The organism is Ideonella sp. (genome assembly GCF_035254525.1).
Taxonomy (GTDB): Bacteria; Pseudomonadota; Gammaproteobacteria; order Burkholderiales; family Burkholderiaceae_C; genus Ideonella.
Window position 1 is genome coordinate 1 of record NZ_DATFAN010000177.1, and the last position, 47944, is coordinate 47944.

Below are 47944 nucleotides of genomic sequence, written 5' to 3' on the forward strand. Positions count from 1 at the left end.
TGCTCGCCGTGCGCGGACAGTGCCGGGCCCTGGCGACGGTGATCGCGGTCGGCGCGGCGGCCGGGCAGGGCGACATCGACTGGGACGCCGCGCTGGCGCGCGAGGCGGCCACCTTCACCGCCCGCCGCACGAAGGCCGACGACCCGGCGGTGCTGATCTACACCAGCGGCACCACCGGCCCGCCCAAGGGCGCGCTGATCCCGCACCGGGCGTTGATCGGCAACCTGACCGGCTTCGTCTGCAGCCAGAACTGGTTGCGCAGTGGTTCCGGCATGCCCCCGAAAAAGAAGCTCGGTCCTGGCGGCGCCCCCGCCGACGCCGTGTTCTGGAGCCCGGCCGACTGGGCCTGGACCGGGGGCCTGATGGATGCGCTGCTGCCCTCGCTGTACTTCGGCGTGCCCATCGTCGCCTTCCAGGGCCGCTTCGCACCCGAACGCGCGTTCGAGCTGATGCAGCGCCACCGCGTGACCAACAGCTTCCTGTTTCCGACCGCGCTGAAGGCGATGATGAAGGCGGTGCCGCACCCGCGCGAACGCTACGCGGGCCTGGCGTTGCGCGCCGTGATGAGCGCCGGCGAGGCGGTCGGCGACGCCGTGTTCACCTGGTGCCGCGACGAGCTGGGGCTCGTGGTCAACGAGATGTTCGGCCAGACCGAGATCAACTACATCGTCGGCAACTGCAGCCAGACGATCGGCACCGACGGCCACCCCTGCGCGGGCTGGCCGGCCCGCCCGGGCAGCATGGGCCGCGCCTACCCAGGCCACCGCGTGGTCGTGATCGACGACGACGGGCGCGAGTGCGCGCGCGGAACGCCGGGCGACGTGGCGGTGCACCGGCTCGATGTTCACGGCGACCCCGATCCGGTGTTCTTCCTCGGCTACTGGAAGCGCGACGACGCGACGCGCGCCAAGTTCACCGGGTCGGTGGGCCCTTCGCCGGGGCGCCCCAAGAAGGGCGCGCCCCCTCGGCGGGCCGGCGGCGTACTCGACGCCTTGGGGGTCCCCGTCGAGAGCTGGTGCCGCACTGGCGACACCGCGGTGATGGACGAGGACGGCTACCTCTGGTACCAGGGGCGCAGCGACGACGTGTTCAAGGCCGCCGGCTACCGCATCGGCCCGAGCGAGGTCGAGAACTGCCTCGTGAAGCACCCGGCGGTCGCCAACGCCGCGGTGGTGCCCAAGCCCGATGCCGAGCGCGGCGCCGTGGTCAAGGCCTACGTGGTGCTCGCGCCGGGCTTCGAGGGCAACGAGGCGCTGGTGGCCGCGCTGCAGCAGCACGTGAAGGGCCAGCTCGCGCCCTACGAGTACCCGAAGGAAATCGAGTTCATCGCCGCGCTGCCGATGACGACCACCGGCAAGGTCCAGCGCCGCGTGCTGCGGCTGCAGGAGGAGGAACGGGCGCGCGCGGCGGCCGGCGGCTGATTCGCCGATCGGTCGTGCCGGCCGTCATTTCGCGCACTTGCCTCGCGCGACCTGCACGGCGAGCAGCGGAATGCCCAGGATGCGGCCGGGCACCGGGTCCTTCATGCAGTCCGGCATGCCGGCGGCGGCAACGCCACCGGCGAGGCCGGCGTCGGTGCGCGCGATGCCGTCGGCGGCTGCCGCGGCGGCACGCTCCTGCAGCAAGGGCATCCGTCCGGTCTGGCGGATGGCGGCGCGCGTGGCGGCGCTGTCGAGCAGGCGCTCGGTCGGGGGCGACGAGGCCGCGCTGGCGGCGGGCGCGGCGGGCGCGGCGGCGACCGCCGGGGCAGGCTCGACCCAGGTCGATTCGTGCGGCGCGAGCGCAGCAGGCGGCCGCGCGGGGGCCGGCGGGCGGCTGGGCACGGCCACCCGCTGCGGTGGTGGTTTGGCCGGCGGTGCCGCCGCACGCGTGGGCCGTGCCGGCAGCGCGTTCACCCAAACCAGCGCATGCGGCTCGACCCGCACCTCGAGTTCGCGCGAACGCAGCGACTGCCACAGCGCCAGCACCAGCAGCGCGTGCAGCGCCACCACCCCCGCCAGCGCGCCCGGGCGGCGTGCGACGGGCCAGCCGCCGGGTCGATCCGATTCAGGGCGTCTCATCGTCGGGCCGGTACTCGAGCAGGTCGCCCGGCTGGCACTGCAGTGCCTCGCAGATCAGCGCCAGCGTGTCGAAGCGCACACCGCGCACCTTGCCCGACTTCAGCAGCGAGATGTTCTGCTCGGTGATGCCCACGCGCTCGGCCAGCTCGCGCGAGCGCATCTTGCGCCGGGCCAGCATCACATCCAGATGCACGATCACGGGCATCAGACGAAGCCCTCGTTCTCCTCGGCGACGCGCGCCGCTTCGGTCATCACGCGGGCGATGGCCACGAACACCAGCGAGCCGAGCATCAAGGCGTAGTCGTTGGAGCTGATGGCCACCACCAGCGCCCGGTGGCCGGGCGGGTTGTCCCACGAAACCGCCACCGACAGGGCGGCCTGGGCGAGCGGCTGCACGACGGCCAGCGCCACCAGCAGCAGCGCGAAACGCCGCAGGCAGGCCAGGGCGAGGGGGCTGAAGACGGCACCGCGCCGGTATTCGCCGAACAGGCGCCACAGCTGCCACAGCAAGGCCAGGCCCAGGCCCACGGGAAAGGCGGTGACGGCTGCCATGCGAAGGCGGGCGGCCGTCGTGAGCCCGCCTTCGGCGAGGTCCAGCAGGTTCTGGCCCGTGGCCTCACCCATCCCGAGCGCCAGCAGCGCGTCGGGGGCCAACAACTGAAGCGGCAGCACGGCCAGCAGCACGAGCGCGGCCAGCAGCGCCAGCGCCTGCACCCAGGCCGCCAGGCGCCCCAGGCGAAGCGCGAGTGCCGGGGTGGGCTGGCGGGACAAGGCGAGGATTTCGATGTGCATGAACTTACTGTAAAACAATAAAAAATAACCGTCAAACAAGATTGCTCTGGAGCCCATGGGCGGCTGCGGCACACTCGCACTTTTGCCTTCTTGCGAACGGAACGCGACGATGCACACCCTGACCCTTGGCCGCAGCAACCTTCAGGTCAGCCCCATCTGCCTCGGCACGATGACCTTCGGCGAGCAGGTCGGCGAAGCCGAGGCCCACGCCATCCTCGACCGCGCGGTCGAGCGCGGCGTGAATTTCCTCGACACCGCCGAGATGTACGCGGTGCCGCCGCGCGCCGAAACCTTCGGCGCCACCGAGACCATCCTCGGCCATTGGTTCGCGAAGCGCCCCGGGGCGCGGCGCAAGCTCGTGCTGGCGAGCAAGGTCTGCGGCCCGTCGCGCGGCATGCCGTGGATCCGCGGCGGCGCACCGGACCTGACGCCGGCCGACATCGTCGCCGCCTGCGATGCGAGCCTGAAGCGCCTGCAGACCGACGTGATCGACCTGTACCAGATCCACTGGCCCAACCGCAACGCGCCCAGCTTCGGCGCGCTGTACTTCGAGCCGAAGCGAGACGCCGAGAACACCTCGATCCACGACCAGCTCGAAGCGATGGCCGCGCTGGTCAAGGCGGGCAAGGTGCGCCACATCGGCTTGTCCAACGAGACGCCCTACGGCGTGGCCGAGTTCGTCCGCGTGGCCGAGGCGCACGGCCTGCCGCGGGTGGTGACCGTGCAGAACCCCTACTGCCTGGTCAACCGCTCGCTCGACAACGGGCTGGACGAGACCATGCACCGCCTGGGCGTTGCGCTGATCCCATACTCCCCCCTCGGCTTCGGCCTGCTCACCGGCAAGTACGACGAGCGCGGCATCGACGACCCCGCCAACCCCGGCCGCATGGCGCGCTTCGAGCGCATGAAGCAGCAGCGCTGGGGCCGCCCGTCCGCACTCGCTGCCGCGCGGCGCTACAACACACTGGCCCGCGAACACGGCCTCACGCCCACGCGGATGGCGCTGGCCTGGTGCTACACGAACTGGCGGGTCGCCTCCACCATCATCGGTGTGACCTCCGTCGCCCAGCTCGACGAAGACCTCGACGCCTGGGGCACGACGCTGTCGCCCGAACTGCTCGCCGCGATCGACGCCGTCCGGCTCGAGATGCGCGACCCCGCCCAGTAAGCTTCGATCGATGGCCAAGAAAGACAAGCACGTCAGCGAGACCCTCGCCACCCAATGGCTCAAGGCCCATGGGGTGGCCTACACCGAGCACGTCTACGACTACGTCGACCACGGCGGCACGGCCGAGTCGTCCCGACAGCTCGGCCGGCCCGAACACGAGGTCGTCAAGACGCTGGTGATGCAGGACGACAGGGCCGAGCCGCTGATCGTGCTGATGCACGGTGACCGCCAGGTCAGCACCAAGAACCTGGCGCGCGCCATCGGCGCGAAGAGCGTCGAGCCCTGCAAGCCCGAGGTCGCGCAGCGGCACAGCGGCTACCTGGTTGGTGGCACCTCGCCGTTCGGCACACGCAAGGCGATGCCGGTGTACGTGGAGCAGAGCATCCTGGACCTGCCGGGCATCCTGATCAACGGCGGCCGGCGCGGCTACCTCGTCGGCATCGCCCCGGCGGTGCTGACCGAGAAGCTCGGCGCGAAGCCGGTGTCCTGCGCGCTGGCCTGATCACCGTCAAGAGCAGCCATCGGCCCCCGAGTTTCTGGGGCTGCCGTGCCGGCGGGGCGCGGCGCACAATGGGTCGATGAATGCTTCGATCGGCTCGTTCCGTCGTCGTCTGTTCGCGGCCTGGGCCGCCTGGCTCGTCGTCGTCCTCGGCTGCGGCGCCGCGCCCGTCCGGGCCGAGACGACGGTTCGCCTGGCGCGCATCGAGAACATTCCCGACCAGGCCGTGGGCGGGGAGATCCTCAAGGCCGTCTACCGCCGGATGGGCATCGAGCTCGTGCTGGTCGACATGCCGGCCAAGCGTGCGCTGATCGAGTCGAGCCAGGGCCGGGTCGACGGCGAGGTGCAGCGCATCCTCGCGGTCAAGGACGAGTACCCGACGCTGTTGCCGGTGCAGGTGCCGTTGAACTACATCGAGCCGGCCGCCTTCGTCAAACGCCAGCAGTTCCGCGTCGATGGCTGGGAATCGCTGCGCCCCTACGCGATCGGCATCGTGCGCGGCGTGGGCTCGTCCGAGCGCGGCACGCAGGGCATGCCGCGCGTCGAGGCGGCCACCACGATGGACCAACTGATGACGATGCTCGCCGCCGAACGGGTCGACGTGGCGGTGAACGACTTGTTCAGCGGCCTGCTCGTCAACCGCCGGCTCGGCCTGGACGGCGCACTGCGGCCGTTGTCGCCGCCGCTGGAGCGCATCCTGCTGTACCACTTTCTTCACGAGAGTCGCCGCGACCTCGTCCCCCGCGTCGAGCAGACGATGCGGCAGATGCAGGCCAGTGGCGAGCTCGAGCGGCTTCGCAGGGAGATCACCGAACGCATGCTGGAGGACGCGCGGAAGTAGACCGGCCGCGGCGGCACGAGGCGCGCGAAAGGGGTGGGATGGGTGAATCTCGCTGGGGCGGTGTGCACCATGCCCTGTTCAACGGCAATGGCGTTGCCAGGCGGCTGCTGGTCGCGGTGGTGGCGTTCAGCACGCTGATCACGACACTGATCACGGGCCTGGACCTGTACCGTGGCTACCAGCGCGATCTGGTCGGCATCCGTGCGAGCTTCGATTTCGTCCAGGCAAGCCATGCGCCCACCTTGTCACGCAGCGTCTGGCAGCTCGACGACGACCTGGTCCAGAGTCAGCTCGAAGGCCTGCTGCGCCTGCCGGATGTCGAATACGCCGGCGTCGAGGTCGACGGCCGCGTGCGCTGGTCGGCCGGCCAGGTGAGGGCGCAGCGCCGACTGCAGGTCGAGCTGCCGCTGACGCACGACCGGGCCGACGCGCGGCAGACGATAGGCACCCTGCGCGTCGTGGCCAGCGTCGACCAGGCGCTGGCGCGGGTGTGGGATCGTCTGCTGATCGAAATGCTCGGCAACGGCCTGAAGACCCTGCTCGTCGCCGCCTTCATGCTGCTGGTCTTCCAGTACCTGGTGACACAGCACCTGACCCGGGTCGCCCGCTTCGTGCGCGACATCGACCCGACCCGGCCGCTGCCGCGCGACCGGACGCTGGTCCTGGACCGGCCGGCCACCGGCCGCTGGCGGCCCGACATCCTGGATGCCGTGACCCGGTCGATCAACGGGCTGCTGCGCTCGCTGGAGCAGGCGCGCGCCGAGCGCGACGCCTCGCACGAGCAGCTGGCGCGCAGCGAGCTGCGCCTGCGCCTGAGCGTGGAGGCCGCCGGCGCGGGGCTGTGGGACTGCGACCTGGCGCAACGGGTGGTCGATGCCAACGACGACTGCGCCGCGCTGCTCGGCAGGCGGCCCGGTGGGCTCCCGGCCCAACTGGCGGCGTGGCGCGAGATGGTTCACCCGGACGACCTCGAGGCGGCGCTGCAGGCCATCCAGCACCATGCGCTGCAGCAGAGCCCGCGCGTCGAGATCGAATGCCGCCTGCACCACCTGGAGCACGGCTGGCGCTGGATGTCGGTGCGCGGCCGGGTCGTCGAGCGCGCGGCCGACGGTGCGGCGCTGCGAGCCGTCGGCACACTGGTCGACGTCCACCCGCGCATGCTGGCCCAGGCCGCACTGCGCGAGCGGGAGGAGCGTTTCCGCGGCATCGCGGAAATGAACACGGACCTGGTGTTCCAGACCGACCGCGACGGCGTGCTGCGCTACGTGTCGCCCAGCGCCCGGGCGCTGTACGGCCTGGCGCCGGACGACATGACGGGCCAGGCCTTCGCCGAGCGCGTGGCGCCGGAGCATCGCGCCGAGGCCGCGCGAATGCTGGCGCGGGTCATCGGCGGCGAGACCTTGCGCAACATCGAGCTGAGTGCAATGCGCGACGACGGCTCGCGCTTTCCCGCGGAAGCCAACGTGACGCCGATCCGCATCGACGGCGCGGTCACCGGCGCGCAGGGCGTGCTGCGCGACATCAGCGAACGCCGTCGGGCCGAAGCGGCCGTGCGCGACAACGAGGCCAGGCTGCGCACGCTGACCGCCCACACCGTCGCGCTGATCTGCGAGCTGGATGCCGAAGGCCGCGTGCGCTTTGCCAACCGCAGCGGGCCGCCCGAGCGGCCGCTGGTGGGCACCCTGGGGCGGGATTGGGTGCCGCCCGAGCGCCGGGCCGACTTCGACCGGGCGTTGCAGCAGGTGCTGGCCACCGGCGACCGCCAGGCGCTGGTGCTCAGCATGCCCGACGCCGACGGTGCCGAGCGCCACTACCTGATCACGCTGGCCGCCACGCCGGGCGGCGGGCCGGCGCGCGTCGTGTCGACCGCCACCGACATCACCGAGCTGAAGCAGGCCGAAGAAGCCTTGCTCGACGCCAACCGGGGGCTCGAGGCGCGCGTGCGCGAACGCACGGCCGCGCTGGAGGCGGCACGCGACGAGGCGCAGCGCGCCAACCTCGCCAAGTCGGAGTTCCTCTCGCGCATGAGCCATGAGCTGCGCACGCCGATGAACGCCATCCTCGGTTTTGCGCAGATCCTGGAGGCGGCCGACCTGGCACCGAAGCAGCGGCGCTGGGCCGGCGAGATCCACCGCGCGGGCGAGCACCTGCTGCGCCTGATCGACGAGTTGCTCGACCTGGCCCGCATCGAGGTCGGCCGGCTGGCCGTGCGCGCCGAGCCGCTGGAGCTGGGGCAGGTGCTGCAGGATGCCGTGTCGATGTGCCAGGCCTCGCTGCAGGGCAAGAAGATCACGCTGGAGATCGAGCCCGCCGCGGCGCCGATCGTGGTGCAGGCCGACCCGACGCGCCTGCGCCAGATCCTGGTGAACCTGGTGTCGAACGCCATCAAGTACAACCGCCCCGGCGGTCAGGTCCGCCTCGGTCGGCAGCTGCTGGACGACCACCGCGCGATGCTGACCGTCAGCGACACGGGGCTGGGCATCCCGGCCGACAAGCTGGCCCGCCTGTTCGTGCCGTTCGAACGCCTGGGGCGGGAGGATTCGCCCATCCCGGGGGCCGGCATCGGCCTGGCGTTGTCGAAGGGCCTGGCCGAGCTGATGGGCGGCGAGCTCGGTGTCGAATCGACGCCGGGCGAGGGGTCGACCTTCTGGATCAAGCTGCCGCGCGCCACCGAGGAGCGCCCGCCCAGCCCGCCGGCCGAGCTGGCGCCGAAGCCGGTGGTGGAGCGCCGCCTGCGGGTGCTCTACATCGAGGACAACGCGGCCAACCTGGAGCTGATGGAAACCTGGTTCGAGGAGTTCCCCGGCTTCACCTTGCTCACCGCGGAGGACGGGCCCGAAGGCATCGCGCGGGCGCGCGCCGAGCGGCCCGACCTGATCCTGCTCGACATCAAGCTGCCCGGCATGGACGGCTACGAGGTGCTGGCCGAACTCAAGGGCGACGAGCGCACGCGCGGCATTCCGGTGATCGCGGTCTCGGCCGATGCGATGCCGCACGACATCGCGCGCGGCAAGGCGGCCGGCTTCGCGGCCTACGTGGCCAAGCCGATCCGGCTGAACGAGCTGCTGGCGCGCATCGACGAATGCAGCGCCAGCGTGGCGACGCCGGGCTGAGCCTGGCGCGGGTGGGGGCCTTGGGCTGCTGACATCGCGCTGTCAGCAGCGCCGGTGCACAGTGGCGCCTTCGACCCCCACCAAGAGGAGCCACCGATGACCGTCAAACCCGTGCTGTCGCTGGATGAACAGCCGCTGCAACCCCGGCCCGCCCAATACCGCCCGGGCGGCGCGGCGGGCGAGCGATTCGAGCTCACCCGCGCGACCCTCGGCGCGACACTCGGGCTGAAGAAGCTCGGCTGCTCGCTGACCGAGGTGCCGCCAGGCAAGACCGGCTATCCGTTCCACAGCCACCGCGTGAACGACGAGATGTTCTACATCATCGCCGGCCGCGGCGAGCTGCGACTCGGCGACGCGCGCCACCCGGTGGCTGCCGGCGACCTGATCGGCTGCCCCTGCGGTGGCCCGGCGACGGCGCACCAGCTGATCAACACCGGCTCGGTGCCGCTGCGCTACCTGGCCATCAGCAGCGAGCTCGACCCCGAGGTCTGCGAGTACCCCGACTCCGGCAAGATCGGCGTCTGGGCCGCCGAGCCGGGTGGCCCGGGCCTGATGCACCTGACGCGCGCCAGCGCCAAGGTCGACTACTGGGACGGCGAATAGGGCCCCCTGCGCCGCCTGCGGCGTCGCCCCCCCTCAGCGGCCGTCCAGCCCGCCGGCCATCGTCGTCGCGCTGCCGGCCATCACCGCGTCGATCTGGCGCAGCACCTCGTCGAAGGCCAGCGGCTTGGTGACGTAGGCGCGTGCGCCCGCGGCAATCGCCGCGTTGACGGTCTCGTCCATCGCGTCGGCCGAGACCATCACCACCGGCAGCCGGCGCAGCCGCGGGTCGGCGGCGATCGCATGCAGCAGCTCCAGGCCACGGCCGTCGGGCAGTTGCATGTCGAGCAGCAACAGGTCGGGCGGCCTGGCGTGCAGATGGGCCAGGCCCTCGGCCAGGGTGCCGCAGACTTCGAGCGTCAGATCCGGCCGCCGGCCGACGAGGGCGGCCATCACCAGCGCGTTGACCGCGTCGTCCTCGACGTACAGCAGCCGGCGCGGGCGGCCCTCGGCCCGCGGGTCGCTCACGACGTCCATCTCACCGTCGGCCGGCTCGGCGGGCGACTGCGCCGCCGGCAGTGTCACGGTGAATTCGCTGCCCTGGCCGGGCTGGCTGCGCACGCTCAGCTGGCCCTGCATCAGCGAGACCAGCGTGCGCGTGACGACCAGGCCGATGCCGGCGCCCGGCTTGCCGGAGGATTCGCGCCCCAGGCGGTTGAACGACTGGTACAGGCCATCGAGCTGGGCCGGGGTCATGCCCAGCCCGGTATCGCGCACGGTGACCTGCACCGTGCTGCCACCGGGCCCGGGCCGGGCCCGCAGCCAGACCTGGCCCCCGGCGCGGTTGTACTTGACCGCATTGCTGAGCAGGTTGACCAGCACCTGCTCGACCCGCACCGGATCCGCGTGCACCCAGCGTGCGTCGTCGGCAATGTCCAGCGCGCACATCACCTGGTCGCGCTCGGCGTCGGCGGCCACGAAGGCCAGGGCGTCACGCGCCAGCGGCGCGAGGTCGACCGGGCCGAGCGTCAGGCGCAGGCGGCCGGATTCGATGCGCGAAAGATCCAGCACGTCGCTGATCATGCCGGTCAGGTGCCAGCCGGCGCGCTCGATCAGCGCGACGCCTTCGCGCCGTTTCGGGTCGCCCTGCACGACCGGGTCCTGCGAGAGCGACTGCGCGAAGCCGACGATGGCGTTCAGCGGGGTGCGTAACTCGTGGCTCATGCGCGAGAGGAACTCGGTCTTGGCCAGGCTCGCGGCCTCGGCGGCGGCGCGGGCCTGTTCGGCGGCGCGGGTGCGCAGCGTGTCGGAAATATCGGAGATGACGACGATCCAGACGACCTCGCGCGCGCCGCTGACCGGCGTGATCTGCGCCTGGGCCTCGATTGTCGGCGCACCGCCCGGCTGCAGTGTCAGGCGGTCGGTGCGTGCCTCGCGCCGGCGCAGCCGCGGCGCCAGCCACTCGACGAAATCTACCGCGCTGCCGGGGCCGGCGACGGTGGCCAGCCCGGCCAGCGTGCTGCGTCCGGCCAGCGCATGCGCCGGCTGGCCGAGCAGGCGGGCCGCGGCATCGTTCGCGTAGCGCACCGCCATGCTGCCGTCGAGCGCGAGCAGGCCGTCGCGCAGCGAGCCGAGGATGGCCGAGCGCTCCTGCAGGCCCGCGCGCAGCTGCTGCTCGGCCGCCTCGCGGCGCAGGCTCTCGCTGGCGCGCGCGTCGAGAAAGCGGTTCAGCGCCTGGCTCAGCACGATCACCTCGTCGCCCGAGCCGTCTGATCCCGCCTGCGCCGGCAGGCGGGCCAGCGGGTCGTCGATCTTCAGGTCGCGCAGATCGTGCACCAGGGCCAGCAGGCGGCGAGTCACGAGGCGGTGCATCACCCACAGCAAGCCGAGCGCGATGGCGACGACCTTCAGCAGCTCCCAGGGCAGGCGCTGCATCGCGCGGCGCTCGATCTGGGCGTCGATCTCGGCGAACGATTCACTGACACGCAGCGTGCCGATGGCTGCGGGCCGGGCGGCCACCTTCAGCGGCAGGTCCAGCGGAGCGCCGGCCCTGGCCGAATCGAAGCCCGGCCGCCAGACGTCGACCAGCGCCTTGCCGTCGTCGGCCAGCACCTGCACCCGCACGATCGCGCCGTCACGCACCAGGTTGCGCGCCAGCAGGTCGAGCGTCGCGAGGTCGTAGTTCCACAGCGCCAGGGCGATCGGTGGTGAGCTCAGGCCCAGGGCCGCATCGGCCCGCACATGCGCGGAGCGGGTCAGCTCGCCGCGCTCGCGCCACAGCTCGATGCCGCCCACCAGCAGGAACACGGCGATGCCGAAGGCGGCAACCGACACGATCATGCGGGTGACCAGCGACGAGTTGAGGCGCAGCAAACCTTGGGGCCCTGAGTGAGGGATGGGCGGCGGATTGTCCAGCATACCGAACGGGCCTGGTGGCGCCAATCCCGCCAGCGCACCGCACGGCAGGGCCCGGCTTACACTTCGGGCCCGGCATCGTTGCCGAAGGTGCATACCGGCATGGGTTTCGCGTATTCGTTGGCCGCCATCGTCGCGGCCTACCTGGTGGGTTCGCTGTCGTTCGCCGTGATCGTCAGCCGCGTGATGGGGCTGTCGGATCCGCGCTCGTACGGCTCGGGCAATCCAGGTGCCACCAATGTGCTGCGCTCGGGCAACAAGCTGGCCGCGCTGCTGACGCTGGCCTTCGATGCGCTGAAGGGCTATGTGCCGGTGCTGGCCGCGCTGCTGCTCGCGCCGCGTGCGGGCTGGGGCGAGACGACCGTCGGGCTGGTCGGCCTGGCCGCCTTCGTCGGCCACTTGTGGCCGGTGTTCTTCCGTTTCCAGGGTGGCAAGGGCGTGGCCACGGCGGCGGGCGTGCTGTTGGCGCTGAACCCGGCGCTCGGCGCGGCAACGCTGGCCACCTGGCTGATCGTGGCCTTCGTCACCCGCTACTCCTCGCTCGCGGCCATCGTGGCGGCCGCCTTCACGCCCTTTTTCCAGCTGCTGCAGTGGGGCCCGTCCCCGATGGTGCTGCCCATCACGGTGATGAGCCTGCTGCTGGTCTGGCGCCACGAGGCCAACATCCGCAAGCTGCTGGCGGGCACCGAATCCAAGCTCGGCCAGAAGGCGGCTCCGTCGGCAGCCCCGCCCAAGCCGGCGCATCCCCACCATTCCCACTCAAAGAGAAAGCACTGACCCGATGAGCACGATCCAACGCTTCGACGTCGGCCCCCGCATGTCCGAGATGGCCGTGCACAACGGCGTGGCCTACCTGGCCGGCCAGGTGGCCGGCGACGGCACGCAGGACATCACCGGCCAGGCGCGACAGGTGCTGGCCGCGATCGACGGCCTGCTGGCCCGCGCCGGCAGCGACAAGTCGAAGATCCTGCGGGCGCAGATCTTTCTCGCCGACCTGGCCGATTTCGCGGCGATGAATGCCGTCTGGGAAGCCTGGGTCGTGCCGGGCCACACGCCGCCGCGTGCGACGGTGCAGGCGGCGTTGGCCAAGCCCGAGTGGAAGATCGAGATCGTCGTGACCGCAGGAATTTGAGCCCCCACGCCCCCTTCCGGGGGCTGCCCCCCGAGGGGGCCCTTGCAGCGGACCGGCGCAGCCGGATCCGCGCAAGCGGCTTGGCTACAGGCCCAGGGTCGCGATGTCGCCGCGGCCCTGGCGCACCAGCACCGGCTCGTCCCCGCTGAGGTCGATCACCGTCGTCGGCTGCATCGGGCAGGCGCCTGCATCGACGACCGCCTGCAACTGCTTCTGGAAGCGCTCGCGGATCTGCTGCGCTTCGTTCAGCGGCTCCTGCTCGCCCGGCGGGATCAGCGTGGTCGCGAGCAGCGGCTGGCCCAGCTCGGCCAGCAGCATCTGCAGCACCCGGTGGGCCGGCACGCGCAGGCCGATCGTGCGGCGCGAAGGGTGCGAGAGCCGGCGCGGCACCTCTTTCGTCGCTTCGAGGATGAAGGTGAACGGCCCCGGCGTGCCCAGTTTCAGCAGCCGGTACTGCCGGTTGTCGACCCGCGCATAGGTGGCGAGCTCGGACAGATCCCGGCACAACAGCGTCAGGTGGTGCTTGTCGTCGACCTCGCGGATCCGGCGCAGGCGCTCGGCGGCGCCCTTGTCGTCGAGGTGGCAAACCAGCGCGTAGCTGGAATCGGTGGGCACGGCGGCCACGCCGCCGGCATGCAGGATCTGCGCCGCCTGCTTCAGCAGCCGCGGCTGCGGATTGTCCGGATGGACCTCGAAGAGCTGTGACATGGCAGCATTGTCGGTGTGACGGCACCGACTTGGCGCACCGCGCGTCAACAGGCCGGCGAAGCCGCCCGTTGAGATGGTCTGCACGACCGACAGGAGGCTCCATGAACCACCCCATCTTGCGTCGCCCGGCGCGCCTGGTTGCCGGCGTCGGCATCTGCGCCGCCTTGCTGGGCCTGGGCGCCTGCGCCATGTACCAGCCGGAGGAGTTGCCCGCCAATCCACCGTTCGCGGCCGGCTGGCAGGAACACAGCAGGCCGCTGTACAACCTCGGCCCCGGCCCGACCGCCGGCAGCACGGTGTGGAGGGTCTCCGGCCTGACCCCGCGCGGCAGCTACCAGGTGATCAGCCGCCAGGGTGACCGCGCCAAGCTGATCGAAGGCCACCGCTTCGAGGTGGAAGGCGACGTGAACAAGGAGATCCGGCTCATCGTCCAGTCCGGCGAGACCAACCTCGAGGCGCTGGACGAGCGCTACGTGCTCAGCAAGGCGCCGACCAAGCCGGCCAAGTGACCTGCCCCGGCCGTTCAGCGCGCCGGCTCGCTGCCCGGCGACGACGCGGGCGCAGCCGGGATCAGCAGCACGTCCGCCTTGCCGCCCACGCAGCCGCTGGTCTGGCCGGGCGGGCAGGGCGCGAGCGGCGTGCCGGGGATCGGCCGCGCGTGGAAGCCCGGGCGAAGCAGCAGCAGCATCCACAGCGCGACCACCGTCGCAACCGTGATGGCGACGATCACGAGGCGCTGGCGGCGCGAGGTCGGGCGGTAGTCGTTGGCGTGGCGGGGCTTCATCGTGGTCGGTCCGGTCAGTCGGCCATCGTATCGGCAACCACCGGGTCGGTCGGCCGGGGGGCGCTGCGCACGTTGAGCCAGGCGCCCGCCGCGCCGCACGCCGCGATCACGCCCATGCCGACGAAGGCGACCGCATCGGGCACCTGCCGGAACACCAGCCAGCCGATCACCGTGGCGACCGCGATCTGCAGGTAGACGAAGGGCATCAGCGTCGCGGTGGGCGCCATGCCCAGCGCGAGGATCAGCAGCAGGTGGCCGACGGTGCCGAGCGCGCCGATCGAGAGCATCACGCCGATCTGCCAGGTCGGGGCGGCCCGCAGCGTGTCGAGCACCGGGATCGGGCTGGCGAGCAGGAAGGGCGTGAGGATCAGCGTGCCGGTCAGGCCGGTGTAGAAGTGCGTCGCATACGGGCTCTCGTGACCCGACAGGCGCCGCGTCAGCACCTGGAAGCTCGCATAGGTGAAGGCGCCGGCGAGCGGGAACAGCACGGCCCAGCCGAACACGCCCGAGCCGGGGCGGATGACGATCAGCGCGCCGGCGAAACCGCCGCCGACCAGCGCCCAGCGCAGCGGGCTGACCTTCTCGTGCAGCCACCAGCCGGCCAGCACGATCACCAGCAGCGGCGTCAGCATGTTGATCGCGGTGAATTCGGGCACCGGCATGTGTTGTACGCCGTAGAAGCTCATCGCACTGGTGGCGGCCAGCAGCGCGCCGCGGATGGCCTGGAAGCGCGGGTGCGAGGTGGAAAAGGCGGCCAAGGAAACGAAGGGCCGCTCCCGAGTTCCTTGACCCCCTCGGGGGGCGGAAACGTCGAAGACGTTTCCTGGGGGCGCCGTTGAATCACCGCGCAGGCCCAGCCAGAGCGCCATCACCGTGGCCTGAAAGGCATAGCGCGCCCAGAAGAACAGCAGCACCGGCAGGTAGCCGCCGAGGTAGCGGCTGCCCGAATCCATGGTCGCGAAGCAGGTCGCGGCCAGTGCGATCAGCGTCACGCCCAGCAGCGGATGCTGGCGCGGCAGTTTGCCCGCGGCGGGCAAGCTCACGAAGCGGAGATGGCCGAGGGGGCCGGGTTGGCGGCGGCCACGAGCGCGGGGGCCGGGCCGGGCTCGCCGGCGCGCGGTGGGCGCCGGCCGGCCAGTGAATCGGCCCACAGCGTCCACAGCGGCGTCACCCGGCCGGGCAGGTCGGGCAGCGCGCCCAGCGGGGTGCGGCTTTCATCGGGGGCGTGGAAATCGCTGCCGCGCGAGGCCAGCAGGTCGAACTCCAGCGCCATGTCGGCGTATTTGGCCACTTCGTCGGGGAAGTGGCTGCCGCAGGTCACCTCCACGGCGCGGCCGCCGTGGGCCTGGAACTCGCTGAACAGGGCGAACTCCTCGGTCGGGGTGAAGCGGTAGCGTGCGGGGTGGGCGATCGCCGCGACGCCACCGGCGCCGTGCAGCCAGCGCAGCGCCTCGCCCAGGCCGGCCCAGCGGTGCGGCACGAAGCCGGGCTTGCCCTCTTTCAGGAAGCGGCTGAAGACCTCGTGCACGCTGCCGCAATGGCCGCTGTCGACCAGGAAGCGGGCGAAGTGGGTGCGCGAGACCAGTTCGGGGTTGGGCGCCAGCGCGAGCGCGCCTTCGTAGGCACGGGGGATGCCGGCCCGCGCGAGGCTCTCGCCCATTTGCTGGGCGCGGGCGATGCGGCCCGCGCGCAGCGCGGCCAGGCCGGCCTGCAACTCGGCGTTGTCGGGGTCGTAGCCGAAGCCGAGGATGTGCACCGTCTCGCCGGCGAAGCTGACCGAGACTTCGATGCCGCTCACGTAGGCCATGCCCAGCGCCTCGGCCGCCTCGCGCGCGGCGCGCTGCCCGGCGACCTCGTCATGGTCGGTCAGCGACCACAGCTGCACGCCGGCCGCATGTGCCCGCTGCGCGAGGGCGCCTGGGCTGAGGCTGCCATCCGATGCGGTCGAATGGCAGTGGAGGTCGGCGTTCAGCAGGTGCACCCCGGCATTGTAGGAAGGCGGCCCCGCCCGCGCTGGCCAGGGGCCTCTCGAGCTCAGCGCTGCAACGCCTGCTCGATGCGCCTGTCGGGCACCAGCCACCACAGCGCGACCAGCACGTACGCCAGCTCCGCGAGCCACGGCACGAAGAAGGTCGAGACGATGCCTGCGATGTAGAACAGCGGCGAGAGCTTGCCCTTGAGGTCGTTGCCGACCGCGCGCCGCAGCGTCGACGACGGCCCCTCGGCGGCGATGATCGCCTGCTGCAGCATCCAGTAGGCGCAGGCGGCCATCAGCAGCACGACGCCGTACAGCGCCGACGGCCACGCGGCGAAGTGGTTCTCGCCCATCCAGCCGGTGGCGAAGGGGAACAGCGAGAGCCAGAACAGCAGGTGCAGGTTGGCCCACAGCACCGGGCCGGAAACCTTGCTGCAGGCGTGCAGCATGTGGTGGTGGTTGTTCCAGTAGATGCCGACGTAGACGAAGCTCAGGACGTAGCTGAGGAACACCGGCAGCAGGGGCCAGAGCGCCTGGAGCGAATCGCCGTGCGGCACCTTCATCTCCAGCACCATGATCGTGATGATGATGGCGATCACGCCGTCGCTGAACGCTTCCAGCCTGCTCTTGCCCATGCGGCTCCTCCGGTCGGTGGCCGCGAGTGTCTCACCCGCTCAGGTCGAGCGAGAAGCGTGGATGCGGCCGCCGGCCGTGTCGAAGATCTGCTGCACGACGTCCATGTGCTTCGGGCCGGTCCAGTCGGGGTGCAGCAGGTCGATCACGAAGCAGGGGAAGGGCGGGTCCAGCAGCGCACGCAGGTCGGCCCAGTCGTGGCGCGGGCCGGGTTGCTCGAGCGAGTTGGAGCGCTCGACCACCAGCAGGTGCAGCACCCAGCCGCGGGCACGCGTGTCGGTCTTGGCCAGCAGCCAGGCGCGGCCAATGGCCGGCTCGCGCTTGAGCCGCTCGAGCAGCGGCCGCAGCGTGCGCCCGCCCAGGCGGGCCGGGCCCAGCACCTGCGGGCCGGAGAAGTCGGTCAGCACGGCCATGGCCTTGTCGGCATCACGCTCCAGCTCGGCGATGCGCATGCGCACGGCGCGCAGCGCCTCGATGCCTTCGCGCTGGATCAGCGCGCGTTCGAGCCGGCGCGCGGCGGGCAGGGCCCAGGTCAGGTCGTTGGTGTCGGTGGCGCCGCCACGCGTGTCGTCGCTGCCGCCGGCATCCGACAGCGTGCGCAGGATCTCGAGCGCCTCGTTCGCATCGGGCGGCAGGTCGGGCAGCAGGTGGCGCGAGGGCAGCAGGCCGCGCGCATCGAGCAGGGTGCAGGCGAGCAGGTAGCGTGCGCCGGGGCTCTTCGGGTGTCGTTCCACCGCTTCCCGGGCGATCGGCACCGCGGCCGCGGGCCCGCTGACCTGGCTCGCGGTGCGGATCCACAGCAGGTGATCGTCCAGTGACACCGGCCGCGAGGCGTGGCTCTCGGCCAGCTCGGTCAGCAGCTTCTCGCGCTCGCGGTGCGCCTGGTGCACCTCGGCCCACTCGGCGGCCGCCTCGCGCTGCCAGTGGGCGTCGAGCAGGTCGATCCAGCTGTCGAGCTGGCGACCGAGCAGCGAATCGGCGGCACTGCGGCCCTCGCTGGCGCGCTTGGACAGGCGGGCGGCATCGCCGGTCAGCGCAAGCCGGTCGCGCAGCGCGGGGCGCAGGTCGCCGCGCGGGGGCAGCGCCTGCAGCGCGTCGTGCAGCCAGCCCTTGGCCTGCGGGTGGCGCAGGCTGGCGCCGATCAGCGCGCGCAACTCGCGCAGCGGCAGCACGTTGGGCAGGTGCGATTCACGGGCGCTGGCCCAGCGCTGCGGCCAGAAGACCTCGGCCAGGAACTGCTGCTGCACGGCCGGGCCGAGCAGCGCAGTGGCCATCGCCTGGGCGCCGCAGCGCGACAGCACCAGCCGGTCGGCGACCATCGCCTCCTCGCGCCCGAGCACCACGGCGCGGGTCGCAAAGCGCGGCCAGAAGCGGTCCATGAAGGGGGCCAGCACGGCATCCTGCCACCAGGGCAGCAGGCGCGACGGCGTCCAGCCCGCGGCCAGCGCGGCCCAGGTCAGGCGTTGCCGTTCGATCCAGGCCGTCGGTTCCTTCAGGGCGTCGCGCAAGCCGGATTCGCGGCGCAGCGGCACGAGCGCATGCATGACCAGCGCCGCCAGCGGCTCGGTGCCGAGGGCCATCATCAGCGGCAGGCCGATCACCAGCACATGGCGTGGCCAGCCGAGCAGACCGAGGCGTGGCTGCGGCACCAGCTTGACCTCGAGCGAGACATCGAAACGCAGCTCGTCCACCGGCGCGGCGTGCAGCATCGACCGGGCCTTCTCGACCAGCGCGTGCACTTCCTTGGCCTGCTGCGGCCCGATGACCACGCCGGGCGGCGGGGCGGCGCGCACGCGCAGCGCGCGCACCAGCGGCCAGGCCAGCGCCGCGACGAACAGTCCGACGACAAGCCAGGGCCAGCCGGTGCTCGCGCGCCACCAGCCGATCAACACCACCAGGGCGGCGATCACGAGCAGCAGCACGAGCCCCGCCAGCGCACCCAACGCGAGCGCCCCGTCGGCCGCGGTGCGGCGAGCGAATTCGCGCGGCTGGTCGCGCCAGGTGTTGGTATGCCGCCCCACCTGGCGGCGAAACCATGCGTCGTCCATCGTTGTGGAGGCGTCTTTGGAAGAATGAATGACCCGACGATTGTCATCCCTGCGCGGCCTTGGCGACCGTGACGTGCTGCGCGCACTGCGCCAGTGCGTGGCGCCAAAGCTGCAACTTGATGTGTCCGGCCGCCGGCCGCCCCGTTCAGCGTTCGATGCGCAACAGGCGGCCGGTGTCGGTCAGCAGGTAGATCCAGCCATCCGGGCCCTGACGCACGCAGCGCACGCGCTCGTTCAGCAGGCTCTTCAAGGGCTCGTCGCGCGAGACCTCGGTGTGACCCGAGAGCACGAGGCGCCACAGCGTCTGGCCGGCCAGGGCACCGACGAAGGCGTTGCCCTGCCACTCGGGGAAACCGCTGCCGGTGTAGAAGAGCAACGAGCTGGGCGCGGTCGACACCGGGACCCAGGTGGCCACCGGCTCGACGTAGTTCGGCGCGTGCGTGCCTCCGCCGATGCGGCAGCTGTCGCCGACCGGCGAGCCGTACTCGCAGCCGTAGCTGACCAGCGGCCAGCCGTGGTTGCCGCCGCGTTGCACGGCGTTCAGCTCGTCGCCGCCCTGGGGCCCGTGCTCGGTGTTCCACAGCTCGCCGGTGCCGGGCTGGATCGCGATGCCCTGCGGGTTGCGGTGCCCGTAGCTCCAGATCTCGGGCCGCGCGTTCGCGCCGAATGGCGGGTTGTCCGGTGGGATGCTGCCGTCGGGCCGGATGCGCACGATCTTGCCCAGCGAGGTGGCCAGGTCCTGCGCCGGGCTGCCCAGCTGCCGCTCGCCGAGCGAGACGAACAGCGTGCCGTCGGCCGCGAAGACCATGCGCGAACCGAAGTGCCCGCTGCCGCTGACCTTGGGCACCTGGCGGTAGATGACCTGCAGGCCCTGCAGCGCATTGCCGGCCAGCCGGGCCCGGGCCACCGCGGTGCCTGCCAGCCCGGTCTCGGCGCCGCTGCCCGGCTCGGAGTAGCTGAAGTAGACCCAGGCGGTGTGCGCGAAATCGGGGTCGAGCACGATGTCCAGCAGGCCACCCTGGCCGGCCGCGATGACGGCCGGCACGCCGCTCACCTCGGCCTCGACGGTGCCCCCGTCGGCCGAGAGGCGGATGATGGCGCCGCCGCGCTCGGTGACCAGCATCCGGCCATCGGGCAGGAAGGCCAGGCCCCAGGGGTTGGCCAGGCTGGTGTTCAGCACGGTCAGGCGTGCGTCGCCGGGTGGCGGCGGTGGCGGCGGCGGTGGTGGAGGTGGAGCCGGCGGCGGCGCGGGTGGAGGCGACGACATGGCACTGTTGTCGCTGCCGCCGCCACCGCAGGCGCTGCCCAGCGTGGCCCAGGCGCCGGCCAGCGCCGCCCAGCGGGCGACACGGCCCAGCCATTCGCGGCGTGGTGCGGCGATCGGGCGGGGTGGGGCAGGCGGGCGCCGGCGCATCACGCCATCTTGTCAGTGCGCATCGACGCCTGCCGGATCGCGGCCAGGGGCCCCGCCGGCCGAATGGTCAAGTGAGCGCGGAGGTGCCCGGCGCCGCGCCGAAGCGGTCGAGCATGAAGTCGACGAAGGTGCGCAGCTTGGGCACCGGCTGGCGGTCGCGCGGGTAGACCAGGTGCATCGGCCGTGGCGGCGGCAGCTGCGCCTGCAGCAGCCGCACGAGCCGGCCGCTGCGCAGGTCTTCGGCCACCAGCGCCTCGGCCAGCAGCGCGATGCCGGCGCCCTGCAGCACGGCCATGTGCAAGGCACCGCCGTGGTTCGACACCAGGCGCGGGCTCGGCAGCTTGTCGTCCTGCATCAGCTCGGCCAGCGGCGACCAGTCGCCCTGCTGGTTCCAGTGGGTGAAGCCCAGGCGCTGGTGCCGTGCCAGCTCGTCCGGCGTGCGCGGCGTGCCGGCCCGCGCCAGGTAGGCCGGCGTCGCGCAGAGGCACATGCCGTAGGGCTGCAGCGGCCGGGCGATGAACTCCGAATCCTTCAGCCGGCCGATGCGCACCGCGACATCGAAGCCCTCCTCGACCAGGTCGACGACCCGGTCTTCCAGCGCCAGCTCGACGCTGAGTTCGGGCCAGGCCGCGAGGAAGTCGGCCAGCGCCGGCGCCATGCGCATCGCGCCGAAGCTGACCGGCGCCGCCACCCGCAGCCGGCCGCGCGGCGCAGCGCGCAGCGCCTCGGCGCCGGCCTCGGCGGCGCGCACGTCGGCCAGGATCTCCTTGCAGCGCTCGAGGTAGTGGCGGCCGACCTCGGTCAGGCTCTGGCGCCGGGTCGTGCGGGTCAGCAGCCGGGCGCCCAGGCGCTGCTCCAGGTGCTGCAGGTGCTTGCCGACCATCGGCGCCGAAAGGCCGAAGCGCTTGGCCGCGGCGCTGAGGCTGCCCGCCTCTACCACGGCCACGAAGACTTCCATGCTGGTCAGGCGGTCCATTGATTCGGAACTGATGGTTTCCAGTGCTGCTATCGGAAGCCTATTTTTCCAAAGCAGTTCCGTTTCCACAATGACGCCACCCCATTTCAGTCGGAGCAAGCCATGAAGAAGATCCTCGTCATCGGTGCCAGCGGCACCATCGGCCGCGCGGTCGTGAGCGCCCTGTCGGCGTGGCATGAGGTCATCGCCGTCGGCAAGACCCGCGGCGCGCTGCAGGCCGACATCACCCGCGCCGACAGCCTGCACGCACTGTTCGAGCGTGCCGGCCGCGTCGATGCCGTCGTCGCGGCCGCCGGCCGCGTGCACTTCGGCCCCTTGGCCGAGATGACGCCCGAGCAGTTCCAGATCGGGCTGCACGACAAGCTGCTGGGCCAGGTGCAGCTGGCGCTGATCGGCCAGCACCACCTGAACGACGGCGGCTCGATCACGCTGACCTCGGGCATCCTCGGCGACGAGCCGCTGCGCAGCGGCGCCAACGCCAGCACCGTGAACGCCGCGCTGGAGGGCTTTGCCCGCGCCGCCGCGATCGAGCTGCCGCGCGGGCTGCGCATCAACGTGGTCAACCCGACCGTCCTGACCGAGTCGATCGAGCGCTACGACCCGCTGTTCCGCGGCTTCGAGCCGGCCGATGCCGCCCGGGTGGCGCAAGCCTATGTGCGCAGCGTCGAGGGGGCGCAGACCGGGCGGGTCTACCGGGTTTGGTGAGGCCGGTGGCGGGTCACAGGCACGCCAGCACCCGATCCACCATCAGGCCGGATTGGCCGAGGTAGTTCGCCGGGTCCAGCATGCGTTCGAGCGCGGGGCGGTCGACGTGCCGGGCGATCTCGGCATGGGCCGCCAGCAGGTCCAGCAGAGGCGTCTTCGTGGCGATCGACTCGCGGCACAGGTCGTAGACCAGGTCGTGGGCGTACTCGCGGCCGATGTACGGGCCCAGGCCCATCATCACCGCCTCGCTCATCACCAGGCCGCCGGTCAGGTCGATGTTGCGGCGCATCGCCTCGGCGTCGACCTGCAGGCCTTCGATCACGAAGCGCGACTGCTTCAGCGCGCCGGCGATCAGGCAGAAGGCCTCGGGCAGCACGATCCACTCGATTTCCCACGGGCCGGTGGATCGCTCGTGGTCGGCGACCATCGCGTCCATCAGCGCGGCGGCGTGCTGGCGCACCACCGAGATCGCGGCGTGGATGTAGCAGCTCGAGATCGGGTTGCGCTTCTGCGGCATGGTGCTGCTGGAGCCGCGGCCGTGGTGGTAGGGCTCGTAGACCTCGCCGACCTCCGTCTGCATCATCAGCTTCACGTCCATGCTGAGCTTACCCAGCGTGCCGCCGATCAGCCCCAGCACCGCGCCGACCTCGGCGATGTTGTCGCGGATGGTGTGCCAGGCGATCACCGGTTGCGCGAGCCCGAGTTCCTCGCACAGCCCCGCCTGGGTTTGCATCGCGCCGCTCTCCAGCGAGGCCAGCGTGCCGGCCGCGCCGGCGAACTCGCCCACCAGCACCCGCTGCTTCAACTGGGCCAGGCGCTCGCGGTGGCGCAGCACCGCCGACAGCAAGCCGGCCATCTTGTAGCCGAAGGTCACGGGGATGGCCTGCTGCAGGTTGCTGCGGCCGATCACCGGCGTCAGGCGGTGCTCCTTGGCCAGCCTGGCCAGCGCCGCCGCGATGGCAGCCAGCTCGTCGTCCACCAGTTGCAGTGCCTCGCGGATCTGCAGCACGGTGGCGGTGTCGGTGATGTCCTGGGTGGTCGCGCCCCAGTGCACGTATTCGCCGAGCTTGTCGCGGCACAGCTGGTTGATCTGCGTGACCACGCCGAGGATGGGGTAGCCGATGCGCTCGGTCTGTTCGCGCAGCCGGGCCAGGTCGATCTGGTCGAGCCGGCAATGGCTGACGATCTCGTCGGCAGCCTCCTGCGGGATCAGGCCCAGCCGCGCCTGGACGCGAGCCAGCGCAGCCTCGATGTCGAGGTATTTCTGCGTGCGGTTCTCGTCGGACCAGACCTGGCGCATCGCGTCGGTGCTGAAGATGCCCTGGAAGACCTGCGAGTCGATGATGGAGGCGGCCATGGTGGGCTCCTGGAGGTGCGTGGAGGTTTCTTCAGCGGGTGGCGCGCTCGCGCAAGGCCAGCGCGCGCTGCAGCACCGGCTTGTCGACCATGCGGCCGTCGACCTGCACGGCGGCGCCACGCGCGGCTGCGGCGGCGGCGATCACGCGCTCGGCCCAGTCGAGCTCGACGGCGCTGGGGCGCATCGCGTCGTGCAGCGGGGCAATCTGCCGGGGGTGGATGCACAACTTGGCGCCGAAGCCCAGCGCCCAGGCCCAGCCCCAGTCGGCCAGCAGCCGGGTGTCGTCGCCGATCTCGGGCGTGACGCCGGCCACCGGCGCGGGCAGGCCGGCGGCGCGCGAGGCCAGCGCGAGGCAGGCGGCGGCATGCGCCAGGCCGGCGGGTTCGGGGGCGATGCCGAGGTCGAGCGCGAAGTCCAGCGTGCCGAACACCAGCCGGGCCATGCCCGGCGCTGCCGCCACCTCGTGCACGGCGACCACGCCGCGCGCGGTCTCGACGAGCGCCAACACCTCGACCGCGGGCAGCCGGTGGCGCACCGTGCCGATCTGCCAAGCGGCCTCGGCCTTCGGCAGCATCACCAGCCCGACCGGTGCCTGCTGCAGCATCGCCAGGTCGTTGGCGAAGCAGGGGGCCGCCGCCTCGTTGACCCGCACCGCGATGCGCGCCCGCGTGGCGGCGTCGCAGGTCGGCACCCAGCGCTGGATTGCCTCGCGGGCGGCTTGTTTGCGATCGGCCGCGACCGCATCTTCCAGGTCGAGCACCACCACATCGGCGTCGCTGGCGAGGGCCTTGTCGAAACGCTCGGGCCGGTCGCCCGGCACGAAGAGGTAGCTGCGCGGCGTGTTCATATCGCGCCTTCGGTGCGCAGCGCGGCGATGTCCGCGGCGTTCAGGCCCAGCTCGGCGAGGATCGCGTCGGTGTGCTCGCCCAGTGCCGGCACCGGGTCCATGCGAGGTTCCTCGTGCCACGAGCCCGGCGGCAGCAGCGCGGGCAGCGGGCCGGCGGGCGAATCCACTTCGCGCCAACGTTGGCGGGCCTTCAACTGCGGGTGGTCCCAGACCTCGGCCATGGTGTTCACCCGCGCGTTGGCGATCTGCGCCGCTTCGAGCCGCTCGACCACCTGCGCCGCGCTCAGCGGGGCGAAGGCGTCGATGATGATGGCCCGCAGCGCCTCGCGCTCGGCGCTGCGGCGCGCGTTGCCGGCGAAGCGCGGGTCCTGCGCCAGCGCGGGCTGCTGCAGCACCTTGTCGCAGAAGGCGACCCACTCGCGTTCGTTCTGCAGGCCCAGCATCACGGTGCCGCCGCCGCCGGTGGGGAACGGGCCGTAGGGGTAGATCGTCGCGTGGCTGGCGCCGGTGCGGGCCGGTGGCGGCGCGCCGTCGAAGGCGTAGTACAGCGGGTAGCTGGTCCACTCGGCGAGCGATTCCAGCATCGAGATGTCGATGTGCTGGCCGCGGCCGGTGTGCGCACGCTGCAGCAGCGCCGCCAGGATCTGGCTGTAGGCGTACATGCCGGCGGCGATGTCGGCGATCGACGGGCCGGCCTTGCAGGGCTCGTCGGGCGTGCCGGTGACCGAGACGAAGCCGGCCTCGCTCTGGATCAGCAGGTCGTAGGCCTTCTTGTCGCGGTAGGGGCCATCGCCGCCATAACCCGAGATGTCGCAGACGATGATGCCGGGCTTGGCCGCGGCCAGCGTCTCGTAGCCCAGGCCCAGCCGGGCCGACGCGCCGGGCGCGAGGTTCTGGATCACGACGTCCGCCTGTTCCAGCACCAGACGGCGCAGCAGCGCATTGGCGTGCGGGTGCTTCACGTCCAGCGTGAGGCTCTCCTTGCTGCGGTTCGTCCAGACGAAGTGCGAGGCCAGGCCGCGCACCCGGCTGTCGTAGCCGCGGGCGAAATCACCGACGCCGGGGCGCTCGATCTTGATGACCCGCGCGCCCAGGTCCGCCAGCTGGCGGGTGGCGAACGGCGCGGCGATCGCGTGTTCCAGCGTCACCACCGTGAGGCCCTTCAGGGGTTGCATGCGAGGTGACCTTTCAGCGCAGCGTGGCGACCGCGTCCATCGTCAGCCAGCCCTCGTGGTCCTGGGCCCAGAGCTTGATGGCCTGGCCATCGGCCTGGGGCGCGCCGTTGACGCGCAAGGGGTGCAGGTCGAAGGTCGGCCGCACGGCCTTGAAGCGGAACGTGGCCACGTCGGCTTGCGGGGCCTGGCGGCGCAGCAAGTCCATCAACAGCGTGGCGATCAGCGGGCCGTGCACGATCAGGCCCGGGTAGCCCTCGACCTCGGTCACGTAGCGCCGGTCGTAGTGGATGCGATGCCCGTTGAAGGTGAGCGCGCTGTAGCGGAACAGCAGCACGTCGTCCGGCACGATCTCGCGTTGCCAGGGGGCACCGGTGGCCGCCGCCGTGGGGGGTGGCTCCACGTCGCCCGGCTGCTTCGCACCGCGGTAGACGATGTCGTGGAACTCGACGATCGCGGGTTCGCTGGCGCCGTTGCATCGCAGCTCGTGCCGCACCTTCACGAAGACCAGCGGCCCGGTGCGGCCATCCTTGCGCGTCACGTCGGCGATGGTCGAGGTGCGCTGAACGGCGTCGCCTACCCGCACCGGGCTGCGGAACTCGAACTGGCTGCCCGCCCACATGCGCCGCGGCAGCGGCACCGGCGGCAGGAAGCCGCCGCGCCTGGCGTGCCCATCCGGGCCGATCTCGCTTTGCCGGTGCAGCGGCAGGAAGTACAGCCAGTGCCACAGCGCAGGCAGCGGCGTTCCGGCCTCGACCGGGGCCGGGTCGTGGTCCAGGGTGGCCGCCAGCGCGCGAACCGGCGTGGGCGTGATGGTGTCGTGCAGCGTCTCGCTGCGGCCGATCCAGGCAGTGAGTTCGTCCATGGTCAGAAGCTGTGGCGCAGCCCCGCTTCGATGCCGCGCGAGCTGTCGCCGCCGGCCAGGCCCTTCGGGCCGCCGGGCACGACATAGGTGGCCGCGCCGCTGTTGGTGATGCGCGAGAGCGTGCCATACAGTGCGCTGCGCTTGGACAGGTTGTAGACGTAGCCCAGCGCGATCTGGCTCGCGTCGTTGTCGTCGATCGAGGTGCCACCCACCTGGCCGGACAGGTTGGCCCGCGTCCACGACAGCTTCCATTCGCCGGAGCCCATCGGCACCCAGGCCCCGAGCAGCAGGTTGGTCTGCGTGGCGTCGAGCTGCCGGAAGCGGCGCCAGGCGGCCGAGACGCGCACGACGCCGAAGCCGGCGTTGGCGCCCACGGCGCTGTCGGTGAACGCGTCGTCGGCCGTCAGGTCGTTGGTCGTGCGACTGTGGGCGGCCGAGACGCCCCAGCCGGCGGCGGCATAGCCCACGCGCGCGCCGACCACCTTGTGCTGGCCGTTGGCGGCCAGGCCGCCTTCGCCCGCGGCGACCATCACGCCGCCCTCCAGCCCGCCCCAGCCGCTGGGCATCAGCCACTGCACCGAGTTGCTGGCGCGCACAGTGGTGTTCGGGTTGCTGCCGAACGCGCCGCGGATCGGGCCGGTGGGCGAAGCGGACACCAGGTTGCTCGAGCTGCCTACGCCGACGTAGGCGAAGGGGTCGTAGCGGCTCCAGTTCGAGTAGCTGGGCACGAAATCGCGGCCGGCGCGGATCTCGCCCAGGCTCTTGCTCGCCAGGCTGACCGTCGACCGGCGATCCCAGAACTGCGTGGCCTGGGCCGGCGTGCCCGTGTCCAACGCCAAGCCGTGCTCGAGCCAGAAGGCGGCCGACAGGCCGTCGCCCAGGTCTTCGGTGCCGCGAACGATCAGGCGGCTGGTGGCATTGCCGCCGCTGGCCAGCGAGCGGTCGGTGCCGACGCCGTCGTTGCTGACCTGGCGGATGGCTGCGTCGGCCACGCCGGCCACGGTGACGCTGGACTGCGCCTGGGCGCCGGCGCTGGCCGCGACGGCGGCGATGGCGAGAACGGTTTTCATCGGTGTCTCCTCGTGATGTTGGTGGGGGGTGTGGGCGGATCAATCGGCAGTGAGCTTGGCCTTCTGCACCACGCCCTTCCACTTGGCGAGCTCGGTCTTGACCAGCTGGCCCAGTTGCTCGGGCGTGCTGGTCTCGACGTCGGCGCCGTGGTCTTCGATGCGCTTGACGATTTCCTTGTCGTTCAGCACCTGGTTGAGCGCCTTGTTCAGTTGCTCGATCACGGCCTTGGGCGTCTTGGCGGGGGCGAAGATGCCGTACCACTGGGTCACGTCGACGCCGTCGACGCCGGCTTCGCTCAGCGTCGGCACGCCCGGCAGGCTGGACGAGCGCTTCGGCCCGGCGACGGCCAGTGCGCGCAGCTTGCCGGCCTTCACGTGGGGCAGCGCGGTGAACAGGCTGGGGAACATGAACTGCGTCTGGCCGCCGATGGTGTCGGTCACGGCCGGCGCCGAGCCCTTGTAGGGCACGCCGGTCATCACCACGCCGGCGTTGAGCTTGAACAGCTCGGCGGCGTAGTGCGGCGCGGTGCCGTTGCCGGCCGAGGCGTAGGTGAACTTGTCCGGCTTGGCCTTGAGCTGCGCCACCAGGTCCTTCACGTCCTTGATCGGTGTGCCGGGGTAGGCGACCATCAGCGTGGCGGAGTAGCCCACCATGCCCACCGGCTCGAAGTCGGCCACCGGGTCATAGCGCAGCTTCTGCAGCGCCGGGTTCATCGCATGGGTGGCGATGTAGCCGAACATCAGCGTGTGGCCGTCGGGCGTGGCACGGGCCACGTACTCGCTGGCGATCGAGCCGTTGGCGCCCGCGCGGTTGTCGATGATGATGGTCTGGCCCAGCAGCGGCCCCAGCTTCTGGGCGATCGTGCGGGCCATGGCGTCGTTGCCGCCGCCGGCGGCCGTGGGCACGACGAGTGTGATGGGCTTGTCGGGCCAGGCCATCGCGGCCGGCGCGGCCGCGGCAAGGGTGGCGGCGAGCGCCGGGGCGAGGATGCGTTTCATGGCCTTGTCTCCTTCAATGGGTTTCGAGAACACGTAGTCCGGGATGTGCAGCTCGCCTTCCAGGATCTTGCGGGCGGTGCGCACCAGGGCTGCGCGTTCGATGCGCGCTTGCTCGCCCCGGCCTTCGATGACGGCTTCGACGTCGATGCGGCCCTGCGGGTGCAGGACCGAGACCGCTCGTGCACCGCTCACGACGAGCGGGCTGCTGGCCACGGTGCCGGGCAGCGAAAACGCCGTGGCCACGCCGATGGCGCCGGTGACTGCATGCGAGGCATGGCAGCGGCGCGGCGTGAAGTAGCGCGAGGTGATGCTGTGATCGCCATCTCCGGCGCTGACGATCACCGGCTTGGGCACGACGCTGTTGCTCACGTCGCCCAGGCCCATGCGCTCGCCGGCGGCGCAGCGAAGCTGCTCGATGCGCGCCAGCAGCGCGCGATCGGCGTCCAGCTCGGCAGGGCTTTCGCGGCCGCTCAGGCCCAGGTCGGCCGCGCGCAGGATCACCAGCGGCATCGCGGCGTCGATGCAGGTGAGCGGTGTGCCGTCGACCACGTCGATGCGCTGCCCGGTGGGGAACAGCGCGCCGGTGACCGAGCCCCAGGCATCGAGGAAGTTCAGGCGGATCGGCGCTGCGGTGCCGGCCACGCCGTCGATGCTGGTGGTGCCCTCGTAGGCCACGCGGCAGCCGGGCGTCAGCACGGTCACATCGATGCGCGAGCGCGTGTTGATGTTGAACACGCGCACGGTGGTCTGGCCGTCCAGCGCGGTCACCAGGCCCTGCTCGATGGCGAAGGGCGCCACGCCCGACAGCATGTTGCCGCAGTTGGGCCGCGTATCGACCGAGCACTGGCCGACGCCGACCTGGGCGAAGAGGTAGTCCACATCACAATCGGGCTGCGACGAGCGCGACACGATCGCCACCTTGCTGGTCAGCGTGCTGCCGCCGCCCACGCCGTCGACCTGCAGCAGGTCCGACGCGCCGATGGCGCCGATCAGCGCCTGGTCGCGCGCCTCGTCGCCGTCCGGCAGCCATTCGCGCAGGAAGAAGGGTCCGCGGGAGGTGCCGGCGCGCATCAGCACGCAAGGGACGGTGAGGGAATCCATGCCTCCATGATCGGCGGGGCATCGATGCAAGGGAATTGCATAAACTTCATGGATTGATCGACAGAGAACATCAATCAGTTCAAGGCAACCCCGATGGCCATCCAGTTCGACTTGAATGACCTGCAGGCTTTCCGCACGGTGGCCGAGCTGCAAAACTTCCGCCGCGCGGCCGAGGCGGTGCACATCTCGCAGCCGGCCTTCAGCCGCCGCATCGAGAAGCTCGAGCAGGCCCTGGGCGTGCGGCTGCTGGAGCGCACCACGCGCAAGGTCACGCTCACCGCGGTGGGCCGGGAGTTCGCGCGCAGCGTGGCGCAGTGGCTGGACGAGCTCGACGGCACGCTGCTCGCGCTGCGCGGCATCGCGCCCACCCGCATGGGCGAGGTGACGGTGGCGTGCGTGCCGTCGACCGTGTACTACTACCTCTCGCAGGTGATCCGCCGCTACCGCGAGACCTACCCGAAGATCCGCGTGCGGGTGCTCGATGCCGGCGCCAACGAGGTGCTGGCGGCCGTGGCCGGTGGGCAGGCCGATTTCGGCCTGAACTTCATCGGCAGCCAGGAACCGGAGATCGACTTCCAGCCGCTGGTCGAGGAGCGTTTCGTCGCGGCCTGCCGGCGCGACCACCCGCTGGCCCGGCGCCGCCGCGTGACCTGGCGCGAGCTGGGCGAGCACGAGTTCATCACCGTCAGCAAGGAATCGGGCAACCGCCTGCTGTTGGACCAGGCGCTGGCCGGCGTGCCGGGCCGGCCCGAGGCGGTGTACGAGGCGCAGCACGTGACCACGCTGCTCGGCCTGGTGGAGGCGGGCCTGGGCGTGGCGGCGGTGCCGTCGATGGCGATGCCGGGCCGCGACCACCCGCTGCTGGTCAGCATCCCGCTGGAGGAGCCCACGGTGACGCGCCACGTGGGCCTGATCCGCCGCCGTGGCCGCGCGCTGACGCCGGCGGCGCAGCAGCTGTTCGACTTCTTCGCCGACATCCCGCCCACGGGCGCGGCGCCGAAGCCGAAGCGGGCTCGGCGGTCAGGCTGAGCGCGGGCCGGCGAGCAGGGCTCGGCGCAGAGCTGGCGCCATGCGGTCCACCAGCGCTTCGATCTGCTCGGCCTGGACGCCAGCATACGACAGCACCAACCCGCTGCGCCGCGCCCCGACGCAGTAGACCGACAGCGGGATCACCGTGACGCCCAGCGCCCGGCAGCGCGCGGCGAGCACCTGGTCGTCCACCGCGTCGGGCAGCGCGAGCGCGAGGTGCACGCCGCGTGCGCCGCCGAGGATGCGCAGCGCCGGCGGCGCGCCTACGGGGTCGGCCAGCAGCTCGGGCACCGCGCGCCACAGCGCCTGCACCAGCGCCTCGCGCCGCGCGCCGTACTCGCGCCGCAGCGCGCGCACATGCGAGGCGTAGTGCCCGTCGGCGATGAAGCGCGCCAGCGCCTGCTGCACGAGCTGGTCGCCGTCGCGGTAGAAATCGGCCGAGGCGTCGGCGAAGACGCTGGCCAGCGCGGCCGGCACGACCAGGAAGCCGACGCGGATGCCGGGGTACATCGTCTTGCTGAAGCTGCCGAGGTACAGCACCCCGCCGGCGCTGCCCATCTCCGCGTCGAGCCCCTGCAACGAGGGAAACGGCATGCCGGTGTAGCGGTACTCGCTGTCGTAATCGTCCTCGATCAGCAGCGTGCCGTGGGTGCGCGCATGGGCGAGCCAGTCGAGCCGGCGCGCGAGCGGCATCACCGCGCCGGTCGGGAACTGGTGCGACGGCGTCAGGTAGGCCAGACGGGCCGGCGGCGCGTTGCGCGCGGGCGCGGGCGGCGGCAGCCCGTCGTCATCGACCTCGATCGGCTGCAGCGTCAGCCCCAGGTCCGCCAGCGTCTGGCTCGCGCCCCAGTAACAGGGGTTCTCGATCCACACCCGATCGCCCGGGTCGCACAGCAGCCGCGCGATCAAGTCCAGCGACTGCGCCGTGCTGTCGGTGATGATGACCTGCCGTGCTTCGCAGCGCACGCCGCGCGTGGCGCGCACGTGCTGCGCCACCGCCTCGCGCAGGGCGGGCAGGCCACCGGGCTCGCCGGCGGCCAGCAGGGCCGCGTCCTGCCTGCGCAGGGGCTGCGCCAGCAGGCGGTTCCACAGCGCCTGAGGGAACAACCCGGCATCGAAACCGCCCGGGCAGAAGGGCTGCCGGCTCCAGAAGCGGTGCAGTGGGTGTGCCTGGTAGCGCAGGCCGCGGGCCGCGAGGGCCGGCGCGGGCCGCCGGGTGGCCGGCCGCACGGCCTTGGCCGGCGCCTTGCGCGCGCTGACCCGCTCGGGCGCCACGCGGCAGGCGTAGGTGCCCGAGCCCTGGCCGGCGGCGACGAAGCCCTCGGCGGCCAGCTGCGCATACACCGCGACCAGCGTGTTGCGCGCCACGCCCAGGCGCTGCGCGAGCGCGCGCGTCGCGGGCAGCCGCTGGCCCGGGGCGACGATCGCCTGCAGGATGGCCTCGCGCAGCCCCTGGGCCAGGCGCGCGCCGAGCGGCTGCCCCGGCGCCGCCGCCTCGCGGGCGGCCAGCCAGTCGGCCAGCGTGTCGGTCGGTGGGGCGGTCATCGGGATCAAAGTGGACCAATCAGCAAGCCATGAAGTGGCCCAACATGGTGGTCCATTTGAATCCTATCATCGGTCTATGAGCCCTCTCCAAGCACTGCCTGCCGTCGACCGCGCCGAAGCCGAGGCCGCGCTGGCCCGCCTGGGCGCCCGTTCGGTCGAATGTGCATTGGGCGACTTCACCTCGCTGGCGCGCGGCAAGCGCGTGGCGCACGACGATTTCCTCGCGCTCGGCGGCTGCAAGCTGCCCTCGGTCGTGCTGGGGCTGACGCTGACCGCCGGCGAGCCCGACGCGGTGTTCGGCCCGATGCTGCCGACCAGCTACTGCGACATGCACCTGGTGCCCGACCTCGCCACGCTCGCCCCGCGCCCCGGCCGTGCCGGCGAGGTGACCGTGCTGTGCGAGCCGACCGGGCGCTGGTGGTCGGCGCACCACGGGCGCGAGATCGATGCGAGCGAGCTGTCGCCGCGCGCGGCGCTGCGCCGCGTGGTGGCCGCGTTCGAGGCCGAAGGGCTGCAGGCGCTCGTGGCGCCCGAGCTCGAGCTGTTCCTGCTGCATCGCGAAGAAGCCGGCGGCAAGGCGGCGCTCACGAGCGCCCGAGCGAAACCGGGGGCGATGGCGCGTGAAGCGGCCTGCGAGGCCTTCTCACTCGAACGCGCCGGCCACTTCGAGGCCTATTTCGACGAGCTGTTCGCGGCCTGCGAGGCTCTGGCCATCCCGCTGTCGGGCCATGCCCACGAGTCGGCGCTGTCGCAGTTCGAGGTGAACTTCCGCCCCGGCGCGCCGCTCGCCCAGGCCGACGCGGTGTTCCGCTTCAAGCGTGTCGCGCGCGAGATCGCGGCGCGGCACGGTTTTCTCGCCAGCTTCGCCGCCAAGCCCTTCCTCGATCAGCCGGGCACCGGCATGCACTGGCATTTCAGCGTGCAGCGTCGTGGCGGCGACTGGCCGCACCTGTTCGCGCACCCTTCGGGCGACAGCAGCAACGAGCTCGGCCATTTCATTGCCGGGCTGCAGGCCCACACCCCGGCTGCGATGGCCTTCTTCGCGCCCTACGACATGGCCTACGACCGCATTGCGCTCAGCGATGCCTCGCCCTCGCACGCGAGCTGGGGCGCCGAGGACCGCTCGCTGGCCTTCCGCATCCCCACCTCGGGCCCGAGCGCGCGCCGCGTCGAGAACCGGCTGCCCGGCGGCGACGCGAACCCCTACCTCACCGTGGCCGCCACCTTGGGCCTGGGCCTCGCGGGCCTGCGCGCCGCGCAAGCGCCGCACCCGGGCGCGGACGACGCCCACGCGCTGCCGCGCACCTTGCCGGCCGCGCTCGACGCACTCGAGGCCAGCGCCACGCTGCGCGAGCTGTTCGGCGCGCCGCTGGTCGATGCCTATGTCGCCATCAAGCGCCACGAGCATGCCGAGCGCTCGGCCCTGGCCGACCCACGCCACGAGTGGGATCTGACCCACCTCATCGAACTCGCCTGACCTTCGCAGAGAGCCGACTCATGTTCCGCAGCAGCCCCCAGCACACCGACACCTACTACGCCGCCACCTCGCGCGAGTGGCAGGTCCAGCGCCCGGCGCTCGCCGAGAGCCTGACGGCCGATGTCTGCGTCGTCGGCGCGGGCTTCTTCGGCCTGTACTGCGCGCTGGAGCTGGCCCGCGCCGGCAGATCAGTCGTCGTGCTCGAAGCCAGCCGCGTCGGCTGGGGTGCCTCGGGCCGCAACGGCGGCCAGATGATCATCGGCTTTCCCTGCGGCATGCAGCGCCTGAAGGGCGTGATGGGCTACGAGCGCGCGAAGGAGATGTTCGACGAATCGCGCCGCGCGGTGCGCCAGATCCGCGGGCTGATGGCCGAGCAGCAGATCGACTGCGACCTCGTCGAAGGCCACCTCGAAGTCGCCGTGCTGCCGCGCCGCGTGGCCGACCTGACCGGCTGGATCGACGAGTGCCGAACCGAGTGGGGCTACGACAAGCTCGAGTTCGTCGACAAGGCCACGCTGCCGAACTATCTGAACTCGGCGCGCTACCAGGCCGGCATCATCGACCCCGAAGGCGCGCACATCCACCCGCTGAAGTACGTGCTGGGCCTGGCCCGCGCGGTGGAAGCGGCCGGTGCGCGCATCTTCGAGCAGAGCAAGGTCGAGGGCTACGACGAGGGCCCGAACGGCGTCACCGTGCGCGTCGCGGGCGGCGTGCAGGTCCGGTGCGATCAGCTCGTGCTCGGCGCCAACGCCTATGTCGACCAGGTCGAGCGCAGGCTCGCCTCGCGCATGCTGCCGGTGGGCACCTTCATCGGCGTGACCGAGGTGCTCGGCGAATCGGTCTGCCGCAGCCTGATCCCGAAGAACCACGCGGTCTACGACAACCAGTTCATCCTCGAATACTTCCGCACGACCGCCGACCACCGGCTGCTGTTCGGCGGCAAGTGCACCTACCTTGGCGGCACGCCGGTGAACCTGCCGGAGGCGATGAAGACCAACATCCTGCGCGCCTTCCCGAGCCTGAAGGGCGCGAAGATGGACTACGCCTGGGGCGGCCACATCGACATCACGATGCGCCGCATGCCCGACTGGGGCCGGCGCCATGACCGCGTCTTCTGGGCCCAGGGCTTCTGCGGCCACGGCGTGGTGCCCACCCGTGTGGCCGCGACGCTGGTGACCGAAGCGATGCAGGGCAAGCCCGAGCGGCTCGACTGGTTCGGCGGCATCGTCAACCCGCCGTTTCCCGGCGGCGAGCGCCTGGGCGGGTTGATGCAGGCGGTGGGGATGGGCTGGTACCGGGTGCGGGATTTCGTTTGAGCGCCGGCTCGCTGGCGATGTAGGCCTGCAGGCCGTCGACGAGCGCGGCGAACGTGACCGCGCAGCGCGGGCTCGTGCGCAGGTCTTCGTGCATCGCGAGCCAGGTGTCGAGGGTGAACGAGAAGGGCGTGGGCAGCACGCGCACGAGCCCGTCGCGCCGCGCCAGTGTGGCCTGGCAGAAGCCGAGGCCGAAGCCGGCTCGGACGGCGGCCAGCTGCGCCAGGTCGCTGTCGGCCCGCAGCGCAAATTGCTCGCGGCCGATGCCGCTCAGTTGCTGCTGCAGCCGGCGCAGCCATGGCGTTTCGCGGTCGAAGCCGATCAGGGTGTGGCGGGCCAGGTCCGCCACGCGCTTCGGCGTGCCGCAGCGCGCCAGGTAGTCCGGCCGGGCGTGCAGGCCGACCTCGATTCCGCCGATGCGTCTGGCCACCAGCGCCGCCTGGGTCGGCCGCGTCATCCGCACCGCGATGTCGGCTTCGCGGCGCAGCAGGTCGTCCACCTCGTTCGACAGCACCAGCTCGATCGAGAGCTCGGGCTGCTGCTCGCGTAGCGTGGCGAGGATGGGCGGCAGCACCTCGACGCCGACCACCTCGCTCGCGGTGATGCGCACCGTGCCTCGAACGCCCTCACCGTGGCTGCTGGCGGCACGCAGCAGGGCTGCGGCCGTGTCGGCCAGGCCGGCGGCATAGGGGCGCAGCGACACGGCCGCGTCGGTCGGCGCGAAGCCGTCGTGGGAACGGACGAAGAGCTTGAGCCCCAGCGCGGCTTCGAGCGCGTCGACGTGGCGGCCGAGCGTCGGCTGGGTCAGGCCGAGCGCGCGTGCCGCGGCCGAGAGCGAGCCCTGGTCCAGCACAGCCAGGAACGAGCGATACCACTGCCAGTCGGGTTCCATGCAGGCTATTCAATCATGAATAGGCAGTAGCCGCCTTTCGGCAATTTCCATTGAGGCCGGCGACTTGCACACTGGCGGCCGTCGACCCGTGACACAACCCACTGAAAGGACGCCGCCATGCAGACCACCGCCCCCACGATCGCCCTGTTCGGCGCCGCCGGCGCCATCGGCCGCAGCATCGCCGCCGCGCTGCGCGGGCAGGGCCGGCGTTACCGCGTCGTCGGTCGCAACATGGCCGCGCTGCGCGCCGAGTATGGTGCCGATCCGCTGGCCGAGATCGCCGGCTGGAACCCGGACGAGCCCGCTTCGGTGCGGGCGGCCGCCAGCGGCATCGAGACGATCGTCTACCTCGTGGGCGTCGACTACACCCGCTTCGACCTGCACCCGCTGCTGATGCGCAAGACGCTGGACGGCGCGATCGCCGCGGGCGTGAAGCGCCTGCTGCTGATCGGCACGGTCTACCCCTACGGCCGGCCGCGGACGACACCGGTGCGCGAGGACCACCCGCGCGAGCCGCACACCTTCAAGGGGCGCATGCGCAAGGCGCAGGAAGACCTGCTGTGGCAGGCGGCCGCCGCAGGCCGCATCGAGGCCGGCGTGCTGCGCCTGCCCGATTTCTACGGCCCGGGCGTCGAGGCGAGCTTCCTGCACAGCGCGGTCCAGGCCGCGGTGCATGGCGGCACGGCCGACCTGATCGGCCCGATCGACACGCCGCACGAATTCGTCTTCGTGCCGGACGTCGGGCCGGTCGTCGCGAAGCTGGTCGAGACCCCGGCGGCCTTTGGCCACACCTGGCACCTCGCCGGTGCCGGCGTGACGACGCAGCGCGCGCTGCTGCAGGAAATGGAGCGCCAGGCCGGCCGGCCGATCAGGCACCGCGTCGCGGGCAAGACGATGCTGCGCGTGATCGGCCTGTTCAAGCCCTTCCTGCGCGAGCTGGTCGAGATGCACTACCTGCAGACCGAGCCGGTGCTGATGGACGACAGCGCGCTGCTGGCGCTGATCGGGCCGGTCCGCAAGACGCCTTATTCCGACGGCGTGCGGGCCACCCTGGCGGCGCTGGTGCCGGCCGGCGCGATGAGTGCGAAGACCAGCCCGCACACCGCCAGCGTCCAGACGATCACCGCGCCCGAGGGCAGGTCGCACAGTGCCGACACCGCGAGGCCGGCCGCGTAACCGACCGCGCCGAGTCCGTAGCCGGCGAAGTGCCGGCGCGGCCCGGTCAGGCCCCGCGTGGCGAGCGCCGGGATGATCAGGCTCGAGAACACGAGGTACACGCCGACGAGCTGCACCGACGCGGTCACCGCCAGCGCGAAGGCGCCGTAGAACCCGAAGCGCCCGAGCCGCCGCACCCAGCCGAAGCCGAGCGCGACGACGAGCGCGATCGTCAGGCCGCCGAGCCAGGCGAGCTGGGTGGTGTTGACCCACAGGATCTGCCCGACCAGCAGCTCCTTCAGGTGCTCGCCGCCATGCGGGTTGCCGGCCAGCAGCAGGATGCCGGCACAGGCGGCGAGGATGAACATCACGCCGATCAGCGCCTCCTGCTGCTCGGGCACCTTCCGCTCGGTCCAGGTGAGCAGGAGCGCGCCAAGCAGCGCCGCGCAGACCGCGGCGGCCTGCACGGCGACCCCACCTTCCGGCAGGCCCATCGCATCGGCCGCGATCACGCCCAGGCCCGCGATCTGCGCGATCGCGAGGTCGATGAAGACGATCCCGCGGTCCAGCACCTGGGTGCCCAGCGGCACGTGGGTCAGCAGCACCAGCAGCCCGGCCACCAGGGCCGGGCCGAGGATGCCGGCGTCGAGCGCGCTCCAGTTCATTTGGCGGCCCCCGCGGCGGCGAGCAGCTTCGCCAGCATGTCGTCGTACAGGCCGAACAGGTCCTTCGCGGCGTCGGTGCCGCCCACCGTGAAGGCCAGCCTCACCGCGGGGATGCCGGCGTTCTTGCTCAGCCAGTCGGACGGCCGCGAATCCTGGTAGGCGGCGTAAACCACCATGCGGGCCGGCGTGGTCTTCAGCGCCGCGAGCACGCCCTGAAGGTGCGACGCGGTCGGTTCGACGCCGGGCTTCGGTTCCAGCACTGCGACCTCCTTCAGCCCCAGCCAGTCGTAGAGATAGACGAAGGCCTTGTGCTGCGAGACCACCGGCACGCCCTTCAGCGGCGCCGCCTGCGCGGCCCAGCGCGCCATCGCCTGCTGCCAGCGCTGGGCGAAGTCGGCCTGGCGCTTCGCATAATCGGCCGCGTGCGCCGGATCCAGCTGCGAGAGGCGCGTGGCGAGCGCGTTGGCCACCTGCGCGATGTTGCGCGGGTCGGTCTGGATGTGCGGGTTGCCGGCGGCGTGCACGTCGCCCTGGCCGCGGTCGAGCAGCGTCGGCACGTCGAGCTTGCGCACGACATCCGCCGCGGCGAAGTTGCCGGGCTGGCCCGCCTGGACCTTCGCGTTGCCGGCCTGCTGCAGCAGCACGGGCAGCCAGCCGATCTCGAGCTCGGCGCCGGTGCAGACGACGAGGTCGGCATTGCGCGTGCGGGCGATCAGGCTGGGCTTGGCCTGGATCTGGTGCGGGTCCTGCAGCGCGCCGGTCGCCACCGAGACGTCGACCAGGCTGCCGCCCAGCTCCTGGGTGAGCGCGCCCCACTCGGGCTCGCAGGCGAGGACACGCAGCGCGCCCTGGGCGGGCAGCGCCAGCAGCAGCGCGGGTGCCGCCAGCAGCAGCGCAACGGTTCGTTGGGTGATGGTGTTCTTCATCGTTCGGCTCCGGCGGTTCAGAAGCTGTGCGCGCCGTGCGCACCCAGGCTCATCTGGTACTGCAGCATCAGCTGGTTGTCGGTGGCGCCCTCGCGCGAGCGGTCCTGCGCGAGCTGCAGCCGCACGCGCGAGAACTCGCTGGGGTTGAAGTCCAGCATCAGGCTGTTCTTGCGCGGGCTGTAGCCGGTCAGTGCATAAAGGCCGTTATTGGCGCCGTAGTCCGGTGTGCGGGCGTCGAGCTGCTCGGTGCGCAGGCCGATGCGCCAGCCGGGCAGGAACTGGTAGACGCCTTGCAGGTACCAGCCGGATTGCGTCGAGCGGTAGGCGGCCGCGTCGCCGCCGTCCGGCGTCAGGTCGCCGCTGCGACGGCTCTGCAGGTATTCGCCCTGCAGCTTGAAGCTGGTGCGGGTGGCGTTGCCGTTCGGCGACCACTTCCACACGCCGTCGGCCACCCAGACGCGGGTGCTGCCGCTGAAGGCGCTCTCCAGCAGCCCGCCGTCGGCCGCGGTGCCGACCAGGCCGAGCCCGTCGGCGCGTGCGTTCAACACCGACAGGCCGGCGCGCCAGCTGTGGCTGTCGCCGATGTCGCCACCGGTGTGGGCGGTGAGGGCGGCCATGCCGATGCCGTTGCGGCTGTTGTCGCCGCCGGGAAAGCCCCGGCCGCGGCCCAGCTCGACACCCAGCTCGATGAACTGGTCGGTCGGCGCGAGCCAGTTGAGCTGCACCCCGTCGTCGCCGTACTGCGTGCCCAGCATTGCCTGGTAGGCCAGCGGGTTGTCGGCGAAGTCCCAGGTGTGGGCGTGCTGGGGGTTCAGGTAGCCGATGCCCGAGAAGAAGCGGCCAGCCTTCAGCGTGAGCCCGCCGCCGAGCGAGGTGGTCTGGATGTAGGCCTCCTCGACCGAGACCTCGTTCTCCGGGGCGAGCGCGATGTTGGCCACGCCGCGCAGCCACGGGTCGATGCTGGCGGACAGGCCCAGCTCCGATTCGGCCAGGCTGAAGCCGCGGCCACCGGGGCCGATCTCGCCGCCCACCGGCAGCTGGAAGCCGGTGATCGTGTAGTTCTCCGGGTCCTGCGAGGTGCGGGTGTAGCCGCCGGAGAGGATGAGCGAGATGGCCGGGTTGAAGGCGTTGGCGCCGCCGCCGGCCGGGGCCGGCAGCGATGCGGGGGCCACGGCCGCGGGCGGCGTGGCAGCGGGGGTGGCCGCCGCGCTGGCGGTCTGCGCCTCGGCCGCCTTCAGCCGGGCTTCGAGGGATTGCAGGCGGGCCTCGTAGGCGCCGCGCAGCGCGGCGATTTCGTCGCGCAAGGCCTTGAGCTCAGTGGAGCTCGGGGTCGATTGGGCATGCGCGCTCCATGGCGCGACCAGGGCGAGCGCGAGGCTCGCCGGTAGCAGCTTGTGCATGAAAGAGAAGACTCCAGGCAGACGGATCGGAAAGCGCCCGGGCGGCCGCGAACAGGCGGGCCGGCAGGCGCATCGAACGAACGATCAGCAGGGAGTGGAAGGCGGCGCGCGGCTGCGATAGCCGAGCACCGGCGCGGCAGGCCGCCAGCTCGGTGCCGGCAGCGGCGGCTGCGACTGCGCCAATGCCGGGTGCAGCATCGCCGGCAGTGCGGGGGCGACCCCCGCGCCGTGCACCGCCGCCGAGGCCAGGCACAACCCGCATGCGCCGAGGTGCAGGGCCTTCTTGCCGGCATCGAGCGTGCCGGCCGATTCGGCCGTGTGCGAGACCTCGTGCCAGGCCGCGGCCGCCTGGGCCAGCGGCAACAGCAGCGCCAGCCACATCAGCCAGGGCAGGCCGATGCGCAAGGGGCGGCGGAAGAGATCGCGGTTCATGGCAGGTCGCGGATCTTACGCCGCGATACGACGGCGGCGGCGGGTAAGCCGATTGCCCCGTCCGGCCCGTCGAGATCGCCACTGGAGGGTGCGATGCATTCGATGCACAAGCTGTGGGCAGCCTGGCTTGCCGCTGCCGCCGTGGGGGCCGCGCATGCACAACTGCTGGGCGGCACCTGGCACGAAGACTGTCAGTGTTACCGCAACATGCGCTGGGGTGCGGAGAGTTGGTACGAGCCTGACATCGCCAAGGTGCTGTACCAGGACCTCGATTTCTTTCCCGCCGCGCCGGACCCTCAAGGCGGCCGCCCGTTGATCATCTACGCCCACGCCGCGCGGGCGACCAAGTACATCAGCGTCAGCCGCGGCAACCTGTACCCGGTGCTGGTGCAGCAGGCCCGGGCAAACGGCTTCTCGGTGGCCAGCATCGAATACCGCCACCCGGTGAAAGACGACTACATCGTGCCCGCGCCGCACGACGACATCGCCGAGGCGACCCGATGGCTGCGCGCGCATGCGAGCGAGCTCGACCTCGACACGCGCAACGTGTTCTACCTCGGCCACTCGCGCGGCACGCTGGCGCTGTGGACGGCGCTGCATTACCAGGCCGACCCGCAGGTGCGCGTCAACGCGGTCTACGGCTACAACGCGCAGGCCAGCTACCAGGGCACGGAGATGGCCGATCGATTCCTCATCCCCGAGGACCGCGAGGCCTTCGTCGCTTCGTACCAGGCGCGACACCCGCAGTACGCGTTGTTCGGCTCGGCGCTGGCCGACGCCAGCCCCGACATGCCGGCGGTGCTGCTGCGTTACGAGAAGCCCTTCTTTCGCACGCTGGTGCCGGCCGAGCTGTTCACCGAGCACCACCCTGATTTCGGCCTGGCGCTTTGCGGGCAGCTGCTGCCGCGCAGCCGGCGCGCACCGTGCACGGCGCTCGACAACACCTCGATCGAGCACGCCTACGACGGCTTCGTCGAATTCTTCCAGCAATACCTGCAGCCTTGAGCACGGGGCCACAATGCCCGGTCCACCGCGACCGAAGGGCCCCGCCCATGCTGCACGACCCCGTCCGCCACGAGCCGCTGCGAGACATCGCCTGGAGCGCCGCGCGCGCCCGCGCCGCCATCGCATGGATCGTGGCTGACACCGAGGCGCGCTTTGTCCCCGGCGCCGGGTGGCCGCCGCACCCGAAAGACCTGGATTCGGGCGACGACCCGCGGCAGCCCGCGACGCCGCTGTACCACGGCGCCGCCGGTGTCGTCTGGGCGTTGCGCTACCTGCAGGACGCGGGCGCCACGCCACGGGCGTCACGCTGGCACGACGAGCTTGAGCCGCTTCGCCAGCGCAACCGCACCTGGCTCGCCGGCGCAGGCAGCGACGCGTTCGGCTCGTACCTGATGGGCGACACGCCGATCCGCCTGATGCAGCACGCCGACGAGCCGACCGCCGCGCACGCGGACGAACTGGCGGGCCTGCTCGAGGGCAACCTCGCCCGCCCGGAACGAGAGCTGATGTGGGGCTCCCCCGGTACGCTGCTCGCAGCCTCGTTCCTGCACCACCGCAGCGGCGACGAACGCTGGGCCGATCTGTACCGCCGCGCCGCGGCGCGCCTGTGGAGCGAGCTGCGCTGGTCCGATGCGCATGGCTGCCACTACTGGCAACAAGACCTCTACGGCCGCAGCAGCAGCTACCTCGACGCGGTGCACGGCTTCGTCGCCACCGCGCACGGGCTGATCCGTGGCCGGCACCTGCTGGAGCCGGGCGACTGGCCGGCGTGGCAGGCGGCAATCGTGCAGACCGTCAGCCGCAGTGCCACGCGCGAGGACGGCATGGCGAGCTGGCGCTGCCAACTCTTCGAGCCCGACTTCGCCTCTGGAAAGAAGCTGATGCAGTTCTGCCATGGCGCACCGGGCTTCGTGATCTGCCTGGCGGGCTTGCCCGCCGGCACCGAGCTCGACGCACTGCTGCTCGAAGCCGGTGAAGCCACCTGGGCCGCCGGCCCGCTGGCCAAGGGCTCGAACCTCTGCCATGGCACCGCCGGCAACGGCTACGCCTTTCTCAAGCTCTACGAGCGCAGCGGCGACGAACGCTGGCTGCAGCGCGCCCGCGCCTTTGCGATGCATGCGATCGCGCAGGCCGAGGCAGACGCGCATCAGTACGGCCAGCTGCGCTATTCGCTGTGGACGGGCGACCCGGGGATCGCGATCTACCTCTGGGATTGCCTGCGTGAGCAGGCGGCGTTTCCGACGCTGGACGTGTTCGACGCGACGGTGGCGCGCGCTTGACGGCGCGGCGCGGGCTTCAGTGCCGCAGGATGGATTCGACGATGTCCACGACGCGCGCCGCTTCCTCGGGGGTGGCCAGGCCGTGGGCGTCGTCACCGGCCAGCAGCAGGCGCAGCGCTTCGAGCTGGTTGGGCAGCGAATTGATCCGCTCCGACAGCTTGCCGCGGTAGTCGAGCCGCTGCCAGTCGGTGATGGCCGTGGTCCCCAGCTCGCCGGCGATCTCGAACCGATTCACGTCGCCCAGATTGCCCGAGATCGCCCCGTCGATGTGCATCGTCACCGCGCCGAACTGCACGCTGGCCTTCAGGCTCTGCTCGATCCCCTGCGGCGAGCGGACGATGTCGACCGACTCGACCTGGCCCGGGCCGAACATGCGGGTCGCCAGGAAGACGAAGTGCGATCCCACCTCGCGCATGAAGCCGCCCTGTTCGGGCCGCGACAGCCACGGCTCGGCCTTGGCCTGCCAGGTGCGCGGCCAGCGGGCGAAGCGAAGGGTCAGCCGGGCGCTGTGGACGGCGCCCAGCGCGTGGTCCGCGACCAGGTGACGCAGCTGCCGGGCCGCCCAGGAGGTGGCGAACGGGAAGTTGACGGCCGCCGGCACGCCGGCCTTTCGAATCAGCTCGCAGCATTCATTTGCCTGGACCGGCGACACGGTCAGCGGCTTCTCGCAGAAGATCGCTTTGCCGATTCCGGCCGCGGCTTCGATGTACCCGAGGTGGGTCGACGGCGGCGACGCGATGTACACGCAGTGAACGCGCGGATCGGCGATGAGCTCTTGCGCGCTGCCGAGCATCGGGACACCGGGCCGGCTTGCCGTGGGATCCGTGTCGTACGCGGCGACGACGCGGAATGCCGCATGGTCGTCGAACGACTGCGCCATGCGGCGCCCGATCGTCCCCAGCCCGAGAATGCCGATGCCGTAGGCGGAAGACTTTCGCGCGGTTGGCACATTCATGTGAATCGCTCGGGGTGGGCGTCAGCGCCGAGCCTCCTCGCGTGACAAGCCGTAGCGCTGCATTTTCACGTACAGCGTGCTCTTGGCGATGCGAAGCTGGCGCGCGGCCAGGGTCAGGTTGCCGTCGCAGGCGCTGATGGCGCGGCGGATCAGCGCCTCCTCGCCTTCGGCCATGCTGCACACGCCGGCGGTCGCCGGGCGGCTGTCGATCGATTCGAGCAACTCGCGGGGGAGGGCGTCGCGCGTTAACGCTGCGCCGTCGGACATCAGCAGCGCACCTTCGATGACGTTGCGCAACTCGCGCACGTTGCCGGGCCAGGCATAGCCCTGCAGGGCCTGCAGCGCGTCCTCGTCGATCGTGCCCGGTGCCAGGCCTTGTTCGCTGCGGAAGCGGTTCAGGAAGTGCGCCGCCAGGCGCGCCATGTCGCCCTGGCGCTCGCGCAGCGGCGGGATGCGCAGGCTGGTGACGGCGATGCGGTAGTACAGGTCCATGCGGAACCGGCCTTCGGCGATTTCCTTGCGCAGGTCGCGGTGCGTCGCCGCGATCAGGCGGAACTTGACCCGGCGCGGCGTGTTCTCGCCGAGGCGGTAGATCTCGCCCTGCTCCAGCACCCGCAGCAGGTGGGGCTGCATGTCGGGCGGCATTTCGCCGATCTCGTCGAGGAACAGCGTGCCGCCGTGGGCGGCCTCGATCTTGCCGGTCATGCCGCCTTTGCGCGCCCCGGTGAAGGCGCCGTCGGCGTAGCCGAACAGCTCGCTGGCGAGCAGCTCGCGCGACAGGCCGCCGCAGTTCAGCGCGACGTAGGGCCCGGCGCTCGTGCCGTGGATGCCGCGCGCGAACTCCTCCTTGCCGACGCCGGTTTCGCCCTGCAGCAGCACGGGCGCGCTTGAGCGTGCGAGCTGGCGCGCCTTGGCGATCACGTCCAGCAGGGTCGGGTCGCCGGTGACGAGCGAATCGAAGGGGTCGCGCGCCGGGCCCGGCCCGGTGGTGCCCGGCGCCTCGGCCGCCGCGCTGCGCAGCGGCGCCACGCGGCCGCGCCCGGACGGCACGACCAGCAGCGTGCCCAGCGGTTCGCCCTTGACGACCAGCGGCTCGAGCCACTCGGGCTTGATCCAGGCCGGCAGCGCCGTGCGCGCGTGCCCGCGGGCCAGCTTGGCGGCGGCGAGCTCGGGCAGGCGGCGCGCGCCGGCGAGATCGATCTCGCCGCCGACCGCGGCGATGGCCTGCGGGGCGTGCTCGTTGGCCTTGATCGGGCAGCCGCGGCGGTCGAACAGCACCACACCGTCCTGCCCGGCCACCGCCAGGCGGCCGACGGCGTGGTCGAGCAGGCGGTAGCGGCGCTCCATCTCGCTCATCGCGAGGCGGTTCTCGATGCGGCTGGCGGTCGTGACGACCAGCGCCAGCGTCTGCCGGTTGTAGGTCTGCGACAGGCCCGACACGTCGAGCACGCCGATGATCTCGCCGTCGAGCGGGTGGCGCACCACGGTGGCCGAGCAGGTCCAGCGCTTGATGCCCTCGCAGAAGTGCTCGGCGCTGTGGATCTGCACCGGCTGCCCCACCGCCAGCGCGGTGCCGATGGCGTTGGTGCCGCACAGCGCCTCGGACCAGGCCACGCCCGGCACCAGGCGGATCGTCTCGGCCGAGCCGATGGCCGGGATGTCGCCCTCGGTCGTGAGGATGGTGCACTGCGCGTCGGCCAGCGCCATCAGCGTGCCGGTCTCGCACAGGAAGTCGCGCGCGCAGGCCATGACCGGGGCGCTGGCCTCGAGCAGCTCGCGCTGGCGCTCGCGCAGCAGGTACAGATCCTGCTCGGACACCGGTTGCGGGCCGCTGCGGGCGCGCGGATCGACCTGGGCCTGCTGGCAACGCTGCCAGGAGGAATCGACCAGGGCCCGAAGCGCCTCGGAGGGCCGCTCGCCGCCCTCGAGGAACGATTCCCACGCCGCCATCACCGACGGTTCGTCGCCGGGGTTCGAAAACAGCTGCTTGGCCAGCGATGCCATGCTTGTCTCCATGCAGTCGTGTGATCTGCAGCCGTGTGATCCGGCTTGTCTCGGCCCATCATAGCGAGAACGCCCGCCCGCGGCGGGCACCGCGGGCGGGCAGGCAGGCAGACGGAGGGCGCGTCAGTCGACGCGCTCGGGCAGCGGCAGCTTGACCCACTCCTTGTAGAAGGCGTCGATGTCCGGCTCGAAATCATGGATCACCGGGTACCACGGCGTCGGCGCCTCCACGTCGTGCAGCGTGCCGCACTGCGGGCAGTAGTACTCGCGGTAGACCTGCCACTTCGTGTCGGGCGCCATCAGCTTCGGGTAGACCTCGGCCATCGCCTCCTCGTCGTCGCGCACGTAGATGTGGGCGTGCAGCTTCCAATTCTCGCGCCAGTCGCCAAAGACGTGGCCGCAGTCGCACTGCGTGACCCACTTGCTGGTCTTGGCCTGCTGCACGATGTGCAGGTGCGGGCCCAGCGGCAGCACGATGCGGTCGGTCCAGCCGAGCTTCTTCTGCAGCGCGGCGACGTAGAGCTCGAAGCGCTCCGGGTCCTTGGGCATCGAGAGCATGCGCAAGGTGGTGTCCCAGTCGAGCTTGCCGTCGACGAGGTTGCGGACTTGTTCGCGGGTGTAGGTGGACATCTTCAGTCTCCTTTTGATCGTTCACTCTTCGACGAGCACGACGGTCTTCACGTCGGGCATCTTCGACAGATCCATGCGGAACTTCGCGCCGTAGCTGGGCACGTCGAGGTCCTCCTCGAGCAGCGTCCAGGTCTCGGGCAGGTGCCAGAAATCGCGGAACTGCTGCTCGAACTTGGTCGACAGGCCGAAGCTCGTCGCGAACATGTGCTGCACCTGGGGCGACGCGTTCTTGGTCAGGATGCGCTCGCGCTCCTCCTTCATCCACTCGCGTGTCGGGATCGAGCGCGCCAGGCGCTGGCGGCGGATCTCCAGCCGCTGCAGCGCGGTCTGCTTGGCATCGACCGTCCACACGCCGTTGGCATTCTTCGTGGCCACGGCGCCATAGACCTTCTGCGCGTACTCGGGCAGCAGCAGCGCGCTGTTCAGGTCCTTGGCGATCGCGTCGATCTCGCGGTCCAGCGGGTCGCCGAAGCCGGGTCCGCCGCGCAGGTAGTTCAGGTACAGGTCGTAGTTCTCGTAGCAGTCCTCGGTGGTCATGCACTGCTGGTCGCGCTTGACCGTGGCGCCGGCGTTCAGGTGGTTCTCGTAGTCGGGCAGGTCGGGGTTCGTGTCGGCGCCCAGCGGCAGGCTGTCGCCCAGCGCGATGCGCTCCTTCAGCCCCGTCTGGTGCGCCTCGAAGCGGTAGCCGGTGGCCGCCGGGTAGCCGCCCATCAGGCCCCAGTCGCTGTTCATGTAGCCGTTGCCCATGAAGAACATCGTCCAGTCCTGCGCCTTCCAGACCATGCGCAGCGTCTCGAAGCCGCAGCCGCCGCGGTACTGGCCGTAGCCGCCGGAATTGGTCTTCACGTTGCGGCCCAGGTAGAGCAGCGGCTCGGCCATCTCCCAGATCTCGATGTCCCCCATGTCGCCTTCGGGGTTCCAGATCGCGGCGGCGTGGTTCAGCCCGTCCTTGATCGCGCAGGCGCCGGTGCCGCAGGACGAGGCCTCGAAGCTGTTGACCGCGTGGATCTCGCCGTCCTGGTTGATGCCGCCGCCTTGCAGCCAGTTCGAGGTGTTGGCGTTGCCCGCGTTGACCTCCTCGAGGTAGCCGCGGCTGAAGTAGGCCTGCGACAGCCCGCGCCACATCGCGCTCCAGCCCGACACCAGGAAGTGCCAGGCGTAGGCGTGGCCGGTGCGGCGGTCGTCCGGGTTCATCCAGGTGCCCTTGGGAAGGTGGAACTCGGTGCCGAAGTACGCGCCGTCGTTGATGCGCTGCGTGGGCACCAGGGTCTGCGTCATCATGACCCAGATGCCGCTGGTGAAGGCCACCTGGTGCGCGTTGTACGAGTGCCAGCCCCAGCGGCTCGCGCCCTCGAAATCGAGCCGCCAGGAGCCATCGGCGCGGATCTCCATCTCGACCGGCGAGTGCATGATCGAGTCGAGCTTGGCGAAGGCGTTGGAGGTCTGCACGTCCTCGTGCTTGTAGGGCACGTCGACGAAGGCCACCTTGCGGTACTTGCCCGGCAGCGTCATCGCCTTGATGCGCGTTTGCAGCCCGCGCCGTCCTTCCTCGATCACTTCGAACGCGAACTTCTCGTAGGCTTCCAGGCCTTCCTCCGCAATCACCTCTTCGATCAAGTCCCGGATCATGTGGCAGCCGGCGATACGGGTACGTTCGTCGAGAATCCAGTATTTCGGCGTACGCACCGAGCGCTGGCTCTCGTGCAACCAGTCGCGCAACGGCGTGTCATTCACGCCGGTCTTGCGGCAGGTGATCATGTAGCCGTCGCCGAAGCGCTGCGTCTGGCCGGTGGACATCGAACCCGGCGTGACGGCGCCGGTGTCGATCACATGGGTGACGCCGCCGACCCAGCCGACCAGCTTGCCATGTGCGAAGATCGGCACAATGGTGGCGATGTCGCACGGGTGCACGTTGCCGATCGAGCAGTCATTATTGGTGAACATGTCACCGGGGTTGATGCCGGGATTGGCTTCCCAGTTGTTCTCGATCATGTACTTGATCGCCGCGCCCATCGTGCCGAC

The 47944-nt window shown here is 71.4% G+C and carries 43 protein-coding genes and 1 pseudogene; 16 read left to right on the top strand and 28 right to left on the bottom strand.

The features are described 5' to 3' along the window. Positions 1 to 1421: AMP-binding protein (locus tag VJ693_RS18625; RefSeq protein ID WP_324156590.1), on the top strand; the 1421-nt coding region annotated here is incomplete at its 5' end. Between the two features lie 24 nt (positions 1422 to 1445). Here VJ693_RS18625 and VJ693_RS18630 read toward each other — a convergent pair. Genes VJ693_RS18630 through VJ693_RS18640 form a run of 3 tightly spaced genes read right to left on the bottom strand, consistent with a single transcriptional unit; the run spans position 1446 to position 2852 of the window. Continuing rightward, positions 1446 to 2060, bottom strand: coding sequence for a hypothetical protein (locus tag VJ693_RS18630; RefSeq protein WP_324156592.1), 615 nt, complete (start codon positions 2058 to 2060; stop codon positions 1446 to 1448). Continuing rightward, on the bottom strand, positions 2047 to 2265 hold the full coding sequence (locus tag VJ693_RS18635) for a helix-turn-helix transcriptional regulator (protein WP_324156594.1): 219 nt from the start codon (positions 2263 to 2265) through the stop codon (positions 2047 to 2049). Before VJ693_RS18635 ends, VJ693_RS18630 begins: the two co-directional genes overlap by 14 nt. Next, positions 2265 to 2852 (bottom strand): DUF2975 domain-containing protein, encoded by a 588-nt coding sequence (locus VJ693_RS18640; RefSeq protein WP_324156596.1) that lies wholly within the window; start codon positions 2850 to 2852, stop codon positions 2265 to 2267. The genes VJ693_RS18635 and VJ693_RS18640 overlap by 1 nt, the downstream gene beginning before the upstream one ends. Before the next feature lie 109 nt (positions 2853 to 2961). Between VJ693_RS18640 and VJ693_RS18645 the strand changes: the two genes are divergently transcribed. The 5 genes from VJ693_RS18645 (at position 2962) to VJ693_RS18665 (ending at position 9076) form a co-directional block, all read left to right on the top strand. Further along, a complete protein-coding gene (locus tag VJ693_RS18645) occupies positions 2962 to 4020 on the top strand; it encodes an aldo/keto reductase (protein WP_324156598.1) in 1059 nt (352 codons plus the stop codon). A gap of 10 nt (positions 4021 to 4030) precedes the next feature. After that, complete coding sequence (locus VJ693_RS18650; RefSeq protein WP_324156600.1) at positions 4031 to 4522, top strand: aminoacyl-tRNA deacylase; 492 nt, start codon at positions 4031 to 4033, stop codon at positions 4520 to 4522. Between the two features lie 76 nt (positions 4523 to 4598). Continuing rightward, complete coding sequence (locus VJ693_RS18655) at positions 4599 to 5360, top strand: transporter substrate-binding domain-containing protein (RefSeq protein ID WP_324156602.1); 762 nt, start codon at positions 4599 to 4601, stop codon at positions 5358 to 5360. 38 nt (positions 5361 to 5398) lie between these two features. Further along, complete coding sequence (locus tag VJ693_RS18660; protein WP_324156604.1) at positions 5399 to 8473, top strand: PAS domain S-box protein; 3075 nt, start codon at positions 5399 to 5401, stop codon at positions 8471 to 8473. 96 nt (positions 8474 to 8569) lie between these two features. Beyond that, positions 8570 to 9076, top strand: a complete 507-nt coding sequence (locus VJ693_RS18665; protein WP_324156606.1) for a cupin domain-containing protein — start codon at positions 8570 to 8572, stop codon at positions 9074 to 9076. Positions 9077 to 9109: 33 nt separating this feature from the next. Here VJ693_RS18665 and VJ693_RS18670 read toward each other — a convergent pair whose 3' ends face one another. Continuing rightward, a complete protein-coding gene (locus tag VJ693_RS18670) occupies positions 9110 to 11386 on the bottom strand; it encodes a hybrid sensor histidine kinase/response regulator (protein WP_324156608.1) in 2277 nt (758 codons plus the stop codon). Positions 11387 to 11530: 144 nt separating this feature from the next. Between VJ693_RS18670 and plsY the strand changes: the two genes are divergently transcribed. Together plsY and VJ693_RS18680 are read left to right on the top strand one after the other, a co-directional pair. Continuing rightward, on the top strand, positions 11531 to 12205 hold the full coding sequence (gene plsY / locus VJ693_RS18675; protein WP_324156610.1) for a glycerol-3-phosphate 1-O-acyltransferase PlsY: 675 nt from the start codon (positions 11531 to 11533) through the stop codon (positions 12203 to 12205). A gap of 4 nt (positions 12206 to 12209) precedes the next feature. Continuing rightward, complete coding sequence (locus tag VJ693_RS18680) at positions 12210 to 12560, top strand: RidA family protein (RefSeq protein WP_324156612.1); 351 nt, start codon at positions 12210 to 12212, stop codon at positions 12558 to 12560. Positions 12561 to 12644: 84 nt separating this feature from the next. Here VJ693_RS18680 and VJ693_RS18685 read toward each other — a convergent pair whose 3' ends face one another. Next, entirely contained in the window at positions 12645 to 13268 is a 624-nt protein-coding gene (locus VJ693_RS18685) for an L-threonylcarbamoyladenylate synthase (RefSeq protein WP_324156614.1), read from the bottom strand. 101 nt (positions 13269 to 13369) lie between these two features. Between VJ693_RS18685 and VJ693_RS18690 the strand changes: the two genes are divergently transcribed. Further along, positions 13370 to 13777, top strand: coding sequence for a hypothetical protein (locus tag VJ693_RS18690; RefSeq protein ID WP_324156616.1), 408 nt, complete (start codon positions 13370 to 13372; stop codon positions 13775 to 13777). 14 nt (positions 13778 to 13791) lie between these two features. Here VJ693_RS18690 and VJ693_RS18695 read toward each other — a convergent pair whose 3' ends face one another. The 7 genes from VJ693_RS18695 to VJ693_RS18725 form a co-directional block, all read right to left on the bottom strand. Continuing rightward, a complete protein-coding gene (locus VJ693_RS18695) occupies positions 13792 to 14052 on the bottom strand; it encodes a hypothetical protein (RefSeq protein ID WP_324156618.1) in 261 nt (86 codons plus the stop codon). A 14-nt stretch (positions 14053 to 14066) separates the two neighbouring features. Continuing rightward, entirely contained in the window at positions 14067 to 15095 is a 1029-nt protein-coding gene (locus VJ693_RS18700; protein WP_324156620.1) for a DMT family transporter, read from the bottom strand. Further along, positions 15092 to 16033 carry a PHP domain-containing protein gene (locus VJ693_RS18705; RefSeq protein ID WP_324156621.1) on the bottom strand — a complete coding sequence of 314 codons (942 nt, stop codon included), beginning with the start codon at positions 16031 to 16033 and terminating at the stop codon, positions 15092 to 15094. Before VJ693_RS18705 ends, VJ693_RS18700 begins: the two co-directional genes overlap by 4 nt. Positions 16034 to 16086: 53 nt before the next feature. After that, positions 16087 to 16662 carry a TMEM175 family protein gene (locus VJ693_RS18710; protein WP_324156623.1) on the bottom strand — a complete coding sequence of 192 codons (576 nt, stop codon included), beginning with the start codon at positions 16660 to 16662 and terminating at the stop codon, positions 16087 to 16089. 39 nt (positions 16663 to 16701) lie between these two features. Further along, on the bottom strand, positions 16702 to 18708 hold the full coding sequence (locus VJ693_RS18715) for a hypothetical protein (RefSeq protein WP_324156625.1): 2007 nt from the start codon (positions 18706 to 18708) through the stop codon (positions 16702 to 16704). A 145-nt stretch (positions 18709 to 18853) separates the two neighbouring features. Next, positions 18854 to 20122 carry a PQQ-dependent sugar dehydrogenase gene (locus tag VJ693_RS18720; RefSeq protein WP_324156627.1) on the bottom strand — a complete coding sequence of 423 codons (1269 nt, stop codon included), beginning with the start codon at positions 20120 to 20122 and terminating at the stop codon, positions 18854 to 18856. A gap of 67 nt (positions 20123 to 20189) precedes the next feature. Then, a complete protein-coding gene (locus VJ693_RS18725) occupies positions 20190 to 21098 on the bottom strand; it encodes a LysR family transcriptional regulator (protein ID WP_324156629.1) in 909 nt (302 codons plus the stop codon). Positions 21099 to 21200: 102 nt separating this feature from the next. Here VJ693_RS18725 and VJ693_RS18730 point away from each other — a divergent pair, with 102 nt between their 5' ends. Then, the gene (locus VJ693_RS18730) at positions 21201 to 21803 is read left to right on the top strand and encodes a short chain dehydrogenase (RefSeq protein ID WP_324156631.1); all 603 of its coding nucleotides are present in this window, start codon (positions 21201 to 21203) and stop codon (positions 21801 to 21803) included. 13 nt (positions 21804 to 21816) lie between these two features. On the opposite strand, the gene pcaB is transcribed toward VJ693_RS18730, so the two are convergent. Genes pcaB through VJ693_RS18760 form a run of 6 tightly spaced genes read right to left on the bottom strand, consistent with a single transcriptional unit; the run spans position 21817 to position 29214 of the window. Continuing rightward, positions 21817 to 23160 (bottom strand): 3-carboxy-cis,cis-muconate cycloisomerase, encoded by a 1344-nt coding sequence (gene pcaB, locus VJ693_RS18735; RefSeq protein ID WP_324156633.1) that lies wholly within the window; start codon positions 23158 to 23160, stop codon positions 21817 to 21819. Between the two features lie 31 nt (positions 23161 to 23191). Next, a complete protein-coding gene (locus VJ693_RS18740; RefSeq protein WP_324156635.1) occupies positions 23192 to 24007 on the bottom strand; it encodes a CoA ester lyase in 816 nt (271 codons plus the stop codon). Further along, complete coding sequence (locus tag VJ693_RS18745) at positions 24004 to 25182, bottom strand: CaiB/BaiF CoA-transferase family protein (RefSeq protein ID WP_324156637.1); 1179 nt, start codon at positions 25180 to 25182, stop codon at positions 24004 to 24006. Before VJ693_RS18745 ends, VJ693_RS18740 begins: the two co-directional genes overlap by 4 nt. A 13-nt stretch (positions 25183 to 25195) precedes the next feature. Beyond that, positions 25196 to 26044, bottom strand: a complete 849-nt coding sequence (locus VJ693_RS18750) for an FAS1-like dehydratase domain-containing protein (RefSeq protein ID WP_324156639.1) — start codon at positions 26042 to 26044, stop codon at positions 25196 to 25198. 2 nt (positions 26045 to 26046) lie between these two features. Continuing rightward, positions 26047 to 27114 (bottom strand): porin, encoded by a 1068-nt coding sequence (locus tag VJ693_RS18755; RefSeq protein ID WP_324156641.1) that lies wholly within the window; start codon positions 27112 to 27114, stop codon positions 26047 to 26049. Positions 27115 to 27153: 39 nt separating this feature from the next. Next, the gene (locus tag VJ693_RS18760) at positions 27154 to 29214 is read right to left on the bottom strand and encodes a 4-oxalomesaconate tautomerase (protein ID WP_324156642.1); all 2061 of its coding nucleotides are present in this window, start codon (positions 29212 to 29214) and stop codon (positions 27154 to 27156) included. Positions 29215 to 29307: 93 nt separating this feature from the next. Here VJ693_RS18760 and VJ693_RS18765 point away from each other — a divergent pair, with 93 nt between their 5' ends. Beyond that, positions 29308 to 30243, top strand: a complete 936-nt coding sequence (locus VJ693_RS18765; protein ID WP_324156644.1) for a LysR family transcriptional regulator — start codon at positions 29308 to 29310, stop codon at positions 30241 to 30243. On the opposite strand, the gene VJ693_RS18770 is transcribed toward VJ693_RS18765, so the two are convergent. Continuing rightward, positions 30235 to 31788, bottom strand: a complete 1554-nt coding sequence (locus VJ693_RS18770) for a PLP-dependent aminotransferase family protein (protein ID WP_324156646.1) — start codon at positions 31786 to 31788, stop codon at positions 30235 to 30237. The two genes, VJ693_RS18765 and VJ693_RS18770, sit on opposite strands and share 9 nt — an antisense overlap. A 76-nt stretch (positions 31789 to 31864) precedes the next feature. On the opposite strand from VJ693_RS18770, the gene VJ693_RS18775 reads away from it, so the two are divergent. Further along, the gene (locus VJ693_RS18775) at positions 31865 to 33265 is read left to right on the top strand and encodes a glutamine synthetase family protein (protein ID WP_324156648.1); all 1401 of its coding nucleotides are present in this window, start codon (positions 31865 to 31867) and stop codon (positions 33263 to 33265) included. A gap of 20 nt (positions 33266 to 33285) precedes the next feature. Further along, a complete protein-coding gene (locus tag VJ693_RS18780; RefSeq protein ID WP_324156650.1) occupies positions 33286 to 34581 on the top strand; it encodes an FAD-binding oxidoreductase in 1296 nt (431 codons plus the stop codon). Here the strand turns inward: VJ693_RS18780 and VJ693_RS18785 are convergent. Further along, complete coding sequence (locus VJ693_RS18785; RefSeq protein WP_324156652.1) at positions 34493 to 35470, bottom strand: LysR family transcriptional regulator; 978 nt, start codon at positions 35468 to 35470, stop codon at positions 34493 to 34495. The genes VJ693_RS18780 and VJ693_RS18785 overlap by 89 nt on opposite strands. A 117-nt stretch (positions 35471 to 35587) precedes the next feature. On the opposite strand from VJ693_RS18785, the gene VJ693_RS18790 reads away from it, so the two are divergent. Then, positions 35588 to 36646: an NAD-dependent epimerase/dehydratase family protein gene (locus tag VJ693_RS18790; protein ID WP_324156653.1), complete on the top strand. Its 1059-nt coding sequence runs from the start codon at positions 35588 to 35590 to the stop codon at positions 36644 to 36646. On the opposite strand, the pseudogene VJ693_RS18795 reads toward VJ693_RS18790, so the two are convergent. The 4 genes and pseudogenes from VJ693_RS18795 to VJ693_RS18810 all read right to left on the bottom strand — a co-directional run. Then, positions 36622 to 37290: pseudogene (locus tag VJ693_RS18795) on the bottom strand (metal ABC transporter permease); the annotation flags it as partial. The gene VJ693_RS18790 and the pseudogene VJ693_RS18795 overlap by 25 nt on opposite strands. After that, positions 37287 to 38216 (bottom strand): metal ABC transporter substrate-binding protein, encoded by a 930-nt coding sequence (locus VJ693_RS18800; RefSeq protein WP_324156655.1) that lies wholly within the window; start codon positions 38214 to 38216, stop codon positions 37287 to 37289. The pseudogene VJ693_RS18795 and the gene VJ693_RS18800, both read right to left, overlap by 4 nt. A gap of 17 nt (positions 38217 to 38233) precedes the next feature. Continuing rightward, positions 38234 to 39616, bottom strand: coding sequence for a hypothetical protein (locus VJ693_RS18805; RefSeq protein WP_324156657.1), 1383 nt, complete (start codon positions 39614 to 39616; stop codon positions 38234 to 38236). A gap of 84 nt (positions 39617 to 39700) precedes the next feature. After that, positions 39701 to 40048, bottom strand: a complete 348-nt coding sequence (locus VJ693_RS18810; RefSeq protein ID WP_324156659.1) for a hypothetical protein — start codon at positions 40046 to 40048, stop codon at positions 39701 to 39703. A gap of 93 nt (positions 40049 to 40141) precedes the next feature. On the opposite strand from VJ693_RS18810, the gene VJ693_RS18815 reads away from it, so the two are divergent. Together VJ693_RS18815 and VJ693_RS18820 are read left to right on the top strand one after the other, a co-directional pair. Then, the gene (locus VJ693_RS18815) at positions 40142 to 41053 is read left to right on the top strand and encodes an alpha/beta hydrolase (RefSeq protein ID WP_324156661.1); all 912 of its coding nucleotides are present in this window, start codon (positions 40142 to 40144) and stop codon (positions 41051 to 41053) included. Between the two features lie 47 nt (positions 41054 to 41100). Continuing rightward, the gene (locus tag VJ693_RS18820; protein WP_324156663.1) at positions 41101 to 42333 is read left to right on the top strand and encodes a LanC-like protein; all 1233 of its coding nucleotides are present in this window, start codon (positions 41101 to 41103) and stop codon (positions 42331 to 42333) included. 16 nt (positions 42334 to 42349) lie between these two features. On the opposite strand, the gene VJ693_RS18825 is transcribed toward VJ693_RS18820, so the two are convergent. The 4 genes from VJ693_RS18825 to VJ693_RS18840 form a co-directional block, all read right to left on the bottom strand. Continuing rightward, positions 42350 to 43288, bottom strand: a complete 939-nt coding sequence (locus VJ693_RS18825; RefSeq protein WP_324156665.1) for a Gfo/Idh/MocA family oxidoreductase — start codon at positions 43286 to 43288, stop codon at positions 42350 to 42352. A gap of 21 nt (positions 43289 to 43309) precedes the next feature. Continuing rightward, on the bottom strand, positions 43310 to 45292 hold the full coding sequence (locus VJ693_RS18830; RefSeq protein ID WP_324156667.1) for a sigma-54-dependent Fis family transcriptional regulator: 1983 nt from the start codon (positions 45290 to 45292) through the stop codon (positions 43310 to 43312). A 123-nt stretch (positions 45293 to 45415) separates the two neighbouring features. Further along, positions 45416 to 45922, bottom strand: a complete 507-nt coding sequence (locus VJ693_RS18835) for an acetone carboxylase subunit gamma (RefSeq protein ID WP_324156669.1) — start codon at positions 45920 to 45922, stop codon at positions 45416 to 45418. A 21-nt stretch (positions 45923 to 45943) separates the two neighbouring features. Beyond that, on the bottom strand, positions 45944 to 47944 hold a 2001-nt coding region (locus VJ693_RS18840), incomplete at its 5' end, for a hydantoinase B/oxoprolinase family protein (RefSeq protein ID WP_324156671.1).

Excerpts from the sequence above, each read along its gene's own strand:
- VJ693_RS18630 (WP_324156592.1), bottom strand. The coding sequence starts at position 2,060 with ATGAGACGCCCTGAATCGGATCGACCCGGCGGCTGGCCCGTCGCACGC.
- VJ693_RS18635 (WP_324156594.1), bottom strand. The coding sequence starts at position 2,265 with ATGCCCGTGATCGTGCATCTGGATGTGATGCTGGCCCGGCGCAAGATG.
- VJ693_RS18640 (WP_324156596.1), bottom strand. The coding sequence starts at position 2,852 with ATGCACATCGAAATCCTCGCCTTGTCCCGCCAGCCCACCCCGGCACTC.
- VJ693_RS18645 (WP_324156598.1), top strand. The coding sequence starts at position 2,962 with ATGCACACCCTGACCCTTGGCCGCAGCAACCTTCAGGTCAGCCCCATC.
- VJ693_RS18650 (WP_324156600.1), top strand. The coding sequence starts at position 4,031 with ATGGCCAAGAAAGACAAGCACGTCAGCGAGACCCTCGCCACCCAATGG.
- VJ693_RS18655 (WP_324156602.1), top strand. The coding sequence starts at position 4,599 with ATGAATGCTTCGATCGGCTCGTTCCGTCGTCGTCTGTTCGCGGCCTGG.
- VJ693_RS18660 (WP_324156604.1), top strand. The coding sequence starts at position 5,399 with ATGGGTGAATCTCGCTGGGGCGGTGTGCACCATGCCCTGTTCAACGGC.
- VJ693_RS18665 (WP_324156606.1), top strand. The coding sequence starts at position 8,570 with ATGACCGTCAAACCCGTGCTGTCGCTGGATGAACAGCCGCTGCAACCC.
- plsY (WP_324156610.1), top strand. The coding sequence starts at position 11,531 with ATGGGTTTCGCGTATTCGTTGGCCGCCATCGTCGCGGCCTACCTGGTG.
- VJ693_RS18680 (WP_324156612.1), top strand. The coding sequence starts at position 12,210 with ATGAGCACGATCCAACGCTTCGACGTCGGCCCCCGCATGTCCGAGATG.
- VJ693_RS18685 (WP_324156614.1), bottom strand. The coding sequence starts at position 13,268 with ATGTCACAGCTCTTCGAGGTCCATCCGGACAATCCGCAGCCGCGGCTG.
- VJ693_RS18690 (WP_324156616.1), top strand. The coding sequence starts at position 13,370 with ATGAACCACCCCATCTTGCGTCGCCCGGCGCGCCTGGTTGCCGGCGTC.
- VJ693_RS18695 (WP_324156618.1), bottom strand. The coding sequence starts at position 14,052 with ATGAAGCCCCGCCACGCCAACGACTACCGCCCGACCTCGCGCCGCCAG.
- VJ693_RS18710 (WP_324156623.1), bottom strand. The coding sequence starts at position 16,662 with ATGGGCAAGAGCAGGCTGGAAGCGTTCAGCGACGGCGTGATCGCCATC.
- VJ693_RS18715 (WP_324156625.1), bottom strand. The coding sequence starts at position 18,708 with ATGGACGACGCATGGTTTCGCCGCCAGGTGGGGCGGCATACCAACACC.
- VJ693_RS18720 (WP_324156627.1), bottom strand. The coding sequence starts at position 20,122 with ATGCGCCGGCGCCCGCCTGCCCCACCCCGCCCGATCGCCGCACCACGC.
- VJ693_RS18725 (WP_324156629.1), bottom strand. The coding sequence starts at position 21,098 with ATGGACCGCCTGACCAGCATGGAAGTCTTCGTGGCCGTGGTAGAGGCG.
- VJ693_RS18730 (WP_324156631.1), top strand. The coding sequence starts at position 21,201 with ATGAAGAAGATCCTCGTCATCGGTGCCAGCGGCACCATCGGCCGCGCG.
- pcaB (WP_324156633.1), bottom strand. The coding sequence starts at position 23,160 with ATGGCCGCCTCCATCATCGACTCGCAGGTCTTCCAGGGCATCTTCAGC.
- VJ693_RS18740 (WP_324156635.1), bottom strand. The coding sequence starts at position 24,007 with ATGAACACGCCGCGCAGCTACCTCTTCGTGCCGGGCGACCGGCCCGAG.
- VJ693_RS18745 (WP_324156637.1), bottom strand. The coding sequence starts at position 25,182 with ATGCAACCCCTGAAGGGCCTCACGGTGGTGACGCTGGAACACGCGATC.
- VJ693_RS18750 (WP_324156639.1), bottom strand. The coding sequence starts at position 26,044 with ATGGACGAACTCACTGCCTGGATCGGCCGCAGCGAGACGCTGCACGAC.
- VJ693_RS18755 (WP_324156641.1), bottom strand. The coding sequence starts at position 27,114 with ATGAAAACCGTTCTCGCCATCGCCGCCGTCGCGGCCAGCGCCGGCGCC.
- VJ693_RS18760 (WP_324156642.1), bottom strand. The coding sequence starts at position 29,214 with ATGGATTCCCTCACCGTCCCTTGCGTGCTGATGCGCGCCGGCACCTCC.
- VJ693_RS18765 (WP_324156644.1), top strand. The coding sequence starts at position 29,308 with ATGGCCATCCAGTTCGACTTGAATGACCTGCAGGCTTTCCGCACGGTG.
- VJ693_RS18770 (WP_324156646.1), bottom strand. The coding sequence starts at position 31,788 with ATGACCGCCCCACCGACCGACACGCTGGCCGACTGGCTGGCCGCCCGC.
- VJ693_RS18775 (WP_324156648.1), top strand. The coding sequence starts at position 31,865 with ATGAGCCCTCTCCAAGCACTGCCTGCCGTCGACCGCGCCGAAGCCGAG.
- VJ693_RS18780 (WP_324156650.1), top strand. The coding sequence starts at position 33,286 with ATGTTCCGCAGCAGCCCCCAGCACACCGACACCTACTACGCCGCCACC.
- VJ693_RS18785 (WP_324156652.1), bottom strand. The coding sequence starts at position 35,470 with ATGGAACCCGACTGGCAGTGGTATCGCTCGTTCCTGGCTGTGCTGGAC.
- VJ693_RS18790 (WP_324156653.1), top strand. The coding sequence starts at position 35,588 with ATGCAGACCACCGCCCCCACGATCGCCCTGTTCGGCGCCGCCGGCGCC.
- VJ693_RS18800 (WP_324156655.1), bottom strand. The coding sequence starts at position 38,216 with ATGAAGAACACCATCACCCAACGAACCGTTGCGCTGCTGCTGGCGGCA.
- VJ693_RS18805 (WP_324156657.1), bottom strand. The coding sequence starts at position 39,616 with ATGCACAAGCTGCTACCGGCGAGCCTCGCGCTCGCCCTGGTCGCGCCA.
- VJ693_RS18810 (WP_324156659.1), bottom strand. The coding sequence starts at position 40,048 with ATGAACCGCGATCTCTTCCGCCGCCCCTTGCGCATCGGCCTGCCCTGG.
- VJ693_RS18815 (WP_324156661.1), top strand. The coding sequence starts at position 40,142 with ATGCATTCGATGCACAAGCTGTGGGCAGCCTGGCTTGCCGCTGCCGCC.
- VJ693_RS18820 (WP_324156663.1), top strand. The coding sequence starts at position 41,101 with ATGCTGCACGACCCCGTCCGCCACGAGCCGCTGCGAGACATCGCCTGG.
- VJ693_RS18825 (WP_324156665.1), bottom strand. The coding sequence starts at position 43,288 with ATGAATGTGCCAACCGCGCGAAAGTCTTCCGCCTACGGCATCGGCATT.
- VJ693_RS18830 (WP_324156667.1), bottom strand. The coding sequence starts at position 45,292 with ATGGCATCGCTGGCCAAGCAGCTGTTTTCGAACCCCGGCGACGAACCG.
- VJ693_RS18835 (WP_324156669.1), bottom strand. The coding sequence starts at position 45,922 with ATGTCCACCTACACCCGCGAACAAGTCCGCAACCTCGTCGACGGCAAG.